The sequence below is a fragment of the Mesorhizobium sp. Cs1299R1N3 genome (assembly GCF_037179625.1).
Taxonomy (GTDB): Bacteria; Pseudomonadota; Alphaproteobacteria; order Rhizobiales; family Rhizobiaceae; genus Mesorhizobium; species Mesorhizobium salmacidum.
This window is the reverse complement of the sequence record NZ_JAPYKQ010000012.1, coordinates 1-55,139: the sequence shown is the minus strand read 5'-3', so window position 1 is coordinate 55,139 and position 55,139 is coordinate 1. Positions and strand designations below refer to the sequence as shown.

Below are 55,139 nucleotides of genomic sequence, written 5' to 3'. Positions count from 1 at the left end.
GCATGGCAGGACTGTCGCCTCAATAGTCGTAGACGTGTTCGAGCCTGGCGCCGGCCTTCATCAGCGACGGCAACACCAGATGCAGCTTGCGCACGGCCACGACCATGCCGGTGCGGCGCGTCGAGGGATCCGCCGGGAGCGGATAGCTGAACAGGATACGCATGCCTTCGGGAACGGCGATCGAATCGGTTGACAGCACCGTGACCATGATCTCGTCATTGCCACCGATCTCGACGAAGGAGACACCCTTGTCGATCAGCCGCGGGATCATGTCGGTGAAGACCTGATAGCGCTTGGTGACGAAGATGGTGCCGTCCGGGCCCAGGTCCCGTTCCAGCAAGGTGTCGGGCTCGTCGCGGGTGGCCTCGCCGACCGGCCCCTTTGCCCAGACATGGACATCGAGGAAGGCCGGGTCGGAAGTCGCGGCAAGCGCCTTCTTGATGAGATCGGCGTAGCCTTGCTTGATGGTGTCGGCGAGGCCGAAGGCGAGCTTGCGTTCGCTGGTGCGAATGGAACTGTCACCAGGCGCCGGCTGTACGGCAAACAGCCCGGCGCGCTTTTGCGCATAGGGAAACTGGTACCACGGCACCTGGTCGAGAAAGCCTGCATAATCCGCCGCCACCTTGGCCTGGTAGATGTCGGCGGCGGTACGCTTGCCCGATGCCGCCTCGGTGATGCGGCCGACCGTGTTCTCATAGGCCCATTGCAGGATATGCTCGATCGAGTGGCTGGTGCCGATGATGACCAGCATCTGGTTGTTGGCATAGTTGAACTTGTAGGCGGAACTGGCGCGCATCACCATCGCGTAATCCTGCCAGAAGCGGCCGACATAGGACCAATAGGGAAAGCCGCTCGGCTGGTCCTTGGCGACGAAACCGGCATATTCGCGCGCGGCGTAGACGATCGCCCATTCCGGATAGGTGAGGAAGGTCGATTCCTCAGGCCGCTGGTAGCCGGGGATCTCGGCGCGCACCTTGTCGGCCAGCGCCTTGGGCGGCGCGCCGTCGGCAATGCCGGGCAGCGGCGTCCTGTCGAGCGACGGCGTCGTCAGGAAGCCATAGGCGAGCCCGGCGATCGGGATCAGGATAACGATGACGATCAGCCAGAGGATCGCCTTGATGATGCGCTTGATCACGCGGAACAGGGCCATGGCCGGTCAGGCCGTGGCGAAGTGGTCGTAGATGCGCTTCGACAGCCAGAAGCCGATATAGACGGCGATGCCGCCAATGACGATGTGCGGCAGGTTGGCGAAGAATCGGGTCGGGAATTCGATGTCGTTGAGGGAGCGGAAGCCGTTGATGAAGATGCCGGCATCGAGGCAGCCGGAGCCGGTGATCAACCCGAGCACGCCGTCGAACAGATAGACCGAGCCGAACAGCTTGAAATAAAACACCGCCTGGCGATGCGAGATGAAGGCGGCAGCCAGCGCCCAGACGCCGGAAAAGGCATGCAGCAGGTCGTCGTACCATTGCAGCGAGAACAGGCCGAACAGATTGCCGTCGGCATCGTTGAAGGCCGGAATGTAGCCGATGGCCACGACCGCGAAGAACAGGAAGGCGTAGGCGACGGCAAGCTTCTGGATCAATGTCATGAAGTATCCCCCTTCAATTGACGTCGAACGTTAGCTGATTTTGTTTCCGGTTGCAGCCCCAACCGGAAACACCGCAACAATTGTGTGGGAGAGCCAAAAAACAGTCGGCGCCGGGATTTCTCCCAGCGCCTCCCTGTCAGATCAGGACACGGTCGTGGCAGCAACTTCCGTAAAGTCGTCGCGCCATGCCGGCCTTGATTTTGACGGTCCTGCCAGAAGCCGCCCGAGGGCGACGTCCGTTCCAGACCACGCCGGTCTTGGCCCTTGCGGGCTTTGCCCTGCGTGCCATCGAAGGTTTTTGCCGTCCTTCATGGCAGCATCGGTCCGCCGTCGGCGTTGGCACGCTTTCCGCGGCCCCGTAGGTCTCGGCTTCCGTCCCTCGAACAGGCAAGCCTGCTCTCGCTTCGGGCCGTACGGGCCTCAGGAAATCCGCCTTTCACTTCGCCTTTCGGCTTGACGATCGGTAGCCGCCTGAGATGGGTTGAACTTACGCCGGGTAAGGGGTTTGGGGAATGGCCGCGCCCCTGTGGATAGCGGGATTATCGGGGACCGATGCCAGAAGCCAAGGAAATTCAGGCGCGAACGCCTTAGACAGCCTGCCCGCCTTTCGGCGAACGAACCGGCGGTGCCCCCTTGCCCTGCCGACAGGCGCGGGTTTCAATGCTGGCTAAGATCGGGGCCGGCAGAGGATCGGGCGCGGCATGTCCGGCGCCTTCCGGGGGAGGATGCATAGTGAAGGTCGGGGTGGTGCTCAATCCGATTGCCGGTGGCGGCCGGCTGAAACGGCATTGGCCCGATGTTGCCGCCGCGCTGAAAAAGCACTTCGGCGATTTCGAACTGCGCGAGACGCAGGCCGAGGGCGACGCCGAGCGCCTGGCGCTCGATCTCGCGGCAAACGGATTCGACCTGGTGATCGCGGCCGGCGGCGACGGCACGGCCAGCGAAGTGGCCGACGGCCTGCTGCAGGCCCGCGAGGAGGGCGGCAGGACAACCGAACTCGGCCTGCTGCCTTGCGGCGCCGGCATCGATTTCGCGCGCGGCCTCGGCCTGCCGAAGGAGATCGACGCAACGCTGAAACGGATCGCCGACGCCAAGGCAAGGGCGGTCGATGCCGGCCGCATCTGCTATATCGACGATCATGGCGCGCTGGCCAGCCGCCACTTCATCAACATCGCCAGCCTCGGCCTGTCGGGCGCCACCGACCGCGCCGTCAATGCCGACAAGCGCAAGGGCAGGATGTCGGCCAAGGCGTTGTTCCTGTGGCGCACCGTGGTCGAATTCATCCGCTACCGCTTCCAGGACGTGCGGATCACCGTTGACGACGGCGATCCGGTCGAGGCGCGAATGGCGCTGGTGGCGGTGGCCAACGGGAAATTCTTCGGCGGCGGCATGATGATCGCGCCCGATGCGGAACTGACCGACGGGCAGTTCGACATCGTCATCCTGCGCGCGGCCGGCAAGCTGAAGCTGATCTGGGATATCAGGCTGCTCTATGGCGGCAGGCACCGCAACCATCCGGCGATCACCATCCTGCGCGGTAGGAAAGTGGTGGTCGAACCGCTCGGCGATGTGGAAAAGAACGGCGCGCTGGTCGACATAGACGGCGAGTCGCCCGGGCGCATACCGGCGACCTTCGAGATCCTGCCCGGTGCGTTGATGGTGAGATATTGAATTAAGGTGTTGCGGGGGTAAGAGCGTCCCACAACGTCGTCATCCTCAGGTCAAGCCCGAGGATGATGAAGGGGAGGGTGTTTCCGCCAATCGCCGTGGTATGCAATCCGATCGAAACTCTCGCTCGGGAAACCAGTCGAGATGTTGCAGCTCTGATTCAAGTTGTTGCGGCTATGATTCTAGATTCTTGCCCAACGCATTGATTTCATTTGCTGGCTCATGTTGCTCAAACCTCCAGCTTGGCCGGAAAACCGGGCGCACGAAGATCGGTTCCGACCGCGTCTTCCAGCAGCTTGACGATCTGGGTCGACCAGGCGTCGCCGCCATAGGCAGCCTTGCCCTGCTGAAAGATTGCGTCGACTCGCGATGCGAGCTCCAGCGGAACGCCGAAATCCCTGCCCATGCCGAGCGCGAAGCCAAGGTCCTTCAATGCCAGGTCCATGGTGAAGCCGATGTCATAGGAGCCGTTCAGCACCAACTGGCTTTCGGTCTCGTGGACGAAGCTGTTGCCGGAGGAGGCCACGATGGCGTGGTAGCTCTGCGCGAGATCGAGGCCACCCTGCTTGGCCAGCATCAGCGCCTCGCCGGCGGCGACCAGATGGATGAAGGCCAGCATGTTGGTGATGACCTTGATCACGGCCGCCGAGCCGATCGGGCCCATCAGGAACGACTTCGCGCACATCGCTTCGATCGCCGGGCGGTGGTGCTCGTAGAGGGCCGCATCGCCGCCGACCAGCGCGGTGATTTTGCCGACCGCCGCCAGATGCACGCCGCCGGTGACCGGGCATTCCAGCGTCTCGATCCCCTTGGCCGAGGCGAGGGCGGCAAGCCGCAAAATCTCGTCACGGCCGTTGGTCGACATCTCGATCCAGGTGCCGCCCTTCGGCAGACCTTCCAGCAACCCGCCTGGGCCGGCCAGCACCGCTTCGCTGACTTTCGGCGAGGGCAGGCACGTGACGGCATTGCCGGCGCGGGCGGCGGCCGCGGCCGGGCTGTTGGCGGCCGTGGCGCCAAGCGCGACGAGGCGCTCGACGGCGGCGGGGTCGCGATCGTGGACCGTCACGGCAAAGCCGTTGCGGATCAGGCTGACGGCAAGGTTGCCGCCGAGATGGCCAAGGCCGATAAAGGCGTAGCTTTCGCTCACGGCATCAACGGCGTCTGCATCATCTGGAGATGCAGGTCCTTGCCGGTATAGGGATGGGCATCGCAGACCGCCTCGTTGAGCTCCACGCCGAGGCCGGGCTCCTTCGACGGGATGACATTGCCGTCCTGCCATTCGATCTTCTTCTTCAAGAGGGTGGCGTGGAAACCGTCCCACTGCTTCAGCGATTCCAGGATCAGGAAGTTGGGCAGTGTCACCGCGAGCTGGATGTTGGCGGCACCGACGATCGGCCCGCAATAGCAATGCGGCGCGACCTGGATGTGGTAGGCCTCGGCCATGGCGGCGATCTTCTTGGTCTCCAGAATGCCGCCGGAGCGGCCGAGGTCCGGCTGCAGGATGGTTGCGGCGCGGTTCTCGATGACTCGGGCGAATTCGGATTTCGTCGTCAGCCGCTCACCGGTGGCGATCGGGATCGAAGTCGCACGTGCCACCTGCGCCATAACTTCGGGCATGTCTGGCGGCACCGGCTCCTCGAACCACAAGGGATCAAAGGGTTCGATGGCGCGCGCCATGCGCAGCGCGCCCGATGCGGTGAACTGGCCGTGCGTGCCGAAGAGGATGTCGGCGCGGGTGCCGACCGCCTCGCGGATCGCCTTGATCATGCGGGTCGAGACATCGATGTCGATGAGGCGCGGCTGGTGGCCGTCGAAGGCGGTGTAGGGGCCGGCCGGGTCGAGCTTGACCGCATTGAACCCCTGCTCGACATATTCGAGCGCGCAGGCGGCCGCCATCTCCGGGTCGTTGTAGACATTCCTGCCATCCGGCGCGTCCTCGGAATGCACGCTGCCCGTGTGCGGGTAGAGGTAGGTGTAGGAGCGGAGCGTCTCGTGCACCTGGCCGCCGAGCAGCTTATAGACCGGCTTGTTGGCCTCCTTGCCGACGATGTCCCAGCAGGCCATTTCGAGTGCGGAAAAACAACCCATGCCGGAAACGTCGGGGCGCTGGGTGAAGCCGGAGGAATAGGCGCGGCGGAAGAAATTCTCGATGTCGTGCGGATCGCGGCCGACGAGATAGCGCTCGGCCATGTCCTCGATCATCTTCGCCGTGATGTGGGCGGAGAAGGTGGCGTTGTAGGCCTCGCCATAGCCGACCACGCCGCCATCGGTGGTCAGCTTGACGAAGATGAAATACTTGCCGCCGATGCCGGGCGGCGGGTTGCCGACAACCCATGTCTTGACGTCGGTGATCTTCATGTGTGGTCCTCCAGAACCAGTTCGGCGCCCTTCCACCCGGTCATGACCGAGGCAGCGTTGGTGTTGCCGGTGATGTTGTCGGGAAAGATCGAGGCGTCGATGACGCGCAAGCCTTCGAGCCCGTGCACCTTGAGGCGCGGATCGACCACGGATCGCGAGGGGTCGGGGCCCATGCGGCAGGTAGAAACCGGGTGATAGACGGTGCCGGAGCGCTTCCTGAAATCGGTGATCAGGTCGGCGTCGGACTGGATCGACGGGCCGGGCAGCACCTCTTCGGCGATGATCTCGGCCATGGCGGGCATCGAGGCGATCTTGCGCACGAATTTCACCGCCGCCAGCATCTCGTCGACATCGGCGTTGGTCGAGTAGGCGTTGGCGACGATTTTGGGATAATCCAGCGGATTGCTGGAACGGATCATGATCTCGCCGCGGCTCGACGGACGGCAGTTGGACAGGCCGATGGAGAAGCCCGGCCACGGATCCGGCGTCAGGATCGGCCGCTCGCCGTTCTTCGGGATGAGCGTCGAGAAAGCCTGGAAATAGAGCTGCATGTTGGGTCGGGAAAACGCCGGGTCGGTGCGGAAGAAACCGCCGCCATGGTTCATCGACAGCGACAGCGGGCCGGAGCGGGTCAGGATGTACTGCATGCCGACCAGAAGCTTGCCCCACCACGGGCGCAGGATCTGATTGAGCGTCGGCAGCTTGCCCTTGAAGGTGTAGTTGATGCCGACATGATCCTGCAGATTGGCGCCGACATTCTCGTTGGCATGCACCACCGGGATGCCCAACCCTTTGAGCAGCGCCGCCGGGCCGACGCCGGAGAGCTGCATGAGCTGTGGCGAGTTGATCGAGCCGGCGGACAGGATGATTTCACGGCCGGCGCGGGCCGTCTTGGTCTGGCCGTTCCGCAAATATTCGACGCCGACGGCGCGCTTGCCTTCGAACAGGATGCGGCTTGCCAGCGCATTGGCCTCGACGCGGACATTGGCGCGCTTCATCGCCGGGCGCAGGAAGGCGCGGGCGGCCGACATGCGGCGGCCGTTTTTGGTCGAGATCTGGTAGATGCCGACGCCTTCCTGGGCGGCGCCGTTGAAGTCGGGATTGAGCGGCAGTCCGGCCTGCTGGCCAGCGGCGAGATAGCGTTTGGTCAACGGGTGGACGGCGCTGGCTGTATCGCTGATGTGCAGCGGGCCGCCGGTGCCGCGCCATCGGTCGGCGCCGGCCTCGTTGTCCTCGAGCGCCTTGAAGGCCGGCAACAGATCATCATAGCCCCAGCCGGGATTGCCGACGGCGCGCCAGTCGTCGAAATCCTCGCGCGCGCCGCGGATCCAGACCATGGCGTTGATCGAACTCGAGCCGCCAAGCAGCTTGCCGCGCGGCCAGTGGTCGACATTGCCGCCGAGGCCGGGATCCGGCTCGGTCTTGTAGTTCCAGTTGACGGTGGGATCGAAGAAGGTCTTGCCGTAGCCGAGCGGCATCTGCACGTAAAAGCGGCGGTCGCTGCCGCCGGCCTCCAGCACCAGGACCGAGAAGCGGCCCGAGGCCGACAGTTTGTCGGCCAGGACCGAGCCGGCCGAGCCGGAGCCGACAATGATGAAATCGTAGGTCTGCATGGCGGACGTCGGTGGCTCCTGAATGTGGCACCAACCTAGGCGCGGCGGGTCCGCCAAGTCGCCGGGCCTTCCGGCATCAGTTGTGAAAAAAGCGACTGGTATATCCGGCCGGGTTGCCGGGAATACCGACAATCACGCTTGATATGCATGGGGTCGACGGACTATGCGAGGGCATCGGCCACTCTGCGCAAGGCAGGAGAACCCATGCGTGTCCTGTCGGATGCTTTCATTCCCGAACTGCCGGGCTATTACAAAGGCAAGGTCCGGGAGAATTACGACCTTGCCGACGGCAGGCGCATCATCATCGCCACCGACCGTCTCAGCGCCTTCGACATCATCCTGACCTCGATCCCGTTCAAGGGAGAGATCCTGACGCAGACGGCGCGGTACTGGTTCGAGGAAACGGCCGATATCTGCCCGAACCATGTGCTGGAATATCCCGACCCGAACGTCGTCGTCGGCACGAGGCTCGACATCCTGCCGGTCGAGATCGTCGTGCGCGGCTATCTGGCCGGCACCACCAGCACCTCGATCCTGACCCGTTACCGACGCGGCGAACGGGAGATGTACGGGATGCGCCTGCCGGAGGGCCTGCGCGACAATGAGAAGCTGGCCGAGCCGGTCATCACGCCGACCAGCAAGGCGGCCGATGGCGGCCATGACGAGCCGCTGTCCAAGGCCGAGATCCTGGAGCAGGGTCTTCTTACGCAGGAGCAGTGGGACACAGTTTCGAGTTACGCCCTGAAGCTGTTCGCTCGCGGCCAGGCGCGCGCCGCCGAGCGTGGCCTGATCCTTGCCGACACAAAATACGAATTCGGCACCGACAGGGACGGTACGATCATTCTCGCCGACGAAATCCACACGCCCGACAGCAGCCGCTACTGGATCGCCAGGAGCTACGAACAGGCGCTGGCTGATGGTACGCGGCCGGAGAGCTTCGACAAGGATTTCATCCGCTCGTGGGTGACGGCGCGCTGCGATCCCTACAAGGACCCGATCCCGAGGATACCGGACGAGATCGTCGAACAGGCCTCCAGCGTCTATGCCCAGGCCTACGAGGCGATCACCGGCAAGGCATTCGTGCCAGACCTTTCCGGGGAGACCGTTCTCGCCCGCATCCGCTCGAATCTCGCGCGCTTCTTCTAGCCGCCAAGCGGGCTTTGCCCCGACGCCGGGTGTGCGTCGGCGGTCCAGTGGCGCGTTGACGCGTCCGCGCCGTGACGCTACGGGATCGCAGGCAATCGATCTCGAGGAATTTATCGCATGGTGCAGTACGCGGATGGACGGCCGATCGGAGACCTGACGCTGCGCACGCTGGCCATGCCTTCGGACGCCAATGCCGCCGGGGACATTTTCGGCGGCTGGGTGATGGCGCAGATGGACCTTGCCTGCGGCATCCGCGCCGCCGAGCGCGCCAGGGGGCGCGTGGTGACGGCGGCGGTCAAGGAGATGTCCTTCGCCAAGCCGATGAAGATCGGCGACACGCTGTGCATCTACACCCATGTCGAACGCGTCGGCCGCACCTCGATGACGCTCAAGGTCGAGGCCTGGGCGCAGCGCTATCTCTCCGACCTGATGGAAAAGGTCACGCACGCCGATTTCATCATGGTGGCGCTGGACGGCGAGGGCAAGCCGAAGGCCGTTCCGGCCGAGAGCTGATTCCGCCAACCCTGGACATTTGTAACATCGCCCGTGCAAAGCGATGCGGTCAGCGACATCGTGCCGTTGCCTCCACGGCCAATTCTGCCGGCGTCGGAGGAAGACAATGCGTCAACACCTATTGAACGGCTGGCTTGCGGCGGCTCTCGTCGCGCTCGCCTGCCTGCTCGCCATTACCGCTTATGCCGAAGTCCAACAGGACCTTGGGCGCACCGCCTGTCTGGGCGGCACGGCTGGTGTGAAGGAGCGGACAGCGACGTGCGCGATCTGCAGCCCGACGCTTTGCGGGGCCATGGCGCGAGGATCCTGACCAGTTGCCTTTGGAATGTGGTCACCGCCGCGCGTGAGCACACGTTGAGCGCCATGGACAAAATTCCCGGACCTCTTCGGCGAACCAAGACGTCTCGTTCAGGGAACCATGACTTCGCCTTAAAACACGAAGCGCCGCTCAGTGCGAAACTCCGGCCTCCTTGCCACGCAAGGACTTCAGGCTTGCATCTCGTCGAACCTGGCGCGCGCCGACTGAACGCGCTGGGTGTTCTTGCGTGCCCAATCCCCAAGCGCGCCGACCGGGACCAGCAGCTCGTGGCCAAGCTCGGTCAGCTCGTAGTCGACGCGTGGCGGGATGGTCGGAAACACCTTGCGGGTGACGAAGCCGTCGCGCTCCAGGCCGCGCAAGGTGGTGGTCAGCATCTTCTGCGAGATGCCGCCTACGGCCGCGCGCAACTCGTTGAAACGCAGCGGTCCGCGGCCAAGCTTGCCGACCACGAGCACGGTCCATTTGTCGCCGACGCGCTGCAGGATCTCCGACACGGCCCGGCAGTCCTCGGTGTTATGCGGGTGCCTCAGTAACAAAAACGTGCCTCCTTGCGCGCCGGTTTGTCAGTATCACATATGGCGCCGGTATCCAAACGATACCAACAATTCCCGCAAGGAGAGCCCCTTATGTCCAAGCCCAAAATCGCCATCGTCATCGGTTCGACGCGCGCCGCCCGCTTCGCCGACGTGCCGACGCAGTGGATCGCCAAGATCGCCAAGGCACATGCCGATATCGATGTCGAAATCGTCGACCTGCGCGACTTTCCGCTGCCCTTCTTCGATGAGGTCGCGTCTTCCGCCTGGGCGCCGTCGCAGAACGAAGTCGCACAGCGCTGGCAGAAGAAGGTCGCCGGATTCGACGGCTTCATCTTCACCGCCGCCGAGTACAATCACGGCCCGACTGCCGTGCTGAAGAACGCCATCGACTACGCCGCCAACGAGTGGAACAAGAAGCCGGCCGGCTTTGTCGGCTATGGCAGTGTCGGTGGCTCGCGCGCCGTCGAACAGCTTCGTCTCCACGCCGTCGAATTGCAGATGGCGCCGGTCAAGTCCGCCGTCCATATCGCCTGGGGCGATTTCCTTGCCGTCCGCCAGGGCGAGAAGAAGCTCGAAGATCTCGAGCACCTGAACCAGGCCGCCGCCGCGCTGGTCAACGACGTCGCCTGGTGGGCCAAGGTGCTGAAGTCCGCTCGTGCCGCCGATGCTATCGCCGGGGAAGCCCAGGCGGCCTGATCCGCCCGATCGGATTGTCCTCCCAAGGTTACGGGGCGGTGCTTGCGCCGCCCCTTTTTTGTTGGGGTTCTTGCAAAGAAGTTGCGGCGCGCCTGAAAGTTAGCTTGAAACGCCGCGCCGCACCAACCAAACCGCTTGGCGTTGCGGCGGATGCATAGGAGGTGAACTGTCACCGGACGTGCTGAGGGGCCAGCCTGCCCGTGCGGTTCCAACTGGCGGCGAACGGACAGCTAAAGGTCGCGATCGGCTGCCCCCGTGGCGCGGGCGAGCAGCAGGGCGCGTTCCCTGTCGTTGCCGGTCAATTTGGCGGCGTGGCGGAACGCGGCGCTGGCTTCCGCCTGATGGCCGAGCTTCTGCAGGAGATCGCCGCGCACCGTGGGCAGGAGGTGCGAGTCTTTCAGGCGCGGCTCGTCCTTCAGCGCCTCGATGATGGCAAGGCCTTGCGCCGGGCCGAACGCCATGCCGACCGCCACGGCGCGATTGATTTCGACGATGGGCGAGGGGGACGTGAGCGCAAGCGCCTGATAGTAGGCCGATATCGCGATCCAGTCGGTGTCGGCGGCAGTCACCGCGCGGGCGTGGCAGGCCGCGATCATCGCCTGCAGCAGATAGGGTCCCGGCGCTGATGTCAGGGCCATGGCGCGGTTCAGGCCGTCGAGGCCGCTCCGGATGAGCGACCAATCCCACCGGCCGCGATCCTGGTCGAGCAGCAGGATCGGATCGCCCGCCCCGCCGGTACGGGCCGCGAAGCGGGAGGCGTTGAACTCCATCAGCGATACCAGCCCCTGCACCTCGGGCTGATCCGGCATCAGTGCCGCCAGCGAGCGGCCGAGGCGCAGCGCTTCGGCGCACAGGTCGGCGCGCAGCCAGTCCGGTCCGGTGGTGGCCACATAGCCCTCATTGAAGATGAGATAGACCACCTCCAGCACAGCACTGAGGCGTTCGCGCCGCTCTTGCGCACGCGGCGTCTCGAACGGGATGGCGGCATCGCGAAGGGTTCGCTTGGCGCGCACGATGCGCTGGGCGGCGGTGGCTTCGGGCACCAGGAAGGCGCGGGCGATCTCCGGCGTCGACAGTCCGCCCAGCAGCCGCAAGGCCAATGCGGCGCGCTGCTCGGTGGGCAAGATGGGATGACAGGCGGTGAAGATCAACCGCAAAAGGTCGTCATCGATATCCTCGTCGAGCGCCGCCTCGATGTCGGGCATCTCGCGCTCCAGCTCGGTGAGGTCTACGGCGAGTTCGCGATGCTTGCCGTCGATCATGGTGGTGCGGCGCAGCCGGTCGAGCGCGCGGTTCCTGGCGACCTGCGTCAACCAAGCGGCCGGATTGCGCGGAATGCCGTCGCGAGGCCAGCGCTCCAGCGCCAGCAGGAAGGCGTCCTGCGCGATTTCCTCGGCCAGCCCGACATCCCTGAGAGTGCGTGCCAATCTGGCGGTGAGCTTCGGCTGCTCGATCCGCCAGACGGCTTCGATGGTTGCGTTGGGGGTCAATCCTTCAGCCTGCCGAGGCGGTCCGCCACCTTCTGGACGTCCTCGGGAAATTCGCTCATTTCAAAGACCTGGCGGATTTCGATCACGTCATTCTCCCCCGCGGGGCAGCGGCGGGCCCATTCAATGGCCTCGTCGCGCGAGCGTACATCGATCACCCAGTAGCCGCCCAGAACTTCCTTGACTTCGGCGAAGGGGCCGTCGACGACCACAGGCTTGCCGCCTTTGAAGCTGACCCGCGCCCCGGAGGACGGCGGATGCAGGCCGTCGAGCGCCAGCAACACGCCGGCTTTCTTCAGCTCGTGATTGTATTTCATCATCCCTTCCACCGCCTCGGCGCCGGGCATGACATCGGGCGCGGCGTCCGCGTAGCCGCCGGGGATCATCAGCATCATAAACCGCATGGTCTTTCTCCTGGGTTGGGTTGGTTCAATCATATGACGAACGGGCAATGGCGAAATCGACACGCGCGGCAAGAAAGTTCAGGTCGCCAGCAGTTCAGGTCGCCAGCAGTTCAGGTCCGCAGTAGTCGTGCCCCCAGTAGTCGTGCCCCCAGCCAGGCCACAAGCCGGCTTGGTTGGACCGCCATATCGGCGGGGCTGCCATCTGGCCCCGCCGGTCGGCCCTGATATATCCGGCTGCGATCCATCACATGAGGGGCCTCGTGAAGTCATCCAGCCTGGCAGGCGCCGTTTCTCCCATGGTCCCGGTGCTTGTCTGCGCGCTCGGCATCTTCCTCCTGTCGGGGATGGACGCGGCCATGAAGGTCCTGGTCATCGCCGTCGGCGTCTACAACACGGTGCTGTGGCGTAGCATGCTTGCGACCGTGGTTGCGGGCGCCGGCTGGTCGATGGGGCCACGCAGGCTGCCCACGCCTTCCGTGCTCAAGCTGCACGCATTGCGTGCCGCGGTCGTCGGCTTTGTCTTGCTGTCCTTCTTCTGGGGGCTCGCCAGGCTGCCGCTGGCGGAGGCGATCGGGCTCAGTTTCGTAGCGCCGCTGTTCGCCCTGCTGCTGGCCGCGCTGCTGCTGGGCGAACGAATCCAGCGTCAGGCGATCTGGGCCTCGCTGGCCGGCATTGCGGGCGTCGCAATCATCGTGGGCGGCCAGTTCGGGCAGACAAGCCATGCCAGGGATGCCTTGCTCGGCACGGCGGCGGTGCTGGTGTCGACGGTGTTCTATGCCTACAATTTGATCCTTGCGCGGCAGCAGGCGCTGTTGGCCAAACCGATCGAGATCATGCTGTTCCAGAACCTTTGCGTGGCGGTCATCCTCGGTCTCGCCGCACCCTGGCTCGCCATTGCCCTGCCGCGCGAGCTCTGGCTTCCGCTGGCCGGAGTGACGGCACTGTCGCTCGCCGGCCAGTTCCTGATGAGCTGGGCCTATGCGCGGGCCGAAGCGCAGTATCTGATCCCGACGGAATACTCCGCCTTCATCTGGGCGATCGCGCTTGGCTTCCTCTTCTTCGATGAGGCGGTGACCTGGACCACGCTGGCGGGAGCGGGCCTCATCGTGGCCAGTTGCCTGATCGCGGCACGTTCAAATCCCAGGCTTGCCGAGCCGATCGAAGCCGCTGTCTGAGGCGTAAGCTTCCCGCCCCACCGCAGGATCTGGCGCCGAGAAGGGAGGCAGCGATGGGCCGGGTGGATACCCTTCATCCAAATGGATCCTTCATCTAAGTAGATCCTTTGCAATTTCTGGTTTATACACAATTTTACTAAATAGCTTCGGTTAAGCGGCGCTCTCTTCACGGATAATAAGTATATGTCTTCCGAAAGATCGATGTTATGGTGGATTGTGTAATGATTCCACGGAACGATATCGTTCCTTTCAGCATTGATCCAATGCGGCCATCCGGAGTTCGTATCGAACGATTCGAGCTGGCCCGGCATCGCGAGGAGGATTTGTCCGATGAGCTTCTTCGTCAACGCCGTGGGTGTTCCTCTTCCCTATAGCGGCACGTCCAACCACTGGTACTCAGCGACAGGGGCCGGGCCGGACATGTATGGCAGCGCCGGAAACGATTCCTTCTGGGGAGCAGGCGGTGTCAACGTCACGATGCACGGTGGCACGGGCGATGACATCTATTACCTCTATGGGGCGGGCAACAAGGTGGCCGAGGCCGCCGGGGCAGGCATCGACACGATCAGCACATGGATGAGCTACAAGCTCCCCGACAATGTCGAGAACCTCATCGTCACAAACCCCAATAACTACGCCTTCGGAAATGGGTTGGACAACATCATCACCGCCACGGCCGGGCACCAGACGCTGGACGGCGGCCGGGGAAACGACGTTCTGATCGACGGCGGCGGCGGCTACGACACCTTCATCATCTCGAAAGGCAACGGAAGCGACCTGATCGCCAATTTTGCCGCCACAGACACCGTCCGCCTCAATGGCTATGGGTTCACATCGTTCGACGCCATCCACTCGAACATGGTCCAGGCGGGATCGAACGTGCTGTTGAACCTCGGATCCGGCGAGATCCTCGAGTTCAAGGATACGACCGTCGACAAGCTGAATTCCAACCAGTTCCAGTTGCCGATCGACATGTCCGGAATGAAGCTGTCCTTCAGCGACGATTTCAACACGCTCAATCTTCACAATGCCCAGGGTGGCACATGGGATACCAATTTCTCATGGGGGGCGCCGAACGGCAGCACATTGACCGGCAATGGCGAGCTGCAATGGTACATCGATGCCAATTATGGGCCGACGAGCTCCGTCCATCCGTTTAGCGTGAACAACGGCGTGCTGACCATCACCGCCGCGCAGGCGCCGGCCGACATCAAGCCCCTGATCAACAATTACGAATACACGTCAGGCATCCTCAACACACACAGCACTTTCTCGCAGACCTACGGCTATTTCGAAATGCGCGCCGACCTGCCCGAGAACGCCGGCGCCTGGCCGGCCTTCTGGCTGCTGCCGGCAGACGGCTCGTGGCCGCCGGAACTGGATGTGATCGAAACGCGCGGACAGGACCCGAACTCGTTGATCATGACGGCGCACTCGAATGAAACGGGAACGCACACCAAGGTGACGTTGACGGTGAATACCATGGATACCGCCGGCGTCCACACCTATGGTGTGCTGTGGACGCCGGACAAGCTCGTCTGGACCTATGACGGTGTCCAGGTCGCGGAAACGGCGACGCCATCCGATATGCACAAGCCAATGTACATGCTGGCCGATCTCGCGGTCGGCGGCATTGCCGGCGCGCCTCCCGATCATCTGGCGACGCCTGCCGAGATGAAGATCGACTACATCCGCGCCTATACGCTGGACAACGCGCCGGCGAGCGCTCTGCACCTCACCAGCAGCACCGCCACGCATAGCATCGCCAGCAGCACGCTGCACGGCGGTTCCGAATTCGGGGGCCACGTGTAAGGTCTCGGGATCATGCAGCGGCGGGAAATGCGGAAATGACTGGACCCTCCGGCCTGCGGCCGGTCTTCATGCGCGCCATCGCCGATGTCGGCGTCTTCTCGCTGCTGATCAATATCCTGCTGTTGGTGATTCCGCTCTACCTGCTGCAGGTCTATGATCGCGTGCTGCCGTCCTCCAGTGTCGAGACGCTTGTCTATCTTTCGGCCATCGCGGTTCTCGCGCTCGCCTTCCTCGGGCTGCTGGACGCGATCCGCGCCGTTTACACGCAGCGCGTCGCGGCGACCGTCGACCGCAAGCTGGGTGCCAGCACCTTCGCCGTTTCCCTCGGCGCAAGATATGCCGGCGGCCTGTCGCCGCTGCGCGACCTCGCCTCGGTCTGCGCCTTCATCAGGTCGCGCGGCGTGGCGGTGTTGTTCGACCTGCCCTTCGCCCCTGTCTTCCTCGCCTTGCTCTATCTCATCCATCCGGTGCTGTTCTGGGTGACGGTCGCGGGCGCGGTGCTTCTGCTTTTCCTGGTCGTGGCCAACCAGCTTGCCATCGGCAGGAACGATGCCTTGTCCACGGAGCGTTCGGCCTTGGCCAGCCAGGCGGAACAGGCCTTTGCCCGCAATGCGGAGACGCTGCGCGCCATGGGTATGGTGGAGAACGCCGCGCGGGTCTGGGGACGGCATGTAGGGGCGGCGCTCACCTTCCATGACCGTTCCTCGAGCGCCAATGCGATCTTCAGCGGCGCCTCGCGGGCGTTGCGCATGATGCTGCAACTGGCGATCCTCGGCGCCGGCGCATGGCTGGTGCTTCAAGGGCAGATGACGGCCGGCATGATCTTCGCCTCTTCGCTGGTCTCGTCGCGCGCGCTGCAGCCGCTCGACCAGCTGATAGGCGCCTGGCGGCAGATCGCCGACGCCCGGCGGGCGTGGGCACGGCTGGAAAAGGCGCTTGCGGCACGTCCGGCCGGGTCGCGAAAACTGATCCTGCCCGATCCGGCGGGTGCGATTTCCGCGCAGGACGTTTTCTTCATGGCGCCGAATGCCCGACCCGGCACGGAGCCCCTCCTCAAGCGGCTGACCTTTGCGATCGGCGCCGGCGAAGCGTTGGCCATCGTCGGCCCGAGCGGGGCCGGCAAGTCGACGCTGGCGAGGTTGCTCGTGGGTGCCGCCCAACCGACCGGCGGCTCAATCAGGATCGACGGCGCCGACCTCGGGACCTGGGACGAAAGCCAGCTCGGAAAGCATATCGGCTACCTCTCGCAGGAGGTCGAGTTCTTTCCAGGATCGATCGCGCAAAACGTCGCCCGCTTCGACCCGGAGGCGGACGACGGAGCGATCGTCGAGGCGGCAAAGCGCGCCCAGGTGCATGAGTTGATCCTGGCGCAGCGCGACGGCTACCAGACCATGATCGGCCCGTCGGACAGGGCGCTGTCGGGCGGCGAGCGCCAGCGAATAGGGCTGGCGCGCGCCTTCTACGGCAATCCGCGATTCCTGGTGCTCGACGAGCCCAGCTCCCATCTCGACGGTAGCGGCGAGGCCGCGCTCGAGGCGGTGCTTTCGGCCGCGCGCACGGCGGGCGTCACGGTCGTCGTGATCACCCATCAGCCTTCGATCGCCGCTGCTTGCGACCGCGTGATGCTTTTGCGCGGCGGCATGATCGAAGCCTTCGGTCCAAGCGGCGAGGTGCTGCGGCGGTCGGTCACCGGCAAGGCGGTCCAGCAGAGCACGGTGGTGACCGGGTCGTTCGCCCCGACGATCCGCGCGGGTGGCAGTTTCGGATCCTGAGATGACGACACGGAGCCTCGCCTGGGACAGTCAGCCCCGCACCGACATAAGACGCGTGGCCCTTACCGGCTATGCCGCCATAGCGCTGCTGGCGGGCGGCTTCGGTTACTGGGCCGTCAGCGCCCCCTTGTCGGGAGCGGTGATCACGCAAGGCACGATCTCGGCAACCGGCGGAAACATCCAGATCCAGCATCGCGAGGGCGGTATCGTCCAGGCGTTGCTGGTCCATGAAGGCGATCGCGTGCAACTGGCCCAGGATCTGATCGTGCTGGACCCAACGGCCGCGCAGGCCGAACTCAACCGGCTGACGAGACAGTCGATCGCGCTCAGGGCGAGTGCGGCGCGGCTGGAGGCGGAACGCGACGGGTTGGACAGGCTGGCGCCAATCACCGAAGCGGCGCCGGCACCTTTCCAGCCCGATTTCGAGATCCTGATTCGAGAACAGCAAAAGGAATTCGACGCCAGGCTCGCCCGGTTCCGGTCGGAAAAATCGATCCTGGCACAACGGGTCGCCATGCACCGGCAGTCGGTGGTGGGGTTACAGGCCCAGAAACAGGCCGTTCAGCAACAAGCCGAAGTCGTAAAGAAAGAACTCGGCATCAAGACCGGCTTGCTGGACAGGGGGCTCACCAACCGTACCGAATACTCCCAGCTATTGCGAAGCGAGGCCGATCTCGTCGGGCAAGCCGGAGCGCTGGAGGCCAATCTCGCGACGGCCAACACCCAGATCGTCGAAGGCCAGGAGCAGACCGAGCGCCTGACCACGCAACGCGTCGAGGAGGCGCTGACGAAACTGGACGACGTTCGCTCCAATCTGGCCGATGTCGACGAACAGATCAGGGCGGCGGAGGCGGTGCTGCGGCGTACGACGATCAAGGCGCCGGCAGCGGGGATCGTGGTGTCGTCGACTTACAATTCCAAGGGCAGCGTGATTGCCCCGGGCGAAAAGATCATGGAGATCCTGCCCACTGCGTCGGGCCTGGTCGTCGATGCGAAGCTGCGGCCGAAGGACATCGATCAGGTCCGTGTCGGCCAGCCGGCGAAACTGCGATTGTCCGCGTTGAACTCACGGCTCACGCCAGAGGTTTCAGCCACCGTGACGCAGATTTCGGCGGATCGGCTCATCGACCAGACCACGCGTGAACCCTATTTCCGCGCCAAGCTGACGATTGCCGCCGACCTGCCGCCCGGCGTGAGGCGTGATCAACTTTATCCCGGGACGCCGGTCGAGGCGTTCATCAGCACCGGCGATCGGACTTTTTTCGAGTATCTCGCGCGGCCGATGCTCGATTCATTCGCGCGCGCCTTCGCTGAGCAGTAGATCTCTTTACACATTTGAACGATCAGCGTGCCATCTCGCGGTGGCCGCTGGGCAGGCGGGTGGCGATCAGCTTGTCGATGCGGCGGCCGTCGAGGTCGACCACCTCGAAGCGCCAGCCCTGCGCGTCGACGCATTCACCGGTCGCCGGCAGATGGTGCATGTGCGACAGCACATAGCCGGCGACGGTCTCGTAGTCGCGGTTCTCCGGCAGATCGATGCCCAGCACCTCGGCCATCTCGTCGGCCTGCATGTAGCCGGCGAGCAGCCATGAGCCGTCATCGCGCTGGACGGCGTTTTCTTCCTCGCCGGCCTCGAGGTCCGAGCGGAAGACGCCGGTGATGGCTTCCAGAATGTCGGCGGGGGTGACGATGCCTTCGAAGTGGCCGTATTCGTCATGCACCAGCGCCATCGGCACGTTGCTCTCCTTCAGCTTCTGCAGCACGTCCAGCGCATCGGCCTGGTCGTGCACGATGGGTGCCGCGCGCACATATTTGCGCGGGTCGAGCGCGCGGCCGCCGAGCAGTGCGGCCAGCACGTCGCGTGTCTGGATGACGCCGATCATGGCGTCGACCCCGCCGTCGCCGGCGGGCAGGCGCGAATGCTGGGTGTCCATCAGAAGCTTGCGGATCGTGGCTTCGTCGGACTGCAGGTTGATCCAGTCGACATCGGTGCGCGGCGACATGACGGCGCGCACGGCGCGGTCGCCAAGCCGCATGACGCCGGCGATCATGCGCCGCTCGTCGGATTCGATGGTGCCGTGATGCTCGGCCTCGGCGACCAGCATCTTGATCTCCTCGTCGGTGACCTTTTCCTCGCTTTCGCCGCGATGGCCGAGCAGCCAGAGCACGGAACGGCCCGAAATATCGAGCAGGAAGACCAGAGGGGCCGAGACGGAGGCAAGGATGGTCATTGCCGGGGCCGCGCGCGCCGCGACCCGCTCGGGATCGCGCAACGCAATCTGCTTGGGCACCAGTTCGCCGATGATCAGCGAGGCATAGGTGATGATGGCCACGACGATGCCGACGCCGAGCGGATCGGCGATGTTCTCGCCGATGCCTGTCGAAGCCAGATATTGCGCCAGCCTCTGGCCGAGCGTGGCCCCGGAAAAGGCGCCCGAGAGCACGCCGACCAGCGTGATGCCGATCTGCACGGAGGACAGGAATTTGCCCGGATTGGAACCAAGCGCCAAAGCGCGGCCGGCGCCTTTGACGTTGCGGTCGATCATCGCCTTCAGGCGAGCCGGCCGCGACGAGACGATGGCGAGTTCGGACATCGACAGAAGGCCGTTCACGCAGATGAGGACGACCACGGTGGCGATTTCAACGTATAGCATGAGGGCTCAATAGCATTGCCGCACGGCTTTCGAAAATAGTCGGCGACCATTTTAGAAAGATGACGGCCGATGCGGGGCGATCAGACGGCGTCCCAGGGTGGCGATGAGAAATGCGCGACCAGCGCGTCGACGACGACCCGCACCTTGGGCGTCAAGGCCCGTGTCACCGGCCAGATGGCATGGACGGAAATGTTTTCGACCAGCGTGTCCACAAGCACCATTTCGAGCGCGCCGCTCCTGAGGCTGTCCGCCACCAGCCAGGTCGGCAGGAAGGTGATGCCGCAACCGGCAAGGACCGCGCCGAGCATCGGTTCGCCATTGTCGAGCACCAGCCTTGCCCGCGGCGTGAACTTCACGACATGGCCATCGGCCTGCCTGATGCTCCAGGCGTGGGCGACGCCGTTGCGGGTGTAGCCGATCAGGTCATGGCCGGCGAGATCCTCGATCGTCCGTGGTCTGCCGTTTGTGTCGAGATAGGCGGGGGCGGCGCATATGGCCGAACGCTGGGTATAGAGCCGGCGTGCGGCGAGCGACAGGCTGTCGTCGAGGTCGCCCATGCGGATCGCAAGGTCGATGCCTTCCTCGATGAGGTCGACGCGGCGGTCGTTGAAGGAAATCTCCATGGCCAGATCGGGAAATCGCCTGGAAATGTCGAACAGCACGGGAGCCACGCAGCGGTGGCCGAAGGCCGAGGGCAGGTCGACCCGAAGCCGGCCCGAGGGCACCTGCCGGCGTGAGGCAAGCAGCGCCTGGGCGGCTTCGATCTCGGACAGCGCCCTGACGCAGGCTTCATAATAGGACAGGCCTTCACTTGTCGGGCTGAGGCTGCGCGTGGTGCGGTTGAGCAAGCGAATGCCAAGCCGCTGTTCCAGCTGCGCGACCGCTTTGCCGACCGCCGATTTCGTCACGCGCAGCCGCTCTCCGGCGCCGGTGAAGCTTCCTGCCTCGATCGTTTGAACGAAGGCGACGATGCCTTGCAGATCCGCGGATTCCATCGATCTATTCCCATTGTAGAAATCTGATCACCAACTCGTTTCCAATTATGGATCATAGAAGCGCTTTTTTCCACAGTGAAACAGCGTAAATATCGCCATGCAATCGGGAGCAGACGCAATGAGCAGCGACATCAACAGATCCTGGCGGATGACCGGCTTCGGCCTGCCCAGGCTGGAATTGGCCGAAAGGAGGATTCCCGAGCCCGGGCCGCATGACCTGCTGGTGCGGATCAAGGCCATATCACTGAACTACAAGGACAGGATGATCGTCGATGGCGTGCTGATCCCCGACCTTGGCTTTCCGTTCGTCCCGACATCGGATGCGGTTGGCGAAGTGGTGGCGGTCGGCGGCGATGTCAGCCGTTTCCGGACCGGCCAGCGCGTGCTGGGGCACGTGATTGCCGACTGGCCGGATGGCGATGCGCCGCCGGTGCTGCACAAGCACACGCTGGGATCGTCGCTGCCCGGCACGTTGAGCGACTACCTGCTCCTGCATGAGGATGCCGCTGTGTTGGCGCCGCCTTCGCTCAGCGACGCGGAGGCTTCGACGCTGCCGATCGCGGCGCTGACGGCCTGGTTCGCCATGGCAGAGGCGACAAGACCTGTGCCTGGCCAGACCATTCTCATCCAGGGCACGGGCGGCGTCTCCCTGTTTGCGCTGCAATTCGCCCACGCCTTCGGCTTGCGCGCCATCGTCACGTCAAGCAGCGACGGCAAGCTCAAGCAGGCAAAGAGGCTCGGCGCATGGGAAGTGATCAACTATCGCACCAGGCCGGCATGGGACGAGGCGGCGCGCGAGCTGACAGGTGGCGCCGGCGTCAACCATATCCTCGAAATGGTCGGCGGCGACAATGCGCGGCGCTCGCTCGACGCGCTGGCCGCCGACGGCCGACTGTCGATCATCGGCATCCTGGGCAGCATGGAGCTCAGCTTTCCGATCGTGCCCTTCCTGCGCAACCGGATTGTCGTGCAAGGCATTTCGATCGGCCACCGCCGCGCCTTCGAACGGATGACCCAGGCGATCGAGGCGCTGGCGATCAAGCCGGTCATCGACAAGATCTTTGGGTTCGACGAGGTGCCGCGGGCCTTCGAGCATCTCGAGAAGGGGCCGTTCGGCAAGATCGTCATCACCACGGCCTGATCTCCGGTCATGGCAATTACCTCAGCACGCCGACGATCGCCTTGCCGTCGGTGAAATAGGGGTCGCCGCCGCCATTGCGGCCGGTCCGGGTGGGGCCGATGCCTGCCACGTCGCTGGTTGAAAGCAACAGGCCGGCGGCATTGAGATCGCCGATCACAAAGTCGCGTTCGGCATCGAGGTCGGGACCGATATGATGGGTGATGGCGCCCGTGTCGTGGCTCAAGCCGACGCCGCGATCGAAGCTGGCGGCGCCCAGCCAGAGTGGCCTTCCGTCGTCGCCGACCGTATCCGTCCGCCAGAAGCGGACATGGTGGCGCCGGTCGGCACTGTCGCCGACCGGCTTTTCGAAAGCGAGTTGCTGGGCGCGGCCCTCGAACAGCAGGCGGCTCATCGGCGCGTCGGGATAGGGCCGGGAAAACAGGACGCTTTCGCCGATGTCGATGGCGGTCCTCAAGGTGACGGCGTCGGCGGTGTCCCAGCCGGCGGCGGCGAAAGCGTGCACCAGCTCCTTCTCCGTGCCGACCAGGCCGACATTGATGGGGTCGCCGGGAATGCCTTGCGGCGTGTGGGTGACCATCTCGAAGCGCTGGTTGCGAAAGCCGCGATCGCGGAATGTCCAGAATTCCGGCGCGGCGACATAGGCGAGCGCCACATATCCGGCCAATAGGGCCGGTATCCAGATCGCAATGCGTCGCCGAAGACGTCTGTGGGTCATCTACTCACTGTCTCGTTGCGGCCACCACGCCTTCGTCATCCTAGGGTCTACGCTGCGTCGCTACGCTCCTTGCTCCGCCCTAGGAGACGAAGCATGGGTTCCGGCTAAACTCCATCGTCTTTGATTGCCGTGCTCTACCGGCAGGCGCGATAACCGTTCTTGCGGTTCTTGATGTCGAAGTGGAAATGGTTGCGGTGATCGTAATTGTAGCCGGGGCCGAGCACGGTGGTGAAATACTGGCAGCCGTCGGCCCGCACATTGTTGAGGAAGTCCCGGGTGCGGAAGGCGAACAGCCCGGGCTTGCGCACGTCGATGTCGTCGCCATTGTTGAGTTCGATGCTCATGACGTCGAGTGCGTTGCCCTTGCCGTGCTCCGACAGCACGCCTTCACCGGCAATGTTGCGGCAGGAATAGCTGGAGCCCTGGTGGATGGTCCTGACGCCGGAGAAGTAGCGCCAGCGGGCGGAGGGAACGAGTTCGTTCTTCGTCCAGGCGGCGAAGGTGGCGGCCATGTCGCAGGTCAGCGTCGCCGCGGGTTTCATCTGGATGCCGCCGATGGCCGAGACCTTGACCGGATAGTCGATGCCGCACTGGCCCTCGTGGATCGGCGCCAGATCGGTGTAGGCGACATCGAGGCGCTTCAGCTGCTGGCGGCAATCGGTTTCGCTGGCTGGGATCTGCTCGACCGGCGACATCGGCTCATCCATCCGCGGATAGGCGGCCTGCGTCATATAGGGATTGGACGGAACAAGCTTCTGCATGCCCGTATATTGCGGCACGGCCGCGGTCTGCGAGCCGACATCGACGGCAGGCTGCAACGACAGCACGCTGCCGGTGTTGCAGGCCGAAACCGCGGCCAGTGCAAAGCTGGCGGCCAGCAACGCAGCAGGTTTCAATTGGCGTGCGGCGAGGAAAACGGCGCGAAATGTGCCGGCCATTGGCGGAATCCCAATTCTGGATATCCGGCATTTTAACGATCAAGGGTAAAGAAAAACTCAGCGCCCGCGTTCACGCCTGCGGCTGAAATGCGGCGGAGGTTCCGCTCACTGGCAAAACGTACCGCCATGCCGGCGAGGCTCCAGATCGAAATGAAAATGCAGCGCGTGGTCGGCGTCGGCGCCGGGGCCGAGCACGGTCTTGAACGGGCCGCAGGCGGCCTTGCGCACCGCGTCGAGGAATTTGCCGTCCTTCTCGGGCGGTGCCGGGCCAACCTCGATCGTCTTGCCGTCGGAAAGCGTAAAGCTGGCGATGTCGAGCGCGTTGCCGAAAGCATGTTCCGACAGTTTGCGCGTGCCGTTACGCGGCCGGCAGATGAAGGCCGACGCCTGGCCGATCGATTTCAGATCGGCGCCGAACTCGGCTTTCGCCGCCGGTTGGATGACGTCGGCGGCAAAACGCGCCGCCGCCTCGGCCATCGGGCAGTTGAGTTCGGTGCCGGGGGCAATCGCGATCGACTTGCCGAGCGTCTTCAGCATTATCGGGTAAGGGATCGAGCAGCCGATTTCGGGGTTGCTCTCGGCTTTGTGCTCCTCGAATTCGACGCCGAGCGTCTTCAGGCGCTCGCGGCAGGCGACTTCCTCCGCCGGCATCTTGTCGGCGGGAAGATCGGCCGAGCGTGGATCGGGCAACATCTTCTCCTCGTCGGCCGCGTCCCCCGGTTTTGGCGTCGGCTGCGGGGCGACGGCCGGCGGCTGAGGCTCGGGCGTCGTGGTGCCCGGCTTTGGCGTCGGTATTGGCACCACGGCTGGCGGCTCTGGCTCGCTTTCCGTCTCGGCTGACGGTTCGGGCGGTGTCTGGCTTTTCCGATGGGCCTCTTCGTCCTTGAGCAGATCGGGGTCCTTGAGCAGATCGGGGTCCTTGAGCAGATCGGGGTCCTTGAGCAGATCGGGCGATCCGCCGCGCTTTGGATTTTCAGCGTTCCGGTCTTGCGTCTTTGGAGCGTCGACCTTTGGAGTGTCCGCCGGACGTGGCTCGGGCACCGGAACATCGGCGGATGGCTGGATATCCTGCGTTTTCCGCGGTGCTGGATTTGGTGCCGGATGCTGCCTGGCCCGCGCTCTCAACTGCCGCTTGCCTCGCGGGTTCAGCGGCTGATCGGCCCGCTGTGTCAGCGGCTGCTCCACGCGCGGGCTTAGCGGCCTGTGATGTTTGTGACGATGTTTGGCCTCGGCCGGCATGACCAGCAGAGCCGTGACGGCCATCGCCGATGCAATCATCCTGGATCTACGGGAAGAGCTCAGCTTTGCCATCACCCACGAAACGGCGCCGGTCGGCTGAAGTTGCCTGGACAGGCGCTTCGACCCGATCACAATCGGTTACCTCCGCGTTACGCGCCGATCGCTTCCAGTCCCTCTTCCAGCAAGTCGGCGAGCAGCGGCATGCCGAGCAGGTATTTCGCCGTGCGCTTGTTGGCCCGCTCTCGCGCCGCCGCCACCGCGTCGGCCCATTCCGAGGCGTCGTAGTCGCCGCGGCCGACCCAGGCCAGCGCGATCAGCTCGGCGGCCTCGTCGATATTGAGGTCGTTGATCAGCTCGCGCAGCTCTTCCTCGGTGAGGTTTTCCGAGCTTTCCTCGGCAAGGCCGTCATGGTGGTGGTTGTCATGCCTGTCGCCGTCGAACTCGACCTCGTGTTCGGCGCCGCCGGCATAGTCCTCATTGACGGCCGCGCTCAGCGCCTTGGCCTTGAGAATGAACAGCCGCACGGTGTCGGGGCCGATCGTGAGATCCCAGTCTTTGTCAAGCCGCCGCTGCACGGGCCCTCTCCGTGGATCAGTCTCATTCGAGGCAGATGATACCGGATTTGCGGCATCCGTCACCTCATGTTCTCCAGACGGGCTTTTTCCGGGATGAAACGCGGGCCGCTCGGCGTTAGTGTTGCATTGTCACACCCTCAGGAGGTTTTCCATGCATAAAAGAGTGCTGATCCAGGCGGCCGCCGCGCTTGTCGCCATGCAGTTTTTTGCCGTTCCGGTGTTTTCGGCCGGTAGCGGTGGCGGTAACGACCAGACCGTCACCCAATGCAAAAAGGGTGAAGTCTGGGACAAGAAGAAACAGAAATGCGTGCCGCCCAAGGAAGGCATGCTGGACGACGACAGCATCTATGACGCTGGCCATGCGCTGGCGATGGCCGGCCGCTATGACGAGGCGATCTCGGTCCTCGTTCTTGCCGCAAACAAGCAGGATCCGCGCATCCTCAACTATCTCGGCTACTCGCACCGCCATTCCGGCCGCGTCACCGTCGGCCTCGGCTATTACGAGGAAGCGCTGCGCATCGACCCGAATTACACGTTGGTGCGTGAATATCTCGGCGAGGCGCATCTGCAGATCGGCGACCTGGCCGGCGCCCAGCAGCAGCTGACGGAGATCGAAAAGCGCACCGGCAAGGGTTCGCGCGAATACGGCATGCTGGCCGAGCAGATCGAACATTTCATGAGAAGCTGATCGGGCTTCATGGTTTCGAAACGGCCGCGAGCAATCGCGGCCGTTTTTTGTTCGCTCCATCCCACAGCCACCTTCGCTGACAAAAGAAGGGATGATTTTTGCAAAACCGATTTTTGAGCGTGAAAAGCCCGCAAAGATTGCTATATTCAGGGAAATTGCGGTGAAACGGTTCCGTTAGCCCGAGGCTGCCGGACCGTTTTCTTTTTATACCCAACGACAAGGCTTCCCCCGAAACGCGGGGGCGGCGGCAGGAAAGGTCAGGCACTATGAACAAGGTCCCGATGACAGGCGAGGGGTTCGCGTCATTGAAGGAAGAACTGCGTTGGCGCCAGCAGGAAGAGCGGCCGCGCATCATCGAGGCGATCTCCGAGGCGCGCTCGCATGGCGACCTGTCCGAAAATGCCGAATATCATGCCGCGAAAGAGGCGCAGAGCCTCAATGAGGGCCGCGTCAACGAGCTCGAGGATTATATCGCGCGCGCCGAGGTGATCGACGTCACCAAGCTCAGCGGAGACAAGGTCAAGTTCGGCGCCACCGTCGTGCTGGTCGACGAGGACACCGAGGAGAAGAAGACCTACCAGATCGTCGGCGACCAGGAAGCCGATGTGAAATCGGGCCGCATCTCGATCTCCTCGCCCATCGCCCGTGCGCTCATCGGCAAGGAAGTCGGCGACGCCATCGAGGTCAATGCGCCTGGTGGCGCACGCGGGTACGAGATCGTCCAGGTGCAGTTTATTTAGGACCTTTGATAATTCTACTCTGGCGGCCAACTAGCCCGGTTTTCTGCGCTTCCGGTGCTCAGGTACTTTAAAGTACGCTCCGCTCCGGTTCTCGAAGAACCACGCTATTTGACTCGCCAGAGCGAATTCTGAAAGGTCCTAAGCCGGCGCTTGTAATTTCAGTGCCAACAGTTTCTCCGCCTCAGCCACAACCTCGGTCGGCGTCACGCCCCCGCCGGCCGGCGCCAGCAAAGTCGACGCGTAAGGCCCACGCGGCCCGGTCAAGCCCGGCTCCGTCGCCAAAAACACCGCAACCGTCGGCAGGCCGAAAGCGCTGGCGAGATGGGTCAATCCCGTATCGGCGCCGATGACCAGTGTCGAGCGCCCGAGGATGGCCGCGATGTCGGCCAGCGGCGATTTGGGCACCACGACCGTGGATGGCACGGCCTTGGCGACCGCTTCGGCCACCGTCTTCTCACGCTCGTTCGACCAGGTGGTGACCGGCGTCATGCCGCGCTCGACCAGCAGGCGGGCTGTTCCGATCCAGTCCTCGACCGGCCATTTCTTGTCCTCGCGGCTGGTGCCGTGCAACAGGAAGGCGGTTTTGCCGTCGATGCCGGCCAGACTGCCGGAGGGTGGCACAATGCCGGAGTCGAGGGTCGACAAATCGGGCTGATAGCCAAGCGCCAACCCGAACAGTCGCCGTGTCCGCTCGATGGCGTGCAGGTCGCGCGGCACGGCGTGGGTGATGTCGTAGAACAGCGTCGCCGAGGGTTCGCGCGCACTCGACCGGTTGAAGCCGGCAATCGGCGCACGCGCCTGGCGCGCCACCAGGGCCGACTTCAGCAGGCCTTGCGCATCGATGATGAGGTCATACCGGCAGGCGCGCAAAGCACGGCGCAAGGCCGCCGCCTCGCGCCAGGTGTTCGTGTCGAAAAGGGTCTTTCGCCAGCGCCTTATCGCCACCGTGTGGATGGTGCCGATCGCCGGATGCAGGGCGACGATGCCGGCGAATGCCTCTTCCACGCACCAGTCGAAAGCGATATCGGGCCGTGCGCGGTTGGCATCCTCGAGTGCCGGAAAGGTGTGGATGACGTCGCCCATCGACGATGTCTTAACGATCAGCACCTTCATGCCGCGGCCGGAAGTTCCAGCAGCCGGTCGGCCGCCGCCGCTACCTGCCGGACTTCCAATGTCTTCAGGCAGTTGAGGTGGCCGAGCGGACAGATTTTCCGGTGGCAGGGCGAACAGGACAGGCCGAGCCAGACCAGTTCGCGTCGCTCCGCCAGCGGCGGCGTATTTTCAGGCGAGGTCGAGCCATAGACGGCAACGATCGGGGTGCCGACGGCGGCCGCGACATGCATCAGCCCGCTATCATTGGAGACCGCGAGCCTTGCCGCCGCGATCAGGTCGATGGCGTCCTCCAGCCGTGTCTGGCCGGCGAGGTCGACGACACCGGGGGCAAGGGCGGCGATCTCCGCCGTCACGTCGCGGTCGTTCTTCGAACCGAACAGGGCGACCTTCAAGCCTTTGCCCATGAATTCGCGGGCAAGGCCGGCATAGCTTTCACTTGGCCAGCGCTTGGCCGGACCGAACTCGGCGCCGGGCATGAGGGCCACGAATTCCCGCGGCGCCAGACCGAACCGGTCGAGCAGGGCGGCCTGGTTTTTCGGATCCACGGTCAGCCGGGGCGCGCGGAAACTGCCGCCCTGGGCGAGCCCGAAATAGGCCTGAGCGGTGCGCCGTTTCACGGCATCGGGCAATGGCACGATGTCGGTCAGCAGGCCGTAGCGCATTTCCCGAAGGTGGCCGAAACGACGCGGAATGCGGGCAAAGAACGGGATCAGCGCCGACTTCCAACTGCCTGGCAGGACGTAGGCCATGTCGTAGCGGCCGCGCAGCAGGCGGCCGAAGCGGCGGCGATGGCTGAATTCGAGCGCGCCGGGCTGTAGCGGAAAGTCGATCTGCTGGCGGATTTCGGGCATGCGCTTGACCAGTGGTGCCGCCCAGGCGGGCGCCAGCACATCGATCGCGGCGTCGGGATGGCGTTCCTTCAGCGCCGAGAACAGGCACTGCGCCATCACCATATCGCCCACCCAGCGTGGGCCGATCACGAGGATCGTTGGGCTTTCAGCCATTCGACATAGTCTCTGACGCCGGTTTCTACTGTGCGGAATTGCCCGTTATAGCCGGCCGCGCGCAAGCGGGACATATCAGCCTGGGTAAAACTCTGGTAGCTGCCCTTGAGATGGTCGGGGAAGGGGATGAACTCGATCTCGCCCTTGCCCAGCGTGTCGATGACCGTTTCGGCGATGGCGCGGAACGGCTGGGCGTGCCCGGTGCCGCAGTTGAAGATGCCGCTCGCGCCGCGCTTCCACAGCCACAGATTGACGTCGGCGACGTCGCCGACATGGATGAAGTCGCGGCTCTGTTCGCCTGGCCCGAAGCCGTCATGGGCACCGAACAGCTTCGGATTTTCACCGCGCTCGACCTGGTTGAACAGATGGAAGGCGACCGAGGCCATGGCCCCTTTGTGCGCTTCGCGCGGGCCATAGACATTGAAGTAGCGCAGCCCCGCGACCTGCGAATGATCGGCGTCGAACACCGTGCGCCTGACATAGTCGTCGAAGAGTTTCTTGGAATAGGCATAGACGTTGAGCGGCCGCTCCAGCGCAGCCTCCTCGCGAAATTCGGCGCCGCCACCATAGACCGAAGCGGAGGAGGCGTAGAGGAAAGGCACGCGCAGCGCCTGGCAGGCATGCAGCAGCCGTTTCGAATAGGCGTAATTCACCTCCATCATGAACTTGCCGTTCCACTCGGTGGTGGTCGAACAGGCGCCCTGATGGAACACTGCCTCGATGCGGCCGAGCGAGCCGGCCTCCATGCGGGCCAGGAAATCGTCCTTGTCGAGATAGTCAGCTATCGTCAAATCGGCCAAGTTGGCGATCTTGTGGCCGTCGGTGAGGTCGTCGACGACGAGGATGTCGTCATGGCCTTCCGCATTGAGCGCGGCGACGATGTTGGAGCCGATCATGCCGGCGCCGCCCGTGACGATGATCATGAAAGCCTCTGGTTGCGTGCGATTCCGGTCCTTATAAGGGAGGTCAGCCGGGCTGTCGACAAAGCAGGTGGTTGCGCCACAGTGGCGCCGCAAAGCTTCCACTCAGTTGGCGCCTGCTGGGGCTGACCCACGACAAGGGGACAAAAAATGCCGTCGACCGAACTGCTGATCGCGTTCTTCGCCACCACGGCGATCTTCGCCTATATTCCAGGTCCCGCGATGCTCTACGCCGCCGCGCAGACGATGGCGCGGGGGCGCTGGTCGGGGCTAACGGCGGCACTCGGCATCCATCTCGGCGGCTATGTGCATGTCTTTGCCGCCGCCGCCGGCTTGTCCGTGCTGTTCCACGCCGTGCCGCCGCTCTACATGGCGGTCAAGCTGGTCGGCGCGCTTTACCTGATCTGGCTCGGCATTTCGCTGTTTCGCAAGCGCGTGGAGGGCGACGTGGCGCTGCCGGCGATCGAGCGCAAATCGGCCCGCCGGGCGTTTTTCGAGAGTATCACCGTCGAGGTGCTCAACCCCAAGACCGCGATCTTCTTCATGGCGTTCCTGCCGCAGTTCATCGATGCCTCGGCGACCTTGCCGGTCTGGCTGCAATTCGTCGTGCTGGGCACGATCGTCAACCTGATGTTCTCCTCGGCCGACATCGTCTGCGTGTTCCTGGCCGGCCTCGTGATCGGGCGGCTGCGGCGTTCGAGCCGGGCGCAGCGCCTGATGCGGCGGGCCGGCGGCGCGGTACTGGTCGGGCTCGGCGTCCACGTCGCCCTGCAGAAAACCTGACCTGTCCGGGTTTGCCTCTGCCCCTGCCGTTGCGCTGTGCCGAATTGCGGTATATCGGCAGGCATGACCGGCCGGCCTCGCAAATCTGGTGTTTCGACCTATCTGAGATCGGCGTTTTCCGCGCGTGGCAGATGACATGATCAAGCACAATCCGCCTTCACCCGAGCCCCTGCACCGCGCTATCGCGCGCTTCGGCGACGTCGCCGTGCTGGTGGCCGGCGACCTCATCCTCGACCGCTTCGTCAATGGCGTCATCGAACGGATCTCGCCGGAAGCGCCGATCCCGGTGCTGCATGGGCGGGGCGAAAGCTCGGCGATGGGTGGCGCCGGTAATGTCGTGGCCAACGTCGTCTCGCTTGGCGCACGCGCCGGTCCGGTCTCGGTGATCGGCACCGATCCCGCCGGCGACAGCCTGGTGCGGATGCTGGGCGAGCTTGGCGCCGATACGGCGGGGCTTGTGCAGCAGCGCGGCCGCATGACCTCGTCGAAGAGCCGCTTCAGCGCGCTCAACCAGCAGGTGCTGCGTTTCGACGAGGAAGAGATCAAGCCGCTTGGCGAGGCCGAACGGGCGGAGCTGATCCGCCGTTTCCGGGACGCGTTGAAACAGGCGGACATTGTCATCCTGTCCGATTACGGCAAGGGCATATTGCTGGACGGCGTCGCCGCCGAACTGATTGCCATCTGCCGCGAGGCGGGCAAGCCGGTGCTGGTCGACCCGAAGGGCCGCGACTATGCGCGCTATGCCGGCGCGACCGCCGTCACGCCCAACCGCAAGGAGCTTGGCGAGGCCGTCGGCCATGCGGTGTTCGCCGATGACGAGATCGTCGCGGCGGCACGCGAGCTGATTTCGGCGCACGGCTTCGACTTCGTCGTCGCCACCCGCAGCGAAAAGGGCATGAGCGTGGTCGGCCCCGACGAGGCACGCCACATCGCCACCCAGGCGCGCGAGGTGTTCGACGTTTCGGGCGCCGGCGATACGGTGATCGCGACCTTCGCGCTGGCGCTTGCGGCCGGTGCCGATCCTGTCGCCGCGGCCTCGATCGCCAACGCCGCCGGCGGCGTCGTGGTCGGCAAGCGCGGCACCGCGCGGCTGAGTGTCGAGGAACTCACCGGCGCGCTGTTCCGCTCGCACGGACCGACCGCGCACAAGGACGCCATCCTCGACGCCACTTCGGCCGCGCGCATGGTGGCGGGATGGAAGGCGGAGGGCCTGAGCGTCGGCTTCACCAATGGCTGCTTCGACATCTTGCATGCTGGCCATGTCAGCCTGCTGCACGCGGCGCGCAGCCAGTGCGACCGGCTGGTGCTTGGGCTCAACAGCGATGCCTCCGTGCGGCGGCTGAAAGGGCCGGGCCGCCCGGTCAACGACCAGCATGACCGCGCCTGCGTGCTCGCGGCGCTTGCTTCTGTCGATGCCGTGGTGGTGTTCGAGGAGGATACGCCGCTGGCGCTGATCGAAGCGCTGCTGCCCGACATACTGGTGAAGGGCGCCGACTACACCATCGATACCGTGGTCGGCGCCGATGTGGTGCAGAAGGCGGGCGGCCGCGTCGTGCTGGTCGACCTGGTCGCCGGCAAGAGCACCACTGGCACCATCGGCAAACTACGCGCCGGCAGCGCCACCAACTGAGGGATCTCATGTCCGAATTGAACGATTATCTGGTCCGCTCGGCGGCCGCCATCACTGCCACGGTCGAGCGAGATTTGACCAGCGAGATGGAACGAGCGGTGAGCGCTGTCGTGTCGGCGCTTTCCTCTGGAAAGGCATTGCTGGTCTGCGGCAATGGCGGCTCGGCCAGCGACGCCATCCATATCGCCACCGAACTGGTCGGCCGCTTCCTGAAGGAGCGCAAGGCCTACAATGTGATTGCGCTGCCGGCGAACGCCGGGATGCTGACCGCCTGGGGCAATGATTACGGCTTCGACACGGTGTTTTCGCGCCAGGTCGAAGCGCATGGCGCTGCAGGCGGCGTGCTTTTGGCGATCTCGACCAGCGGCAATTCGCCGAGCATTCTCGCCGCGGCCGAACAGGCGCGCATGATGGATATGACGGTGGTCAGCCTGACCGGAGATACCGGCGGCAAGCTGAAGCCGCTCACCGACATCCTGCTCAACGTACCCTCGACCTCGACGCCGATCATCCAGCAGGGCCATTTGTGCCTCTATCATTATCTGTGCGAGGTGGTCGAAGCGCGCCTGTCGAATGGCTGACAGGATCGGGAAGCCGCACCCATTGACCGAACCGGGCCTGTGGGTGGAGCGGATCGGCGGCCGGGTTTTCCCGGCACGGTCGCCGGCGCTGTTCCTGGACCGCGACGGCACCATCAATGTCGACACCGATTATCCCAGCGATCCGGCCGAGATCGAGCTGAGGCAGCAGATGCTGCCGGCAATCGCCGCCGCCAACCGGGCGGGAATTCCGGTCGTCATGGTCACCAACCAGTCCGGCGTCGCGCGCGGCTATTTCGGCTGGGACGTTTTCGCAGCGGTCAACGGCCGCGTGCTCGACCTGCTGCGCGGGCAGGGCGTGTCCGTCGACATGGTGCTGGCCTGCGCCTATCACGAGGCGGGCGTCGGGCCTCTCGCTGTAGCCGATCATCCGATGCGCAAGCCCAATCCGGGCATGCTGATCGAGGCGGGCAGGCGCCTTGATCTTGACCTCCAGCGCTCCCTGATGGTCGGCGACAAGCTGGCCGACATGCAGGCGGGCCAACGCGCGGGACTGGCACAGGGCTGGCTGGTCGATGGTGAGGCGGCATTTCAGCCCGGCTTCGCCATCAGGCGCTTGCATGACGACCACGATCTCGGCGGCCTGCTCGCCGCCATCGACGCGCTCGGATCGTAGGCCCTACGCCTAGAGCGGTTCAGCGTTTGATAGAATCGCTGAACCGCTCTAACTCTTTGTTTTCACGCAATTTCGGACGGAAAACCGCTACGCACTTTTCCTGAAATTGCTCTAGTCGTTGCGCTGCGAGGCTTCGTAGAGCTTGGCCTCGGTGGCGAAGGAATAGATCATCACCGACATCGAGTAGACGAAGCCATGGCGGCCGCACAGGAAGTAGCGCTTGGCCAGGTAGAATTTGAGGAAATTGCCGACCGGCGATAGCACCAGCCGCACCAGGCCGGGCTTCTTGCCTTTCTCGACCAGCGAGACCGCCTTGAGGCCGGAATAGGCGTTGGCCCTGGCAAGATCCTCCTCGACCGATATTTCACGGCGATGCAGCAGGACACCGTCTTCGATCGTGTCGGTCTCGCCCGGCACGCGAACGGATTCATGCACCCGCGCGGTGAGATCCATGGTGGCGCCTTCCCTGCGGAAAAGCCTGAGCAGCCTGTTGTGCAGCACCCAGCGATGGGCATAGCCGTAGCCCTTCAGCCAGTCGCGGCGGCGCATGTACCATCCGCTGGCCTTGCCGCCGACCGCCTGGGTGATGGCCACGATCGACTGCCGCAACCGGTCGTCGACGCGCTCGTCCGGGTCGATCGAAAGACACCAGGGCTGGTTGGCGTGGTCGAGCGCGAATTGCCGCTGGCGGGGGAAGCCCGGCCAATCATTGTGCAGCAGCGTTATCGGATAGCCCTTGGCGATATAGCTTTCAATGCATTCGACTGTGCCATCCGTCGAGCCGGAATCAACGATGATGATCTCGGCACAGAAATCGATGCTTTCCAGGCACGGGCCGATCATGTCGGCCTCGTTCACGCAGATGATGAGCGCCGAGACCGGACTTGCAAAACGGGTCATGGTCCCCTTCCCATGGCGGATTATCTCGGAATTCACGCTGCTCGTGCCATCTGTTCTCAAGCAATTCCGGGCGGAAAACCGTTACACACCCTTCCTGGAATTGCTTGAGAAACCAGTCAAGCGCCCAGTCGAGCAGTGAAGTCCGGCAGAGCCGTTCAGCCTTGCATACCGGCGTCTTTCGAATACCAACGCGGCGCCGATGTGGCGAACGCAAGGAATTCGCCCAGAGACGGACGTTCGCCTGGCCTCAGGGGCGTTCGAACGACACCAAACCCTCATCCTTGACGCGGCGGATGGTGAGCGCCGTGCGCACCGTGTCGACGTTCGGCGTGGAGGTCAGTTCCTCGATGACGAAGGTCTGGAAGCTGCCGAGGTCGCTTGCCACGCAATGCAGCAGGAAGTCGGACTCGCCCGACACCATCCAGGCGTCGCGCACGATCGGCCAGCCGCGCGTGCGCTCGGCGAAAATGCGCAGTTCGGCATCGGCCTGATGATGCAGCCCGACCAGGCAAAAGGCGACGACATCGAGCCCGAGCGCAGGCGCGTTGAGCAGCGCGCGATAGCCACGGATGATGCCGGCTTCCTCCAGCCGCTTGACCCGGCGCAGGCAGGGCGGTGCGGAAATGCCGACGCGGTTCGAGAGCTCGACATTGGTCATGCGCCCGTCCGACTGAAGCTCGCGCAGGATCTTCCAGTCGATGGCGTCAAGGTCGGCCTTGAGGGGCATTGGGTTTCTCGATGATCAGTGGCGCAAGAATCTTTCGCGATTTTGTAATTAAACGACTTTTGTGGCGAAGCCAGCCCTCGTCGACGCGATTTTAGAGAGGTAACGAAAGCGCTCGTCGCGCGAATATCCGCATGGGCCGAAGCTTTCCGGGGACGACGGTCCGTTCGTCTTGCTGGCGTGGCTGGCAGCCCTTACATTAAGCGCGATATTCCACGTCTTTTTCCAAGGCACACCCGTGTCCGCCCCGCAGAGGCTCCAGATGATCACCAAGCATGCGCCCGTTCTCATCATCGGTTCCGGTCCGGCCGGCTATACGGCGGCGGTCTATGCCGCGCGTGCGATGCTGAAGCCGATGCTCGTCGCCGGCCTGCAGCAGGGCGGCCAGCTGATGATCACCACGGATGTCGAAAACTATCCCGGCTTCGCCGATCCGATCCAGGGGCCGTGGCTGATGGAGCAGATGCTCAAGCAGGCCGAGCATGTCGGCACCGACATCATCAACGACATCATCACCGAGGTCGACCTCAATGTGCGGCCGTTCCGCGCCAAGGGCGATTCCGGCACGACCTACACGGCCGATGCGCTGATCATCGCCACCGGTGCGCAGGCCAAGTGGCTGGGCATTCCGACCGAGCAGGATTTCATGGGCTTCGGCGTTTCCGCCTGCGCCACATGCGACGGCTTCTTCTATCGCGGCAAGGATGTCGCGGTGGTCGGCGGCGGCAATTCGGCGGTGGAGGAGGCGCTCTATCTGTCCAACCTCGCCAAGAGCGTCACCGTCATCCACAGGCGCTCGGACTTCCGTGCCGAGCGCATCCTGCGTGAGCGGCTGTTGAAGAAGGACAATGTCCGCGTCATCTGGGACACGATCGTCGACGAGATCACCGGGCGCCCCGGCAAGGCACCGCTGCCGCCTTCGGTCGAGGGGCTGAAGCTCAAGCATGCCGTGACCGGTGCCGAGAGCCACCTCAAGGTCGACGGCGTCTTCGTGGCCATCGGCCATGCGCCCGCGGTCGAGCTGTTCGCCGGCAAACTGAAGCAGAAGCCGAACGGCTATCTGTGGACAGCACCGGATTCGACGCGCACCGACGTGCCTGGCGTCTTCGCCGCCGGCGACGTGACGGACGATATCTACCGGCAGGCGGTGACGGCGGCGGGGCTCGGCTGCATGGCCGCGCTCGAAGCGGAAAAATATCTGGCCGGCATCGAGGTGCATCGCGAGGCAGCGGAATAGGCGGCTCGCAAAACTGTTAGAAAATCGGCTTAGAAGCGCCGTGTAAAAGCCTGATTTTTCATTCAAACGCCAACCGGAACGAGGGGAAATCATGGCGTTGGACTGGGACAAGCTACGCGTGTTTCACGCTGCGGCGGAAGCGGGGTCGTTTACGCATGCGGCCGAGACCCTGCATCTGTCGCAATCGGCGATCTCGAGGCAGGTCAGCGCGCTCGAACACGATGTCGGCGTGCCGCTGTTCAACCGCCATGCACGCGGCCTGGTGCTGACCGAACAGGGCGAGATGCTGTTCCGCACGGCGCATGACGTGCTGATGAAGCTGGAAACCATCAAGTCGCGGCTGACCGAGACCAAGGACCGGCCGTCCGGCGTGCTCAGGGTAACGACAACCGTCGGCCTCGGCGCCGGCTGGCTGACCGAGCGGGTGCAGGAGTTCATCGAACTCTATCCCGAAGTCAGCCTGCAGCTGATCCTCGCCAATGAGGAGCTCGACCTCACCATGCGCCAGGCCGATTGCGCCATCCGGCTGCGCCAGCCGCAGCAGCCGGACCTGATCCAGCGCCGCCTGTTCACCGTGCATTTCCATCTCTACGCGGCGCCATCCTACGTCGCCAAGCACGGCAAGCCGGGCTCGATCGCAGAGTTGAGAAGCCATCGCATCGTCACCTTCGGCCTGCCTGTGCCGTCGCATCTGTCGGAGTTGAACTGGCTGGAGACGGTCGGCGATTTCGAGAGCGGCCAGCGCGTGCCGTCGCTGCAGATCAACGACATCCTGTCGATCAAACGCGCCGTGCAGGGCGGCGCCGGCATCGCCATGTTGCCGGACTATGTGATCAGCAAGGATTCCGGCCTGGTGCAGCTGCTGCCGGAAACCGAGGTGCCGTCCTTCGACACCTATTTCGCTTATCCCGACGCGATGAAGAACCAGGCCAAGCTGCACGTGTTCCGCGACTTCATCATCGCCAAGGCCAGAAGCTGGTCCTTCTGATCCAAGGTCAGCTCCGCAAGCCTATTCTTTCCAGGGCGTAATCCGCGGCAGCCAGCCCGGTACGTTGCGGCGGTAGGCTTCGTATTCGGCGCCATAGCGGCCGGCGAGCGTCGGCTCCTCATAGAGCTTGACGAAGGTCACCATGGCGGCCGCCGCGATTGCCGCGTAGGCGGCGATCGACCAGCTCGAGAACAGCAGCGCCTGACCGAGAATGATCGACAGCACGGCGACATACATCGGATTGCGGACATGGCGGTAGATGCCGCCGATCACCAGCCTTTCGGTCGGTGCGACAGGGGCGGGCGTGCCCAGCCCCTCCAGTGCGAAGCGGGCGAAGGCATGCAGCAGCACGGCGGCGGCCGCGACGATGAGCACGCCGCCGGCGAAGAAAAGGCCGGGCAGGGGCGACCATGGCAGGCCCCAGCGAGCGCTGAGCAGCCAGGGAATCAGCCCGGCGACCACGCCGGGGGCCGCAATCAGGAAAATGCCGCTGCCGGCAATTGCCGAAAACCTGCGCATTGGTTGATCTCCGCTTGACTGCCTTTGAATTAAACCGCTGCTGCCTCATTCCACATCATCAGTGTTTTTCGGCATTTGGGGAGCAGAATCGGCCGGGATCGGCGTTTTCGAGACGACAATGACCCGAAAGCGAGCTTCATTTTCACGATTCTGCTGGTCCTATTGGCTTCTGGAACGGGTTGGACCACAGCCTGTGCCTTTTTGCATGCGTGTGTTGCAAAATAGATGCTTGTTTCTTGGGCATGATGAGCACATATATAGATCATCTCCTGGGCGCGTTCTCCTCCCATTAGCGCCCTCGAGTGTTCCCCTCTGGAGGTTAGCCTTAACAGGCACTTCCAATCAAACTCAGCCGGATCTTCATTGATCCGGCTTTTTTGTTGCCTGCATGCCAATGGGATGGCTGAAAAGTTCACCAGAATTGCCGCGTAACAGTGTCATGTAACCTCTGGTAACATGACAAGGACACCCCTCATCTGCTAAATGGATGATAGGACGCGGTGTGGTTCGGACGAGAGATGGGGGCATCACTCGGACGGCCCGGGCTCAGGCGGCTACCGCGTCCGAACCTTTTCCCGCCGAAGCGCGGCGATCTTGCACGCGGCGGACCTGCCGTTTTTCCTCCCAAGAAAACGGTCCGCAAAACAAAACGGCGTCCGGCCCCCCGGGCGTCGTTTTTGGTTTTTGCCCCCCTCGATCCTTCGAGGGGGGCGCTTCGCATGCATTCCAAATCGGCCACCGGGCGAAATCAGGCGGCCTTGCCGTTGGCGTTCATCGCCTCGTCGGCGAGACGGCCAGTCAGCTCGGCCATGTGGTCGAAGGCGGCCCGGTAGCTGGCAACGCCTGAAGTGGCCGACCGCAGCTCGATGATCAGATCACCGATCTCGGCCTGCGGCATGGTCGCCTCGACGACATCCCATCCAGGCCAGTCGGGCCGCGCGTCATAGCCGAGGATCTGGCCGCGCCGTTGCGGGATCAGCGCGATGATCTTCGACGTCGCGTCCGACGGCGTGACGATCTCGACCTTCATCACCGGCTCCAGAAGCACCGGCGAGCAGGCGGCCATGCCCTCCTTCATGGCGAGCTTGGCGGCCATCTGGAAGGCCATGTCGGAGGAATCGACAGCATGGTACGAGCCGTCCGACAGGTTGACCGCGACGTCGACAACGGGGAAGCCGAGCGGGCCGGACTTGAGGTAATCGCGTATGCCTGTTTCAACCGACTGGATGTAGGTCTTGGGCACGACGCCGCCGGTGATGGTGTCGGTGAACTGGAAGCCGGAGCCGCGCGGCAGCGGCTTGATCTCGATCACCACATCGCCGAACTGGCCGTGGCCGCCCGACTGCTTCTTGTGACGGCCGCGCTGCTGCACCGGTTTGCGGATCGTCTCGCGATAGGGCACCGCCGGCGCATGGCCCTCGACCGGGATCTGGTTCTTGCCCTCCAGCCGCTCGCGCACGACGCGCAGATGCATCTCGCCATGGCCAGACAGCACGGTCTCGGCCGAGTCCTGGTTATGGTGCAGGCTGAGCGAGGGATCTTCCTCGGCCAGGCGCTGGATGGCGGCCGACATCTTGACCTCGTCCTTGCGCTCCTTGGGGCGCAGCGCGAAGGCGAAGACCGGCTGCGGCGGCTCGACATCGAAGAGCTGTTTGGCCCCGCCCTTGGCCGAAGTCAGCGTCTGGCCGGTCTTGACCGCGTCCAGCTTGCCGAGCGCCACGGTATCGCCAGCCCTGGCGGCGGTCAGCTTGACCTGGTCCTTGCCCAGCATCCTGTAGATGCCGGAAACCTTGGCGGTGTCGCCGCCGGGCAGCCATAGCTCCGAGCTGTCGGCGACCTGGCCGGACAGGATGCGCGACACCGACAGCTTGCCGCCATGCGGCGTGTGGATGGTCTTCATCACCTGGACCACCGCCGCGTTGCCGTCCGGGGCGCCGAGCCGCTTGCGGGTCGCCTCGATGTCGGGCGCGTCGTGGCGGATCGTCTTCAAGAGGCGCAGCACGCCATTGCCTTTCTCGGCGGTGCCGATCAGCACCGGCGTCACCGCGCCGTCGCGCAGATCGGCGGCGAGATCGTCGAAGATCGCGTCCTTGGGCGGTTCGATCTCTTCCAGCAACTGCTCCATCAGCTGATCGTCATGGTCGGCCAGCGTCTCCAGCATGGAGAAGCGGGCCTCCAGTTCGCGCGCCTTGTCGTCGCTTGGTATCTGAGCCACCTCGCTCTCGGCATATTCGCGGTAGATGTAGGCGCGCTCCAGCGCCAGATCGATCGAGCCGATGACGACGCCGTCCTTGCGCAGCGGGATCTGACGCAGAAGCAGCGGCGCGGCGCTTGTCGGTTGCAGCATCTTCAGCGTGTCGCGCACGCCCGCGATCGCCTTGTCGACCTTGTTGAGGAACAGGATGCGCGGCACGCCGAGATCGTCGAGCTTGCGCATGATGAGCTGCAAAGCGGGGATCTTCTTTTCGTCGGCCTCGGCCACGACCACCGCGACATCGCAGGCGGCCAGCACTGGTTCGGCCTCGAAGGAGAATTCGATCGATCCGGGGCAGTCGATGAAGGTGAACTGTTCGCCCATGAATTCGGTGGTGGCGATTGACGCCTCGACGCTCATGGCGTGGGCGCGGGCTTCGGGCGAATGATCTGAAACGGTATTGCCAGAGGAAACCGGGTTCTGGCGGGGAATGGCGCCGGTACGGGCCAATATGGCTTCGAGAAGTGTCGTCTTACCGCTTGCGAAGGGACCGACTATGGCAATGCATTTCGGTCCCGTGCGTCGTCCTCCGGCGCGATTACCCATGGCTGACCTCCACTCAGGCGTTTTTCCTGGGGACCGACTGGCATTCATGGTTCAGGCCAAGGTCAATCGGTCCTGAGCGGCGGCCGGCCTGTTCGACCGTCGCGGGCGGGTCTGTTTCGACCTGCCGGCGATTATCGTCCCACTTGTTTGCCGGGAGGGCAAGGAAAATAGGAGGCCGGCGGGGCAGGCCGGCTCAGGCGCCGAGCGCGAGCGGTTCGACCGAGCGGCCGGCAAGCAGCGCGGCGGTCCCATGCGGGCAAGGTTCGTGGTCAAGAAAAAATCAGGCCTTCGTCCGAGCGAGGTGACCCGGCCGGTTGCGTCCGGGCCCATCCGGGCCGAGAATGCATTTGACTACAAGGGGCCGGCGCCTCGCCAGCTCCCACCAACTCCAGGGACAGACGATGAAGATCATAGCTTGCGGCAGCGTGCCGACCATCATAGCGCCGGACAAATACTTCACCGGCCGGGTTCTGCAGACGCCGATCATCGAGACGGAGGCGCCGGCGCGGCTCAGGGCCACGCTGGTCAGTTTCGAGCCCGGCGCGCGCACCCACTGGCACACGCATCCGCTTGGCCAGACGCTTTATGTGACCGCTGGCGCCGGCCTGGCGCAGACATGGGATGGACCAATCCAGGAAATCAGGGCCGGTGACGTCATCTCATTCGCGCCTGGCGAGAAGCATTGGCATGGCGCGGCGCCGAAATCGGCGATGACGCACATCGCCATGCAGGAGGCGCTCGACGGCGTCCATGCCGACTGGCTGGAAGCGGTGACGCCGGCGCAATATGGCGGCTGAGTGCCGAGCCTGGATTGACAAAACCCGGCGGTAACGCCTGAAAGCGGTGACGCCGGGTTTGTTTCGGACTTACCTGATCAGGTCAGCGATGCCGTGAAGCGCTGGATGCGCGCGCAGGCTTCCTCCAGCAACGTCTCCGAGGTGGCGTAGGAGATGCGGAAGTTGGGGCCGAGGCCGAAGGCCGAGCCGAACACCACCGCGACGCCCTCTGCCTCGAGCAGTTCCGAGCAGAAGGTCTCATCGGTGTCGATCAGCTTGCCGGCCTTCGTCTTCCTGCCGATCAGCTGGGCGCAGGACGGATAGACATAGAAGGCGCCTTCCGGCGACGGGCACGTGATGCCGCGCGCCTGGTTGAGCATCGATACGACGAGGTCGCGCCTGCCTTGAAAGATCGCCTTGTTCTTGGCGATGAAGTCCTGCGGGCCGTTGAGCGCCTCGACGGAAGCCCATTGCGCGATGGTGCAGGCGCCAGAGGTCTGCTGGCCCTGGATCATGTCCATCGCCTTGATCAACTGGACGGGACCGGCGGCATAGCCGATACGCCAGCCGGTCATCGCATAGGCTTTCGAGACACCGTTCATGGTCAGCGTGCGCTCGTAGAGCCTGGGCTCGACCTCGGCGATGGTCTTGAAGACGAAGTCGCCATAGGTCAGGTGCTCGTACATGTCGTCGGTCAGCGTCCAGACCTGCGGATGCTTCAACAGCACATCGGCCAGCGCGCGCAATTCGGCCTCCGTATAGGCCGCGCCCGACGGGTTCGACGGCGAGTTCATCAAGAGCCATTTGGTCTTCGGCGTGATCGCCTTTTCCAGCACCGCGGGGGTCAGCTTGAAGCCATTGTCGATCGAGGTGTCGGCAAACACCGACGTGCCGCCGCAGATCGCCACCATTTCGGGATAGCTGACCCAGTAGGGGCGAGGGATGATGACCTCGTCGCCGGGGTTCAGCGTCGCCATGAAGGCGTTGAACAGGATCTGCTTGCCGCCGGTGCCGACGATGGTCTGCTCGGGCCTGTAGTCGAGATTGTTCTCGCGCTTGAACTTCTTCGCGATCGCCTCGCGCAGCGGCACGATGCCCGAAACCGGCGGATATTTGGTCTCGCCACGGCGAATGGCCTCGATCGCCGCATTCTTGATGTTGTCGGGCGTGTCGAAATCAGGCTCGCCGGCGCCAAGGCCAATGATGTCCCTGCCGGCATTTTTCAGCTCGCGGGCTTTCTGCGTCACCGCGATGGTGGCGGAAGGCTTAACGCGGGAAAGGGTGTCGGCAAGAAAGGCCATGACCTTTTGTCTCTCCAAAGGATCGGCGCGGCCATGAGCGGCCGCGGCGCTTCTCATGTCGCAACATTCCCGTCAGTGCAAGCCTTGTCGGCTGGGCCAGGTGGGACGGCGCGGTCAATGAGGCGTGATCGGCAACAATAAATTCATTAACGGGCGGTAGAGGCTTGCATGGCAGGATCGCCGTTCAATTCCGCCTGGTCGCGGAGCGAGGAACCCTTGTCACGCAGCATCGGACTTGCCCATATCATCCGTCATGATGACGGCACCTCGAGCGGTGTCTGGGGCATTTATACGCTGCAAAGCGCCTTCCAGCCGATCTTTGCCTTCAACGAGGGCAAGCTGTCGGTCGCCGCCTTCGAAGGGCTGATCCGCCCATTTCGCGACGGCGAGCCGCAATCGCCGATGACCTTCTTCTCGACATGTCCGGCGGCCGACCGCCTGCATGTCGAAGCGCTGACCAGGACACTGCATCTGCTCAATGCCGGCGCCTGCCTGCCCCAGGAGGCATCGATCTTCGTCAATTTCGACCCGTCGGTGTTCACCGAGCGATCGATCGTCGACAACGCCTTGCGTGACATGCGGCTGGTGCTGCACGAGGCCGGTATCGATCCGGGCCGCGTCGTTTGCGAGGTGACGGAGCAGAGATCGGCATCGCAGGAGACCCTGCACAGCTTCGTCGCCGCGCTCAGAGCCAACGGCTTCCGGATCGCCGTCGACGACTACGGCGCCGACGATTCCGATATCACCCGCGTCAAGGAGCTGAAGCCCGACATCGTCAAGTTCGATGCGCATTGGATCACGCAACTGATGGAATCGGGGGCCGGTTTCGCGCTGCTGACGTCCATGGTCAGGAGCTTCGAGGACCAGGGCATCCGCACCGTGTTCGAGGGTATCGAGGAAGGCTGGCAACTGGAGCTGGCCGAGCGATCGGGCGCCTCGATGGTCCAGGGTTACGTGCTGGCCCGTCCCGAACTGGCGCCGACGAGTTTCCGCGCTTTCGCAAAGAGCAGTCCGGAACCTGCCCCCGCCGCAAGCCATATGTCCGCTCCCGTCACCGCGACGCCGCGCAAGGGGCGGCCCGCAAAAGCCTTCGGACGCAGGGTATCGCCATGAGCGTCGAGCGGCGGCGCACCATGGTCGATGCGATCTTCGCCGACGAGATCGGCATCGAATATGGCGTCCATGGCGACTTCCGCCTGCGCAGCGCCTACCAGCCGATCTACGCCCCGCGCGGCGGCAGCTTGCAAGCGGTGGCCGTCGAAGGCCTGATCGAGCCGCACCGCGCCGGCCGGCCGGGGTCGCCGCGGATGTTCTTCGACAGTGTCGCGGCTGCGGACCGGCTGTTCGTCGAAACCATGTGCCGCGTGCTGCATCTCAGGAATTTCCACAATATCGGCGTCGACGGGCTCGACCTGTTCTTCAACTACAATCCACTGGTCAACGACCATGCTGGACGGGCGCTGGCCGAGATCCGGCTGATGAGCCGGCATCTCGACGAACTCGGCCTGGCGCCCGCCATGCTGGTCTGTGAAATCACCGAACAGGCGGCGGACGATGCGCTGCTGGCAAGGCTGGTTCGTGAAATGCGGCGCGACGGCATCCGCATCGCCATCGATGATTTCGGGACCGGCCACTCGACCGAGGAGCGGGTGAGCCTGCTTCAGCCCGACATCGTCAAGATCGATGGCGGCTGGTTCGCGGAGTTCTGCCGCCATGCCGCAGCGGAACGCTTCTTCCGCCCGCTGGTGTCCAGCCTGCACGACCGCGGCGCCAAGGTGCTGGTCGAAGGCATCGAGCAGCCGACCCACCTGCGTGTCGCGCTCGAAGGCGGGGTCGATTTGCTGCAGGGATTTCTTCTCGGGCGTCCCGCGCTTGCCGGCACCATCTTCAACGAAGAGCCGCTTGCGGTCGACGCGCTGCTGGGCTTCGACAACAAGGTCGTGCCGTTGCATAAGCGGCGTTGATGGTCGTGCCAAAAGAAATCACTGGTTGAGGATGGCGCCGCTGCGATAATCCGCACGCAGAAGCAGCGCTCCGGGGAACCACAATGATACTCTACAGCATGATCGACAGCGGCAATTGCTACAAGCCGCGGCTGCTGATGGCCAAGCTCGGCCTCGCCTTCACCACTGTCGAGGTGAGTTCGCATACCGGCGATACGCGCAAAGCCGATTTTGTCGCCAAGAACCCGAACGCGATGGTGCCGCTGCTGGAGCTGGACGACGGCCGGCGGCTGGCCGAATCCAACGCCATCCTGCTCTATCTCGCCGAAGGCTCGCGCCTGCTGCCGGCGGACAGATACGAGCGCGGGCTCGCCTATCAATGGCTGTTCTTCGAGCAGTACAGCCACGAGCCCTATATCGCGGTGCGCAAGGCGCTGCTGACCTTTCCCGAACGCGCCGCCGATGCCACGCCCGAGCGGCTGGCGGTGACGCTGGAGCGTGGCAACAAGGCGCTTGGCGTCATGAACACATATCTCGAAAACAACGACTTCTTCGCCGGTGCGTTCAGCATCGCCGACATCGCGCTTTATGCCTACACGCACACGGCGGAGCAGGGCGGCTTCCAGCTCGACGCCTATCCCGCGGTGGCCGCCTGGCTCGGCCGCGTGGAGTCGGACCCGAGGCATGTGCCGATCGAGTGGGTGGGGTAGACGCAGACGGTGACACAGCGTCCTTCTCCCCGTTTTGCGGGGAGAAGATGGCGGCAGCCAGATGAGGGGCGGCGCCAGCCTCGGTTGATATCCTGTTAGCTTTGCGATCAATAATCTCGGGGCGCGTCGCGCTGCCCCTCATCGCCCTGCCGGGCACTTCTCCCCGTATAGTGACGGGGAGAAGGACGCTGTGTGGTCGATTCGCCAATCGCCAGCATCCAAAATCCAGACAAATAAAAAGGCGGGATGAATCCCGCCTTCCCATTTCGGTAGCCTGATCGGGAGCGTCCGGTCCGGGCTGGCAGCTATCTGCTGTTCCAGCTTGTCGGGTCTTTCCACTCCGGCGCGCTTCTCGCGCGACCGTCAGTACATCCGTGACTTGCCGCGCGCCCCGAACTCTCGTCCGGCGCGCGCCATTTTCAAAATCAGGCTGCCTTGCTCAGAGAACCAGCGGACGACTTGCCAGTGCGGCGGTCCTGCTCGATCTCGAAGTTGATCTTCTGGCCTTCGACCAGGGTCGACAGTCCAGCGCGCTCGACAGCCGAGATGTGGACGAAAACGTCCGCGCCGCCGCTGTCAGGCTGGATGAAGCCGAAACCCTTGGTGGCATTGAACCACTTGACCGTTCCAGTTGCCATATAAATAGTCCTTCACATTTGCTTTGGTATGACCAGACCGAAGTCCAGCCGGTGTGCATCGAGATTTTGGAGATAGACGTCAGCAAACGCGAAGATCGCGAGGCCCGGATCGATCGGCCGAAATATCAATGGGGCTGATATAGGCTGCTTTCGCACAAAAAACAAGACTGCGTGAAAAAGCCGTGATCGGGGCCGCCCAACGGCCGCCCCAATCTGGTGAAACCGTGGCGCAAGATTGTGCCGTCCCCGGGCGGCGGATCGAGGGGAGGACCATGAAAACCATCCTGCTTGCCGCCTGCCTCACGCTGGTGGCCGCCCAGGCGCAGGCGATCTCGCGCTACGACCCCATGCGTATGAGCTGCGGCAAGGTCCAGTCGACGATCGCGCGCCAAGGCGCGGTCATCCTGCGTTATCAGTCGACGCGGGTACCGGGGCTGCCGCTCTACGACCGCTATGTGCAGAGCCAGCAGTTCTGCACCATGGGCGAGGTGAGGACGCGCGCCTACGTGCCGAGCGCCGACACCAGGTCCTGCCCGGTCTATATCTGCAAGCGGCCGGACAACGAGCATTTCAGGCACCGGTTCATCCGGCGCCATTAGGGTGTATCGATATTCAGCCGGCCTGCAAACAGCGACTTTTGGCGCTTCCGGTGCCGGAAGCGGCTACTGCTCTCAAAACCCGAAGGACACCTGCGCCGGCGGCGGCGGGCCGACGCGCACGCCTTCCATGGCCAGCATCTTTTCCTTGGTGACCGAGCCGCCGGGCGCCGAGAAGCCGCCGATCTTGCCGCCGGCGGCAAGGATGCGGTGGCACGGGATGACCAGCGGCACCGGATTGGCGCCAAGGGCAGCCCCGGTTTCGCGCGGCAGGCCGGCATGGCCGGCGCGCTTGGCGAGTTCGCCATAGGTGGTGGTTTCGCCATAGCTGAGTTTTCGTGCCGCGTCGTAGATGGCGAGGCGGAAATCGTCGATGCCGTCGAGATCGACGGGAAAACCGGTGAAATCGACGTCCTCGCCCGCGGCATATGCCTTGATCGAGGCGATCAGCTCGACCACCCATGACGGCTGGGCCGTGGAGGCGGAAACGCCGGGGTGGCGCATCAGCCGCCGCTCCACCGCTTCGCGGCTGCGTTCGGGCAGGCAGAGCCGGATCAGGCCCTTTTCACTCCAGGCGATGCCCATGAAACCGATCACTGTTTCTAACACTGCGTGGCCAGCCGTGATCGAAGATGCCGTTTTCATGCTGCGCTCCTTTCCGCAAAGCGGCGGAATCCGGGATTCCCGCCGGTACATATCAGGAACAATATGGCATCGCTGCCTGCGTCCCGCCACCCGAAAACCACCAGATGGCCCCGATTGCTACCCAAGAATCGCTGGTGTAAGGGAAATCTTAACGACCCGACGAACCGGACTCCGAGCGCGGCTTGCCAGCAAAACAAACCCTTATCGCCATCGGCGTGATCGTGGCGGCAGCCGGCATGAGCGGCTGCACCTCGACCTCGCAGATGAAGGCCGCGCCGTCCCTGACCGAAACCGCGACCACGGCAGGCAGCGATGCCGGCTTCACCGTGCCGCTGCCGGACACGGTTTCGGTGCTGCCGCAATCCTCCGGAATCACACCGGTTCAGACCGCTGAGTTGACCCCGAGCCCGGCTACGCCGGCACTCGATCCGGCCGTCCAGCCGGCTGCGGCGACCGCCGCCTTTGCCGGGGCGACCCCAACCTCGCCGGCTATGCCCGCGGTGATGGCCGCCAATGCCTGGCAGGCGCCGCCGCCGTCCAAGGCCGGCCAGCCGATCGAGGCGGCCGGGACCTACACGACCGCCGGGCTTGTCGTGCCGGCGGTTGCCAAGGGCGGCCAGAAAATGCCCGGCGTGCAGCAGGTAGCCTATGTCGTGCCGCAGAACCCGGCCGCGCTGGTGCAGTTCCCGTCGGCGCCCGTCGAGCCGGAGCAGCATGCGACCGGCATGCGCGGCGACGTCGACCGGCTGATCGTCAAATACGCCGCCTTCTACCAGGTGCCGGTGGATCTGGTGCGCCATGTCGTCAACCGCGAAAGCACCTTCAATCCCAAGGCCTACAATAACGGCCATTGGGGGCTGATGCAGATCAAGCATGCGACGGCGCGCGGCATGGGCTATGACGGGCCGGCCAAGGGCCTGTTCGACGCCGAGACCAACCTCAAATACGCGGTCAAATATCTGCGCGGCGCCTGGCTGGTGTCGAACGGCAACGCCAAGAAGGCCGACTGGCTCTACCAGACCGGCTATTATTTCGACGCCAAGCGCAAGGGCCTGCTCGAGGCGACCGGCCTCGGTGTCGACCGCAGGCGCGGGCGTCTTCAGCCCGACGCCTGAGCGCGATGCCCGAACCGCGCCCGCCGGCTCCAAACGACATCCGGCTGCGCAAAATCCTCGATGAGACGCTGGTTGCGCCGCACTGGCCGGACGGCTTTGCCATGCGCTGCTTCGGACATGGCGACGCTCTGCCCCTGCATGCGTTGCTGGGCGAAGTGTTCGACGATGGCACCGACGGCCCCTTCGACGAATGGTGGCCGCGCATTTCCGAAGACCCGGAATTCGACCCGGCGTTGTGTTTCCTCGTCATCGATGCCAAGGGCCGGCTGGCGGCTGCCGCACTGTGCTGGACCTCGGCGTTCGTCAAGGACTTGGCCGTTCATCCCGAGGCGCGCGGCAAAGGGGTCGGCGAGGCGCTGATGTGGCACGCCTTCGCCATTTTTCGCGACCGGGGTGCCGCCCATGTCGACCTCAAGACCAATACGCTCGAGAACGCCGCCGCCGTGCGGCTCTACGAGCGGCTGGGCATGAGGCCCGTCGCCTGGGAAGGCTGACCAGCGACGCTGATCGGTGCCGTCATCGCCACCGGGGATGGCCTGTTCGGCCACCAGGGATGGCCTGTTCGGCCACCGGGGATGGCCTGTTCGGGAACCCAAAGCGCTGCTCCGCATTCAATGAACGGTGGGGTCTGACCGGCTGCCGGCGCTGTGCGCCGCCGGCTGCCTAGGGAGATCCACCCGATGAAGGTTTTCCACGCATTGCTGGCGTTGAGCGTCGCTGCCGTTCTCGCGACAGGTTCGGCGCGCGCGGTCGAGCTGTCGATCGTGTCGGGCGACACCGGCAACGGCATCAAGGTGCTGCGCGAGATCCTCGACCGCTATGAGAAAGAAAGCGGCAACAAGGTCACCATCGTCGCCATGCCGTCGTCGGGGACCGACCAGTTCGGCCAGTACAGGCTGTGGCTCGCCGCGGGCAACAGCGATGTCGACGTCTATCAGACCGACGTCATCTGGGCGCCGCAGCTCGCCAGCCAGTTCGTCGACCTGACCGAGGCGACCAGGGATGTCGTGGGCAAGCATTTCCCGTCGATCATCCAGTCGCAGACCGTCGACGGCAGGCTGGTGGCGCTGCCGATCTTCACCGATGCGCCGGCGCTCTACTACCGCAAGGATCTGCTCGACAAATACGGCGCCAAGGTGCCGGCCACCTGGAAGGAGCTGGGCGACACCGCCAGGCTGGTGATGGACAAGGAGCGGGCCTCGGGCAACAGGGATATCTGGGGCTTCGTCTTCCAGGGCAATGCCTATGAGGGGCTGACCTGCGACGCGTTCGAATGGGTGGTGTCGAACGGCGGTGGCCATATCGTCGAGCCGGATGGCGCCATCTCCATCAACAACGCCCGGGCGGCGGCCGCGCTCGACATGGCCAAGGCCTGGATCGGCACCATCGCGCCGCCGGGCGTGCTCGCCTACCAGGAAGAGGAATCGCGCGGTGTGTGGCAGACCGGCAATGCGGTCTTCATGCGCAACTGGCCCTATGCCTATGCGCTGGGCAACGGCCAGGGGTCACCGATCAAGGGCAAGTTCGACGTCGCACCGCTGCCGGCCGGCACGGGCCAGGGCGCCCGGCCGGCGGCGACGCTCGGCGGCTGGAACCTTGCGGTCTCGAAATATTCCAGGCACCCGGATGCGGCGATCGAACTGGTCAAGTTCATCGCGTCGCCGGCAATGCAGAAATACCGCACGCTCAAGACCGCCAACCTGCCGACCATCCAGGCGCTCTATGACGATGCCGACATCGCCCGGCAACAGCCGATCATTCCACACTGGAAAGAGGTCTTCCTCAATGCCGGGCCCCGACCCTCGGCGGTGACCAGGAACAAGTACAATGAGGCGTCGAGCCAGTTCTGGAACGCGGTCCACAAGACCTTGTCCGGCGAGGGCAGCGCCGCCGACAACCTGGCCGACCTCGAAGCGACGCTGACCCGGCTGAAAGGCAAGGGCTGGTGAGCGCGCGACCGGCCGCCGACCGGCGCTCTGGCTCGCGGCTGATGCGCCAGCGTGTGCGCTCGGCATGGCTGTTCCTGACGCCGATGCTTCTGGTGCTCGCCGCCGCCGCCGGCTGGCCGCTTGCGCGCACGGTCTATTTCAGCTTCACCGATGCCTCGCTGTCCGATCTCGACGCCCGCCAATGGGTCGGCTTCGCCAATTATGTCTCGGTGCTGCGCATGCCGAGCGGGCGGGTCATTTACGACGGGCTGCTTCTCGATCCGGTCTGGTGGGGTGCCGTGTGGAACACCGTGCGGTTCGCGGTTGTCTCGGTGACCTGCGAGACGATCCTCGGCATGATCGTCGCCCTGGTGCTCAACGCCGAATTTCGAGGCCGCGGCATCGTCAGGGCGGCGATCCTCATCCCCTGGGCGATCCCGACCATCGTCTCGGCGAAGATGTGGCAGTGGATGCTGAACGACCAGTTCGGCATCATCAATGTCGTGCTGATCAATCTCGGGCTGATCGACCACAAGATCGCCTGGACCGCCAGTGCCGACACGGCGATGGCCGCGGTGCTGATCGTCGACATCTGGAAGACGACGCCGTTCATGGCGCTGCTGATGCTGGCCGCGCTGCAGATGCTGCCGCGCGAGATCATCGAGGTCGCCAGGCTCGACGGCGCCAATCCCTGGCAGATCTTCTGGCGGGTGACCTTGCCGCTGATCCGCCCTGCGGTGATGGTGGCGGTGATCTTCCGGGCGCTCGATGCGCTGCGCATCTTCGACCTGATCTATGTGCTGACGCCCAACAATGCGCACACCAAGTCGATGTCGGTGTTCGCCCGCGAGAACCTGTTCGAATTCGACAAGTTCGCCTATGGCTCGGCCGCCTCGACCCTGCTCTTCCTGATCCTCGCTCTGCTCACCATCCTCACCATCCGCATCGGCCGGATAAGCATGGAAGGAGGCCGCTGAGATGTGGATCCTGAAGCGCATAGCCTTCTATCTGCTGATCGGGGCGATCGTTCTCATCGCGGTGTTCCCGTTCTACTACGCCATCGTCACCAGCCTGAAATCGGGGACCGCGCTTTTCCAGGCCGATCTGTGGCCGAAGGCGCCCAGCCTCGGCAATTATCGCAACGTGCTGGCCGAAGGCGCCTTCGTGCACAACCTCCTGAATTCGCTGATCGTCTCGGGCGCGGTCGTGGCGCTCTCGCTGTTCCTTGGCGTCACCGCCGCCTACGCGCTGGCGCGTATCCGTTTTCGCGGCCGCTCGGCATTGCTGTTCGCCATCCTGTCGGTCTCGATGTTCCCGCAGGTGGCGGTGCTGGCCGGGCTGTTCGAACTGGTGCGGATGTTCGGCCTCTACAATTCGCTCTTCGCGCTGATCTTCTCCTACATGATCTTCACCTTGCCGTTCACCGTCTGGGTGCTCACCGCTTTCGTCCGCGACCTGCCGGTCGAGGTCGAGGAGGCGGCGATCCTCGACGGCGCGACGCCATGGATCATCATCACGCGCATCTTCCTGCCGCTGATGTGGCCGGCGCTGGCGACCACCGGACTGCTGGCCTTCATCGGCGCGTGGAACGAGTTCCTGTTTGCCTTGACCTTCACCTCCAACGATGCGCGGCGGACCGTGCCGGTGGCGATCGCGCTGCTCTCCGGCAATTCGCAGTTCGAAATCCCGTGGGGCAACATCATGGCGGCCTCGGTGATCGTCACCGTGCCGCTGGTGGTGCTGGTGCTGATCTTCCAGCGCAAGATCGTCTCCGGCCTCACCGCCGGCGGGGTCAAGGGGTGAGGCAGTTGCGGGCGCGTAAAAATGTCGGAACCGGTTACGGCGAAACGTCCTTGGGTCGTAGAGCACCCTGCCGGGACGCCGGCGCGACGACTTGAAGGAGCCGATCATGATCACCTTTCCCAACGAATCCGCCAAATACCGCACCGCGCGCGAAAAGCTGCTGAAGAAGGAAATCGAGCTGCGCCGCGCCATGGAAGCCGTGGCCGAGGCGCGCCGGGCGTTGCCGCCGGGCGGGCTGGTGCCGCAGGACTATGTGTTCGATGGGCTGGATATGTCAGGCAAGACCGCGAAGATAAAACTCTCGGAATTGTTCGCACCCGGCAAGGACACGCTGATCCTCTACCAGATGATGTTCCCGCGCCACCCGCAGGAGACGCGCGACGTGGCGACCAGCGGCGGCACGGCGAAGCTCGCGCGGCCCGACCAGCCATGCCCGTCCTGCACGGCGCTGCTCGACCAGTTCGACGGCGCGGTCGGCCATCTCGAGGCGGCCGGCTTCAACTTCGCTGTCGTGGCCAAGACCGCGCTTGAAAACCTCGTCACGCTCGGCCGCGATCGCGGCTGGCGCAACATGCGGCTGGTATCTTCGGCCAACAACAGTTTCAAGCGCGACTACAACGCCGAGGATGCCGACGGCGCGCAGATCCCGCTGCTGTCGGTGTTCCACCGCGACGGTGACGGCATCAGGCATTTCTGGTCGTCCGAACTCGGTTTCGCGCCGGTCGAGCCCGGCCAGGACCCGCGCGCCATCGGTACCTGCGAAATCCTGTGGAACCTGATGGATTTCACGCCGGAGGGCCGGCCGAACTGGAACGAGCAGCTGCAATATGGCGACGCGTGCTGCCACTGAGAGGCGTCGCGCAACTTCGTCTCGCCTGCGGCGTTGGAATCCCGAGGGAACCATTCCGATCGGAGATCCCAGATGAAAACGCTCCTGACCATGGCCGCCGTTGCGCTGACCGCCGTCGCGCCCGCAGCCCTTGCCCAGACGAACGGCACCAATTCGAACGCTGTCGCGCCCATGTTGCCCGACAGCAAGGTCGACACCCCGACCTTTGTCGGCACCGTGCCCAGCGCCAATGAATTCGAGATCCAGTCGAGCAGGCTGGCCGAACAGAAATCCGCCTCGGCGGACGTCAAGGCCTTCGCCGGCCAGATGATCAAGGACCACACCAAGGCCGGCGAGGACTTCAAGCAGGCGCTGAGCAAGGGGCAGACCACCGCCTCGATCAAGCCCGCCGGACCCGCGCTGCAGCCCAAGGACCAGCAGATGCTGGACCAGCTGAAAGGCGCCAGCGGCAAGGAGTTCGACCAGAAATACGTGATGATGCAGACCGAGGCCCACAAGCAGGCGGTCGCCCTGTTCAGCACCTATGCGAAATCGGGCGACGACCCCGCGCTGAAGGAATTCGCCAAGAAGACGCTGCCGACGCTGAAGGAGCATGAAAAGCACGTAAAGGAGCTCGGCGCGGCGCATTAGGGGGGATCCAGCTGGCGCTCTACGGCGCCCCCCTCTGTCCTGCCGGACATCTCCCCCTCAAGTGGGGAGATTGGCAGCTTCGGTGCCGGCTCTCTTTCTGGCAATGGTTGAAAATTGGCGAAGGCCGCGATGACAGCCAATCTCCCCCCAAGAGGGGGAGATGTCCGGCAGGACAGAGGGGGGCGCCGTAGAGCGCTACCGCAACCGTCCTGCCACTCCCCTGGCAAACCCCCACCCCCAACTTGGCTCTGTGCCTCCACGCCCCATGCGCTAGACTGCGCACATCACCCGGGAGCTCCCCATGCCCAAGATCGACCTCGCATCCGTGCCCGTCCGCAAGGGCTCCGGCTATCCCCCGCCCTTCGACGCCCCTTGCGCCGACCGCACGCGGCGCCGCCTCGGCGATGCCGGTGGGCTCACCGATTTCGGCGTCAACCTGATGACCTTGCCGCCGGGCGGCTGGTCGAGCCAGCGCCACTGGCACAGCCACGAGGACGAGCTCGTCTATGTGCTGGAGGGCGAACTGATGCTGGTCGAGGATGGCGGCGAAACGCTGCTCAAGGCCGGCGACTGCGCGACCTTCGCCAAGAACAGCGGCAACGGCCACCACATGATCAACCGCTCGTTGGCCACCGCGCGCTACCTGGAAGTCGGCTCGCGCAACCCCGACGATGTGATCACCTGCTCGGATGTCGACATGATGAGCCCGAGTTCCGACGGGCGGTTCCTGCACAAGGACGGCACGCCCTATCCGGGCCAGGGGTGAGGGCTGGACCATGCGTCCGCACTGGCGTTCCGCCCGTGTCGGGATAAGCTGCCTATAACCGCAGGAGTCGGCGCAAGCCCCCTCATCCGGCCGCTTCGCGTCCACCTTCTCCCCGCTGGGGAGAAGAGCTTGGCGCCGGCGCTCGTGATCTCCTCTCCCCTCGGGGAGAGGTCAGCCGAGCGAAGCGGAGGCTGGGTGAGGGGGCCTTGGCGCCAGCTTGGCCAACAAGGGAGCACCACCATGAAAAAAGAAATCATCGAAGTGCCCGTCATGTCGGACAAGGTGCGGGCGCTGGGCTTGCCCTGTTCGACGGCGGTGAAGGCCAACGGCTTCGTGTTCATCTCGGCGACGCCGCCGGTGGATATGGTGACCGGCGAGATGGTGCGTGGCGACATCGAAACCCAGACAGACGCGTCGCTGAAGGCGCTGAAGCACTGCCTGGAAGCGGCCGGCACCTCGCTGGAAAACGTGGTGATGGTGCGCATCTACGCCGTCAACTCCGGCTTCTACAACGCGATAAACAGGGTGTATGCCCGGTATTTCAGCGTGAACCCGCCGGCGCGCAGTTTCGTGCCGGTGGCGTCATGGCCGATGGAGTTTGATATCGAGATCGAGTGTGTGGCGGTGGCGTGAGGGCTTCAAGCGGCACATCTCTTTGACTTTCGATGACCTGGCCTTGGGAAGGATCCCCTCAGCAACAGGAGCTAGAGCGGTTCACGAGTTGATGGAATCGAAGGGATTCCGGATCAGTCGGTTTTGTGATTCAAGATGCTGGCTGGAATGGAGGCCAGCATCTGATGACTCGACCTCTTTCCAATGATCTTCGCGAG

At 64.2% G+C, this 55,139-nt stretch carries 57 protein-coding genes (1 of these 57 running past the window's edge); 32 read left to right on the top strand and 25 right to left on the bottom strand.

Going from position 1 to position 55,139, the window contains the following annotated elements:
- The 3 genes in view from O7B34_RS22925 to O7B34_RS22915 are tightly spaced (at most 15 nt apart) and all read right to left on the bottom strand, a layout consistent with a single transcriptional unit that may run on beyond the window.
- Positions 1-4: the start of an alpha/beta fold hydrolase gene (locus O7B34_RS22925; protein ID WP_337148248.1), read on the bottom strand. It extends 995 nt beyond the left edge of the window; only the first 4 of its 999 coding nucleotides appear in the window; the start codon lies at positions 2-4; the stop codon falls past the left edge of the window.
- A 15-nt stretch (positions 5-19) separates the two neighbouring features.
- Complete coding sequence (locus O7B34_RS22920) at positions 20-1,150, bottom strand: hypothetical protein (protein ID WP_337148247.1); 1,131 nt, start codon at positions 1,148-1,150, stop codon at positions 20-22.
- 6 nt (positions 1,151-1,156) lie between these two features.
- Complete coding sequence (locus O7B34_RS22915) at positions 1,157-1,591, bottom strand: DUF4383 domain-containing protein (RefSeq protein ID WP_027143311.1); 435 nt, start codon at positions 1,589-1,591, stop codon at positions 1,157-1,159.
- A gap of 732 nt (positions 1,592-2,323) precedes the next feature.
- On the opposite strand from O7B34_RS22915, the gene O7B34_RS22910 reads away from it, so the two are divergent.
- Positions 2,324-3,262, top strand: coding sequence for a diacylglycerol/lipid kinase family protein (locus O7B34_RS22910; RefSeq protein WP_337148246.1), 939 nt, complete (start codon positions 2,324-2,326; stop codon positions 3,260-3,262).
- A 226-nt stretch (positions 3,263-3,488) separates the two neighbouring features.
- Here the strand turns inward: O7B34_RS22910 and O7B34_RS22905 are convergent, their stop codons facing one another.
- From O7B34_RS22905 to O7B34_RS22895, 3 genes are read right to left on the bottom strand one after another with little or no spacing between them, the layout of a single operon-like run.
- Positions 3,489-4,406, bottom strand: coding sequence for an NAD(P)-dependent oxidoreductase (locus O7B34_RS22905; RefSeq protein ID WP_337148245.1), 918 nt, complete (start codon positions 4,404-4,406; stop codon positions 3,489-3,491).
- Positions 4,403-5,617 (bottom strand): mandelate racemase/muconate lactonizing enzyme family protein, encoded by a 1,215-nt coding sequence (locus O7B34_RS22900; protein ID WP_337148244.1) that lies wholly within the window; start codon positions 5,615-5,617, stop codon positions 4,403-4,405. The genes O7B34_RS22905 and O7B34_RS22900 overlap by 4 nt, the downstream gene beginning before the upstream one ends.
- A complete protein-coding gene (locus O7B34_RS22895; RefSeq protein ID WP_337148243.1) occupies positions 5,614-7,230 on the bottom strand; it encodes a GMC family oxidoreductase in 1,617 nt (538 codons plus the stop codon). The genes O7B34_RS22900 and O7B34_RS22895 overlap by 4 nt, the downstream gene beginning before the upstream one ends.
- 204 nt (positions 7,231-7,434) lie before the next feature.
- Between O7B34_RS22895 and O7B34_RS22890 the strand changes: the two genes are divergently transcribed.
- From O7B34_RS22890 to O7B34_RS22880, 3 genes are all read left to right on the top strand, one after another.
- Entirely contained in the window at positions 7,435-8,376 is a 942-nt protein-coding gene (locus O7B34_RS22890) for a phosphoribosylaminoimidazolesuccinocarboxamide synthase (protein WP_337148242.1), read from the top strand.
- Positions 8,377-8,493: 117 nt separating this feature from the next.
- Complete coding sequence (locus tag O7B34_RS22885) at positions 8,494-8,889, top strand: acyl-CoA thioesterase (protein WP_027143305.1); 396 nt, start codon at positions 8,494-8,496, stop codon at positions 8,887-8,889.
- 106 nt (positions 8,890-8,995) lie between these two features.
- Entirely contained in the window at positions 8,996-9,199 is a 204-nt protein-coding gene (locus tag O7B34_RS22880) for a hypothetical protein (RefSeq protein WP_337148240.1), read from the top strand.
- A 176-nt stretch (positions 9,200-9,375) separates the two neighbouring features.
- Here the strand turns inward: O7B34_RS22880 and O7B34_RS22875 are convergent, their stop codons facing one another.
- Positions 9,376-9,744: a winged helix-turn-helix transcriptional regulator gene (locus O7B34_RS22875; protein ID WP_027143303.1), complete on the bottom strand. Its 369-nt coding sequence runs from the start codon at positions 9,742-9,744 to the stop codon at positions 9,376-9,378.
- A gap of 90 nt (positions 9,745-9,834) precedes the next feature.
- Between O7B34_RS22875 and O7B34_RS22870 the strand changes: the two genes are divergently transcribed.
- Positions 9,835-10,440, top strand: a complete 606-nt coding sequence (locus O7B34_RS22870; protein ID WP_337148239.1) for an NADPH-dependent FMN reductase — start codon at positions 9,835-9,837, stop codon at positions 10,438-10,440.
- Positions 10,441-10,670: 230 nt separating this feature from the next.
- On the opposite strand, the gene O7B34_RS22865 is transcribed toward O7B34_RS22870, so the two are convergent.
- Positions 10,671-11,930 carry an RNA polymerase sigma factor gene (locus O7B34_RS22865; RefSeq protein WP_337148238.1) on the bottom strand — a complete coding sequence of 420 codons (1,260 nt, stop codon included), beginning with the start codon at positions 11,928-11,930 and terminating at the stop codon, positions 10,671-10,673.
- A complete protein-coding gene (locus O7B34_RS22860; protein WP_337148325.1) occupies positions 11,927-12,331 on the bottom strand; it encodes a YciI family protein in 405 nt (134 codons plus the stop codon). Before O7B34_RS22860 ends, O7B34_RS22865 begins: the two co-directional genes overlap by 4 nt.
- A 248-nt stretch (positions 12,332-12,579) precedes the next feature.
- On the opposite strand from O7B34_RS22860, the gene O7B34_RS22855 reads away from it, so the two are divergent.
- The 4 genes from O7B34_RS22855 (at position 12,580) to O7B34_RS22840 (ending at position 18,411) form a co-directional block, all read left to right on the top strand.
- Positions 12,580-13,506, top strand: a complete 927-nt coding sequence (locus tag O7B34_RS22855; RefSeq protein ID WP_027143299.1) for a DMT family transporter — start codon at positions 12,580-12,582, stop codon at positions 13,504-13,506.
- 330 nt (positions 13,507-13,836) lie between these two features.
- Positions 13,837-15,318, top strand: a complete 1,482-nt coding sequence (locus O7B34_RS22850; protein WP_337148237.1) for a family 16 glycosylhydrolase — start codon at positions 13,837-13,839, stop codon at positions 15,316-15,318.
- A 35-nt stretch (positions 15,319-15,353) separates the two neighbouring features.
- Positions 15,354-17,090, top strand: a complete 1,737-nt coding sequence (locus tag O7B34_RS22845) for a type I secretion system permease/ATPase (RefSeq protein ID WP_337148236.1) — start codon at positions 15,354-15,356, stop codon at positions 17,088-17,090.
- 1 nt (position 17,091) lies between these two features.
- Entirely contained in the window at positions 17,092-18,411 is a 1,320-nt protein-coding gene (locus O7B34_RS22840; RefSeq protein ID WP_337148234.1) for an HlyD family type I secretion periplasmic adaptor subunit, read from the top strand.
- A gap of 22 nt (positions 18,412-18,433) precedes the next feature.
- On the opposite strand, the gene O7B34_RS22835 is transcribed toward O7B34_RS22840, so the two are convergent.
- A complete protein-coding gene (locus O7B34_RS22835) occupies positions 18,434-19,744 on the bottom strand; it encodes a hemolysin family protein (protein WP_337148233.1) in 1,311 nt (436 codons plus the stop codon).
- A gap of 80 nt (positions 19,745-19,824) precedes the next feature.
- A complete protein-coding gene (locus O7B34_RS22830) occupies positions 19,825-20,739 on the bottom strand; it encodes a LysR family transcriptional regulator (protein ID WP_337148232.1) in 915 nt (304 codons plus the stop codon).
- A 118-nt stretch (positions 20,740-20,857) separates the two neighbouring features.
- Here O7B34_RS22830 and O7B34_RS22825 point away from each other — a divergent pair, with 118 nt between their 5' ends.
- Positions 20,858-21,880, top strand: a complete 1,023-nt coding sequence (locus tag O7B34_RS22825) for a zinc-dependent alcohol dehydrogenase family protein (RefSeq protein WP_337148231.1) — start codon at positions 20,858-20,860, stop codon at positions 21,878-21,880.
- Positions 21,881-21,896: 16 nt separating this feature from the next.
- Here O7B34_RS22825 and O7B34_RS22820 read toward each other — a convergent pair whose 3' ends face one another.
- From O7B34_RS22820 to O7B34_RS22805, 4 genes are all read right to left on the bottom strand, one after another.
- Complete coding sequence (locus tag O7B34_RS22820; protein ID WP_337148230.1) at positions 21,897-22,595, bottom strand: LssY C-terminal domain-containing protein; 699 nt, start codon at positions 22,593-22,595, stop codon at positions 21,897-21,899.
- Between the two features lie 134 nt (positions 22,596-22,729).
- Positions 22,730-23,533, bottom strand: a complete 804-nt coding sequence (locus O7B34_RS22815; protein WP_337148229.1) for an extensin-like domain-containing protein — start codon at positions 23,531-23,533, stop codon at positions 22,730-22,732.
- A gap of 105 nt (positions 23,534-23,638) precedes the next feature.
- Positions 23,639-24,574, bottom strand: coding sequence for an extensin-like domain-containing protein (locus O7B34_RS22810; protein WP_442920994.1), 936 nt, complete (start codon positions 24,572-24,574; stop codon positions 23,639-23,641).
- Positions 24,575-24,921: 347 nt separating this feature from the next.
- Positions 24,922-25,347: a DUF3775 domain-containing protein gene (locus O7B34_RS22805; protein ID WP_027143289.1), complete on the bottom strand. Its 426-nt coding sequence runs from the start codon at positions 25,345-25,347 to the stop codon at positions 24,922-24,924.
- A 151-nt stretch (positions 25,348-25,498) separates the two neighbouring features.
- Between O7B34_RS22805 and O7B34_RS22800 the strand changes: the two genes are divergently transcribed.
- Positions 25,499-26,035, top strand: coding sequence for a tetratricopeptide repeat protein (locus O7B34_RS22800; protein WP_337148228.1), 537 nt, complete (start codon positions 25,499-25,501; stop codon positions 26,033-26,035).
- 266 nt (positions 26,036-26,301) lie between these two features.
- Positions 26,302-26,775, top strand: a complete 474-nt coding sequence (greA, locus tag O7B34_RS22795) for a transcription elongation factor GreA (protein WP_023671981.1) — start codon at positions 26,302-26,304, stop codon at positions 26,773-26,775.
- A gap of 138 nt (positions 26,776-26,913) precedes the next feature.
- Here the strand turns inward: greA and waaC are convergent, their stop codons facing one another.
- From waaC to rfaD, 3 genes are read right to left on the bottom strand one after another with little or no spacing between them, the layout of a single operon-like run.
- Positions 26,914-27,888, bottom strand: coding sequence for a lipopolysaccharide heptosyltransferase I (waaC, locus tag O7B34_RS22790; protein WP_337148227.1), 975 nt, complete (start codon positions 27,886-27,888; stop codon positions 26,914-26,916).
- Positions 27,885-28,892: a lipopolysaccharide heptosyltransferase II gene (waaF, locus tag O7B34_RS22785; protein WP_337148226.1), complete on the bottom strand. Its 1,008-nt coding sequence runs from the start codon at positions 28,890-28,892 to the stop codon at positions 27,885-27,887. Before waaF ends, waaC begins: the two co-directional genes overlap by 4 nt.
- Positions 28,865-29,815: an ADP-glyceromanno-heptose 6-epimerase gene (gene rfaD, locus O7B34_RS22780; RefSeq protein WP_337148225.1), complete on the bottom strand. Its 951-nt coding sequence runs from the start codon at positions 29,813-29,815 to the stop codon at positions 28,865-28,867. The genes waaF and rfaD overlap by 28 nt, the downstream gene beginning before the upstream one ends.
- Before the next feature lie 147 nt (positions 29,816-29,962).
- Between rfaD and O7B34_RS22775 the strand changes: the two genes are divergently transcribed.
- The 4 genes from O7B34_RS22775 to gmhB all read left to right on the top strand — a co-directional run bounded on the left by O7B34_RS22775 (position 29,963) and on the right by gmhB (position 33,440).
- Entirely contained in the window at positions 29,963-30,595 is a 633-nt protein-coding gene (locus tag O7B34_RS22775) for a LysE family translocator (protein WP_337148224.1), read from the top strand.
- Positions 30,596-30,731: 136 nt separating this feature from the next.
- Positions 30,732-32,225 (top strand): D-glycero-beta-D-manno-heptose-7-phosphate kinase, encoded by a 1,494-nt coding sequence (gene rfaE1, locus O7B34_RS22770; RefSeq protein WP_337148223.1) that lies wholly within the window; start codon positions 30,732-30,734, stop codon positions 32,223-32,225.
- Between the two features lie 8 nt (positions 32,226-32,233).
- On the top strand, positions 32,234-32,806 hold the full coding sequence (locus O7B34_RS22765) for a D-sedoheptulose-7-phosphate isomerase (protein WP_337108158.1): 573 nt from the start codon (positions 32,234-32,236) through the stop codon (positions 32,804-32,806).
- Positions 32,799-33,440 (top strand): D-glycero-beta-D-manno-heptose 1,7-bisphosphate 7-phosphatase, encoded by a 642-nt coding sequence (gene gmhB, locus O7B34_RS22760; protein WP_337148222.1) that lies wholly within the window; start codon positions 32,799-32,801, stop codon positions 33,438-33,440. Before O7B34_RS22765 ends, gmhB begins: the two co-directional genes overlap by 8 nt.
- Before the next feature lie 111 nt (positions 33,441-33,551).
- Here gmhB and O7B34_RS22755 read toward each other — a convergent pair whose 3' ends face one another.
- Positions 33,552-34,340 carry a glycosyltransferase family 2 protein gene (locus O7B34_RS22755; protein WP_337148220.1) on the bottom strand — a complete coding sequence of 263 codons (789 nt, stop codon included), beginning with the start codon at positions 34,338-34,340 and terminating at the stop codon, positions 33,552-33,554.
- A gap of 247 nt (positions 34,341-34,587) precedes the next feature.
- Positions 34,588-35,067: an Lrp/AsnC family transcriptional regulator gene (locus tag O7B34_RS22750; protein ID WP_027143279.1), complete on the bottom strand. Its 480-nt coding sequence runs from the start codon at positions 35,065-35,067 to the stop codon at positions 34,588-34,590.
- 259 nt (positions 35,068-35,326) lie between these two features.
- Here O7B34_RS22750 and trxB point away from each other — a divergent pair, with 259 nt between their 5' ends.
- Entirely contained in the window at positions 35,327-36,301 is a 975-nt protein-coding gene (trxB, locus tag O7B34_RS22745) for a thioredoxin-disulfide reductase (protein WP_337108155.1), read from the top strand.
- A 91-nt stretch (positions 36,302-36,392) separates the two neighbouring features.
- Complete coding sequence (locus O7B34_RS22740; RefSeq protein WP_027143277.1) at positions 36,393-37,289, top strand: LysR family transcriptional regulator; 897 nt, start codon at positions 36,393-36,395, stop codon at positions 37,287-37,289.
- Between the two features lie 21 nt (positions 37,290-37,310).
- On the opposite strand, the gene O7B34_RS22735 is transcribed toward O7B34_RS22740, so the two are convergent.
- Both O7B34_RS22735 and O7B34_RS22730 read right to left on the bottom strand, forming a co-directional pair.
- Positions 37,311-37,808, bottom strand: a complete 498-nt coding sequence (locus O7B34_RS22735; RefSeq protein WP_337148219.1) for a methyltransferase family protein — start codon at positions 37,806-37,808, stop codon at positions 37,311-37,313.
- Positions 37,809-38,556: 748 nt separating this feature from the next.
- Positions 38,557-40,608 carry an elongation factor G gene (locus tag O7B34_RS22730; protein WP_337148218.1) on the bottom strand — a complete coding sequence of 684 codons (2,052 nt, stop codon included), beginning with the start codon at positions 40,606-40,608 and terminating at the stop codon, positions 38,557-38,559.
- A 401-nt stretch (positions 40,609-41,009) separates the two neighbouring features.
- Between O7B34_RS22730 and O7B34_RS22725 the strand changes: the two genes are divergently transcribed.
- The gene (locus O7B34_RS22725; RefSeq protein ID WP_337148217.1) at positions 41,010-41,405 is read left to right on the top strand and encodes a (R)-mandelonitrile lyase; all 396 of its coding nucleotides are present in this window, start codon (positions 41,010-41,012) and stop codon (positions 41,403-41,405) included.
- 77 nt (positions 41,406-41,482) lie between these two features.
- On the opposite strand, the gene O7B34_RS22720 is transcribed toward O7B34_RS22725, so the two are convergent.
- The gene (locus O7B34_RS22720; protein ID WP_337148216.1) at positions 41,483-42,685 is read right to left on the bottom strand and encodes a pyridoxal phosphate-dependent aminotransferase; all 1,203 of its coding nucleotides are present in this window, start codon (positions 42,683-42,685) and stop codon (positions 41,483-41,485) included.
- 216 nt (positions 42,686-42,901) lie between these two features.
- On the opposite strand from O7B34_RS22720, the gene O7B34_RS22715 reads away from it, so the two are divergent.
- The 3 genes from O7B34_RS22715 to O7B34_RS22705 all read left to right on the top strand — a co-directional run bounded on the left by O7B34_RS22715 (position 42,902) and on the right by O7B34_RS22705 (position 45,338).
- Complete coding sequence (locus tag O7B34_RS22715; protein WP_337148322.1) at positions 42,902-43,798, top strand: EAL domain-containing protein; 897 nt, start codon at positions 42,902-42,904, stop codon at positions 43,796-43,798.
- Positions 43,795-44,649, top strand: a complete 855-nt coding sequence (locus O7B34_RS22710) for an EAL domain-containing protein (protein WP_337148215.1) — start codon at positions 43,795-43,797, stop codon at positions 44,647-44,649. The genes O7B34_RS22715 and O7B34_RS22710 overlap by 4 nt, the downstream gene beginning before the upstream one ends.
- Positions 44,650-44,732: 83 nt before the next feature.
- A complete protein-coding gene (locus tag O7B34_RS22705) occupies positions 44,733-45,338 on the top strand; it encodes a glutathione S-transferase family protein (RefSeq protein WP_337148214.1) in 606 nt (201 codons plus the stop codon).
- 425 nt (positions 45,339-45,763) lie between these two features.
- Here the strand turns inward: O7B34_RS22705 and O7B34_RS22700 are convergent, their stop codons facing one another.
- Positions 45,764-45,976 carry a cold-shock protein gene (locus O7B34_RS22700; protein WP_015316174.1) on the bottom strand — a complete coding sequence of 71 codons (213 nt, stop codon included), beginning with the start codon at positions 45,974-45,976 and terminating at the stop codon, positions 45,764-45,766.
- Between the two features lie 272 nt (positions 45,977-46,248).
- Here O7B34_RS22700 and O7B34_RS22695 point away from each other — a divergent pair, with 272 nt between their 5' ends.
- Complete coding sequence (locus O7B34_RS22695) at positions 46,249-46,575, top strand: hypothetical protein (protein ID WP_337148213.1); 327 nt, start codon at positions 46,249-46,251, stop codon at positions 46,573-46,575.
- 72 nt (positions 46,576-46,647) lie between these two features.
- Here O7B34_RS22695 and O7B34_RS22690 read toward each other — a convergent pair whose 3' ends face one another.
- Positions 46,648-47,217 (bottom strand): methylated-DNA--[protein]-cysteine S-methyltransferase, encoded by a 570-nt coding sequence (locus O7B34_RS22690; protein WP_027143267.1) that lies wholly within the window; start codon positions 47,215-47,217, stop codon positions 46,648-46,650.
- 182 nt (positions 47,218-47,399) lie between these two features.
- Here O7B34_RS22690 and O7B34_RS22685 point away from each other — a divergent pair, with 182 nt between their 5' ends.
- The 9 genes from O7B34_RS22685 (at position 47,400) to O7B34_RS22645 (ending at position 54,942) form a co-directional block, all read left to right on the top strand.
- Positions 47,400-48,332 carry a lytic transglycosylase domain-containing protein gene (locus O7B34_RS22685; protein ID WP_337148212.1) on the top strand — a complete coding sequence of 311 codons (933 nt, stop codon included), beginning with the start codon at positions 47,400-47,402 and terminating at the stop codon, positions 48,330-48,332.
- A 5-nt stretch (positions 48,333-48,337) separates the two neighbouring features.
- Positions 48,338-48,826, top strand: coding sequence for a GNAT family N-acetyltransferase (locus O7B34_RS22680; protein ID WP_337148211.1), 489 nt, complete (start codon positions 48,338-48,340; stop codon positions 48,824-48,826).
- Between the two features lie 186 nt (positions 48,827-49,012).
- Positions 49,013-50,281, top strand: coding sequence for an ABC transporter substrate-binding protein (locus tag O7B34_RS22675; protein ID WP_337148209.1), 1,269 nt, complete (start codon positions 49,013-49,015; stop codon positions 50,279-50,281).
- A 41-nt stretch (positions 50,282-50,322) separates the two neighbouring features.
- Positions 50,323-51,237, top strand: coding sequence for a carbohydrate ABC transporter permease (locus O7B34_RS22670; protein ID WP_337148321.1), 915 nt, complete (start codon positions 50,323-50,325; stop codon positions 51,235-51,237).
- Position 51,238: 1 nt separating this feature from the next.
- On the top strand, positions 51,239-52,063 hold the full coding sequence (locus O7B34_RS22665) for a carbohydrate ABC transporter permease (RefSeq protein WP_337148208.1): 825 nt from the start codon (positions 51,239-51,241) through the stop codon (positions 52,061-52,063).
- Positions 52,064-52,169: 106 nt separating this feature from the next.
- Positions 52,170-52,913 carry a DUF899 family protein gene (locus O7B34_RS22660; protein WP_337148207.1) on the top strand — a complete coding sequence of 248 codons (744 nt, stop codon included), beginning with the start codon at positions 52,170-52,172 and terminating at the stop codon, positions 52,911-52,913.
- A 72-nt stretch (positions 52,914-52,985) separates the two neighbouring features.
- Positions 52,986-53,543: a DUF4142 domain-containing protein gene (locus tag O7B34_RS22655; protein WP_337148206.1), complete on the top strand. Its 558-nt coding sequence runs from the start codon at positions 52,986-52,988 to the stop codon at positions 53,541-53,543.
- Between the two features lie 301 nt (positions 53,544-53,844).
- Positions 53,845-54,309 carry a cupin domain-containing protein gene (locus O7B34_RS22650; RefSeq protein ID WP_337148205.1) on the top strand — a complete coding sequence of 155 codons (465 nt, stop codon included), beginning with the start codon at positions 53,845-53,847 and terminating at the stop codon, positions 54,307-54,309.
- 240 nt (positions 54,310-54,549) lie between these two features.
- On the top strand, positions 54,550-54,942 hold the full coding sequence (locus O7B34_RS22645; protein WP_337148204.1) for a RidA family protein: 393 nt from the start codon (positions 54,550-54,552) through the stop codon (positions 54,940-54,942).
- Positions 54,943-55,139: the final 197 nt, after the last annotated feature.

Excerpts from the sequence above, each read along its gene's own strand:
- O7B34_RS22920 (WP_337148247.1), bottom strand. The coding sequence starts at position 1,150 with ATGGCCCTGTTCCGCGTGATCAAGCGCATCATCAAGGCGATCCTCTGG.
- O7B34_RS22915 (WP_027143311.1), bottom strand. The coding sequence starts at position 1,591 with ATGACATTGATCCAGAAGCTTGCCGTCGCCTACGCCTTCCTGTTCTTC.
- O7B34_RS22900 (WP_337148244.1), bottom strand. The coding sequence starts at position 5,617 with ATGAAGATCACCGACGTCAAGACATGGGTTGTCGGCAACCCGCCGCCC.
- O7B34_RS22895 (WP_337148243.1), bottom strand. The coding sequence starts at position 7,230 with ATGCAGACCTACGATTTCATCATTGTCGGCTCCGGCTCGGCCGGCTCG.
- O7B34_RS22890 (WP_337148242.1), top strand. The coding sequence starts at position 7,435 with ATGCGTGTCCTGTCGGATGCTTTCATTCCCGAACTGCCGGGCTATTAC.
- O7B34_RS22885 (WP_027143305.1), top strand. The coding sequence starts at position 8,494 with ATGGTGCAGTACGCGGATGGACGGCCGATCGGAGACCTGACGCTGCGC.
- O7B34_RS22880 (WP_337148240.1), top strand. The coding sequence starts at position 8,996 with ATGCGTCAACACCTATTGAACGGCTGGCTTGCGGCGGCTCTCGTCGCG.
- O7B34_RS22870 (WP_337148239.1), top strand. The coding sequence starts at position 9,835 with ATGTCCAAGCCCAAAATCGCCATCGTCATCGGTTCGACGCGCGCCGCC.
- O7B34_RS22860 (WP_337148325.1), bottom strand. The coding sequence starts at position 12,331 with ATGCGGTTTATGATGCTGATGATCCCCGGCGGCTACGCGGACGCCGCG.
- O7B34_RS22855 (WP_027143299.1), top strand. The coding sequence starts at position 12,580 with ATGAGGGGCCTCGTGAAGTCATCCAGCCTGGCAGGCGCCGTTTCTCCC.
- O7B34_RS22850 (WP_337148237.1), top strand. The coding sequence starts at position 13,837 with ATGAGCTTCTTCGTCAACGCCGTGGGTGTTCCTCTTCCCTATAGCGGC.
- O7B34_RS22845 (WP_337148236.1), top strand. The coding sequence starts at position 15,354 with ATGACTGGACCCTCCGGCCTGCGGCCGGTCTTCATGCGCGCCATCGCC.
- O7B34_RS22840 (WP_337148234.1), top strand. The coding sequence starts at position 17,092 with ATGACGACACGGAGCCTCGCCTGGGACAGTCAGCCCCGCACCGACATA.
- O7B34_RS22835 (WP_337148233.1), bottom strand. The coding sequence starts at position 19,744 with ATGCTATACGTTGAAATCGCCACCGTGGTCGTCCTCATCTGCGTGAAC.
- O7B34_RS22830 (WP_337148232.1), bottom strand. The coding sequence starts at position 20,739 with ATGGAATCCGCGGATCTGCAAGGCATCGTCGCCTTCGTTCAAACGATC.
- O7B34_RS22825 (WP_337148231.1), top strand. The coding sequence starts at position 20,858 with ATGAGCAGCGACATCAACAGATCCTGGCGGATGACCGGCTTCGGCCTG.
- O7B34_RS22820 (WP_337148230.1), bottom strand. The coding sequence starts at position 22,595 with ATGACCCACAGACGTCTTCGGCGACGCATTGCGATCTGGATACCGGCC.
- O7B34_RS22815 (WP_337148229.1), bottom strand. The coding sequence starts at position 23,533 with ATGGCCGGCACATTTCGCGCCGTTTTCCTCGCCGCACGCCAATTGAAA.
- O7B34_RS22800 (WP_337148228.1), top strand. The coding sequence starts at position 25,499 with ATGCATAAAAGAGTGCTGATCCAGGCGGCCGCCGCGCTTGTCGCCATG.
- greA (WP_023671981.1), top strand. The coding sequence starts at position 26,302 with ATGAACAAGGTCCCGATGACAGGCGAGGGGTTCGCGTCATTGAAGGAA.
- waaC (WP_337148227.1), bottom strand. The coding sequence starts at position 27,888 with ATGAAGGTGCTGATCGTTAAGACATCGTCGATGGGCGACGTCATCCAC.
- waaF (WP_337148226.1), bottom strand. The coding sequence starts at position 28,892 with ATGGCTGAAAGCCCAACGATCCTCGTGATCGGCCCACGCTGGGTGGGC.
- rfaD (WP_337148225.1), bottom strand. The coding sequence starts at position 29,815 with ATGATCATCGTCACGGGCGGCGCCGGCATGATCGGCTCCAACATCGTC.
- O7B34_RS22775 (WP_337148224.1), top strand. The coding sequence starts at position 29,963 with ATGCCGTCGACCGAACTGCTGATCGCGTTCTTCGCCACCACGGCGATC.
- rfaE1 (WP_337148223.1), top strand. The coding sequence starts at position 30,732 with ATGATCAAGCACAATCCGCCTTCACCCGAGCCCCTGCACCGCGCTATC.
- O7B34_RS22765 (WP_337108158.1), top strand. The coding sequence starts at position 32,234 with ATGTCCGAATTGAACGATTATCTGGTCCGCTCGGCGGCCGCCATCACT.
- gmhB (WP_337148222.1), top strand. The coding sequence starts at position 32,799 with ATGGCTGACAGGATCGGGAAGCCGCACCCATTGACCGAACCGGGCCTG.
- O7B34_RS22755 (WP_337148220.1), bottom strand. The coding sequence starts at position 34,340 with ATGACCCGTTTTGCAAGTCCGGTCTCGGCGCTCATCATCTGCGTGAAC.
- O7B34_RS22750 (WP_027143279.1), bottom strand. The coding sequence starts at position 35,067 with ATGCCCCTCAAGGCCGACCTTGACGCCATCGACTGGAAGATCCTGCGC.
- trxB (WP_337108155.1), top strand. The coding sequence starts at position 35,327 with ATGATCACCAAGCATGCGCCCGTTCTCATCATCGGTTCCGGTCCGGCC.
- O7B34_RS22740 (WP_027143277.1), top strand. The coding sequence starts at position 36,393 with ATGGCGTTGGACTGGGACAAGCTACGCGTGTTTCACGCTGCGGCGGAA.
- O7B34_RS22735 (WP_337148219.1), bottom strand. The coding sequence starts at position 37,808 with ATGCGCAGGTTTTCGGCAATTGCCGGCAGCGGCATTTTCCTGATTGCG.
- O7B34_RS22730 (WP_337148218.1), bottom strand. The coding sequence starts at position 40,608 with ATGGGTAATCGCGCCGGAGGACGACGCACGGGACCGAAATGCATTGCC.
- O7B34_RS22725 (WP_337148217.1), top strand. The coding sequence starts at position 41,010 with ATGAAGATCATAGCTTGCGGCAGCGTGCCGACCATCATAGCGCCGGAC.
- O7B34_RS22720 (WP_337148216.1), bottom strand. The coding sequence starts at position 42,685 with ATGGCCTTTCTTGCCGACACCCTTTCCCGCGTTAAGCCTTCCGCCACC.
- O7B34_RS22710 (WP_337148215.1), top strand. The coding sequence starts at position 43,795 with ATGAGCGTCGAGCGGCGGCGCACCATGGTCGATGCGATCTTCGCCGAC.
- O7B34_RS22705 (WP_337148214.1), top strand. The coding sequence starts at position 44,733 with ATGATACTCTACAGCATGATCGACAGCGGCAATTGCTACAAGCCGCGG.
- O7B34_RS22700 (WP_015316174.1), bottom strand. The coding sequence starts at position 45,976 with ATGGCAACTGGAACGGTCAAGTGGTTCAATGCCACCAAGGGTTTCGGC.
- O7B34_RS22695 (WP_337148213.1), top strand. The coding sequence starts at position 46,249 with ATGAAAACCATCCTGCTTGCCGCCTGCCTCACGCTGGTGGCCGCCCAG.
- O7B34_RS22690 (WP_027143267.1), bottom strand. The coding sequence starts at position 47,217 with ATGAAAACGGCATCTTCGATCACGGCTGGCCACGCAGTGTTAGAAACA.
- O7B34_RS22680 (WP_337148211.1), top strand. The coding sequence starts at position 48,338 with ATGCCCGAACCGCGCCCGCCGGCTCCAAACGACATCCGGCTGCGCAAA.
- O7B34_RS22675 (WP_337148209.1), top strand. The coding sequence starts at position 49,013 with ATGAAGGTTTTCCACGCATTGCTGGCGTTGAGCGTCGCTGCCGTTCTC.
- O7B34_RS22670 (WP_337148321.1), top strand. The coding sequence starts at position 50,323 with ATGCGCCAGCGTGTGCGCTCGGCATGGCTGTTCCTGACGCCGATGCTT.
- O7B34_RS22665 (WP_337148208.1), top strand. The coding sequence starts at position 51,239 with ATGTGGATCCTGAAGCGCATAGCCTTCTATCTGCTGATCGGGGCGATC.
- O7B34_RS22660 (WP_337148207.1), top strand. The coding sequence starts at position 52,170 with ATGATCACCTTTCCCAACGAATCCGCCAAATACCGCACCGCGCGCGAA.
- O7B34_RS22655 (WP_337148206.1), top strand. The coding sequence starts at position 52,986 with ATGAAAACGCTCCTGACCATGGCCGCCGTTGCGCTGACCGCCGTCGCG.
- O7B34_RS22650 (WP_337148205.1), top strand. The coding sequence starts at position 53,845 with ATGCCCAAGATCGACCTCGCATCCGTGCCCGTCCGCAAGGGCTCCGGC.
- O7B34_RS22645 (WP_337148204.1), top strand. The coding sequence starts at position 54,550 with ATGAAAAAAGAAATCATCGAAGTGCCCGTCATGTCGGACAAGGTGCGG.